Source organism: Candidatus Poriferisodalis sp. (genome assembly GCF_965215815.1).
Classification (GTDB): Bacteria; Actinomycetota; Acidimicrobiia; order Acidimicrobiales; family Poriferisodalaceae; genus Poriferisodalis.
Genome location: NZ_CBDCEO010000012.1, coordinates 748,506 through 804,977, shown reverse-complemented (window position 1 = coordinate 804,977; position 56,472 = coordinate 748,506). Strand labels below are relative to the sequence as shown.

Annotated in this window: 53 protein-coding genes (2 of these 53 running past the window's edge); 31 read left to right on the top strand and 22 right to left on the bottom strand. The window is 64.5% G+C overall.

Annotation, left to right across the window (positions count from 1 at the left end):
- Positions 1–794: the 5' portion of an agmatinase gene (gene speB, locus ACOOHB_RS05520; RefSeq protein WP_420443807.1), read on the bottom strand. It extends 229 nt beyond the left edge of the window; only the first 794 of its 1,023 coding nucleotides appear in the window; it begins with the start codon at positions 792–794; the stop codon falls past the left edge of the window.
- Positions 791–1,462 carry a GNAT family N-acetyltransferase gene (locus tag ACOOHB_RS05515; RefSeq protein WP_420443806.1) on the bottom strand — a complete coding sequence of 224 codons (672 nt, stop codon included), beginning with the start codon at positions 1,460–1,462 and terminating at the stop codon, positions 791–793. The genes speB and ACOOHB_RS05515 overlap by 4 nt, the downstream gene beginning before the upstream one ends.
- A 96-nt stretch (positions 1,463–1,558) precedes the next feature.
- Between ACOOHB_RS05515 and ACOOHB_RS05510 the strand changes: the two genes are divergently transcribed.
- Positions 1,559–2,974 (top strand): NAD(P)/FAD-dependent oxidoreductase, encoded by a 1,416-nt coding sequence (locus ACOOHB_RS05510; protein WP_420443805.1) that lies wholly within the window; start codon positions 1,559–1,561, stop codon positions 2,972–2,974.
- Positions 2,975–3,156: 182 nt separating this feature from the next.
- On the opposite strand, the gene ACOOHB_RS05505 is transcribed toward ACOOHB_RS05510, so the two are convergent.
- The 5 genes from ACOOHB_RS05505 to ACOOHB_RS05485 form a co-directional block, all read right to left on the bottom strand.
- Complete coding sequence (locus ACOOHB_RS05505) at positions 3,157–4,581, bottom strand: hypothetical protein (protein WP_420443804.1); 1,425 nt, start codon at positions 4,579–4,581, stop codon at positions 3,157–3,159.
- Positions 4,582–4,752: 171 nt separating this feature from the next.
- Entirely contained in the window at positions 4,753–5,037 is a 285-nt protein-coding gene (locus tag ACOOHB_RS05500; protein ID WP_420443803.1) for a hypothetical protein, read from the bottom strand.
- A 105-nt stretch (positions 5,038–5,142) separates the two neighbouring features.
- Positions 5,143–6,459 (bottom strand): hypothetical protein, encoded by a 1,317-nt coding sequence (locus ACOOHB_RS05495; protein WP_420443802.1) that lies wholly within the window; start codon positions 6,457–6,459, stop codon positions 5,143–5,145.
- Positions 6,460–6,658: 199 nt separating this feature from the next.
- Complete coding sequence (locus tag ACOOHB_RS05490) at positions 6,659–9,652, bottom strand: DEAD/DEAH box helicase family protein (protein WP_420443801.1); 2,994 nt, start codon at positions 9,650–9,652, stop codon at positions 6,659–6,661.
- A gap of 2 nt (positions 9,653–9,654) precedes the next feature.
- On the bottom strand, positions 9,655–11,550 hold the full coding sequence (locus ACOOHB_RS05485) for a site-specific DNA-methyltransferase (RefSeq protein ID WP_420443800.1): 1,896 nt from the start codon (positions 11,548–11,550) through the stop codon (positions 9,655–9,657).
- Between the two features lie 303 nt (positions 11,551–11,853).
- Here ACOOHB_RS05485 and ACOOHB_RS05480 point away from each other — a divergent pair, with 303 nt between their 5' ends.
- The gene (locus ACOOHB_RS05480; RefSeq protein ID WP_420443799.1) at positions 11,854–12,204 is read left to right on the top strand and encodes a hypothetical protein; all 351 of its coding nucleotides are present in this window, start codon (positions 11,854–11,856) and stop codon (positions 12,202–12,204) included.
- Between the two features lie 187 nt (positions 12,205–12,391).
- Here the strand turns inward: ACOOHB_RS05480 and ACOOHB_RS05475 are convergent, their stop codons facing one another.
- The 4 genes from ACOOHB_RS05475 to ACOOHB_RS05460 form a co-directional block, all read right to left on the bottom strand.
- Positions 12,392–13,285, bottom strand: coding sequence for an MBL fold metallo-hydrolase (locus ACOOHB_RS05475; protein ID WP_420443798.1), 894 nt, complete (start codon positions 13,283–13,285; stop codon positions 12,392–12,394).
- On the bottom strand, positions 13,282–13,833 hold the full coding sequence (locus tag ACOOHB_RS05470) for a TIGR03086 family metal-binding protein (RefSeq protein ID WP_420443797.1): 552 nt from the start codon (positions 13,831–13,833) through the stop codon (positions 13,282–13,284). The genes ACOOHB_RS05475 and ACOOHB_RS05470 overlap by 4 nt, the downstream gene beginning before the upstream one ends.
- 84 nt (positions 13,834–13,917) lie before the next feature.
- A complete protein-coding gene (locus ACOOHB_RS05465) occupies positions 13,918–14,703 on the bottom strand; it encodes a hypothetical protein (protein WP_420443796.1) in 786 nt (261 codons plus the stop codon).
- Positions 14,704–14,790: 87 nt separating this feature from the next.
- Entirely contained in the window at positions 14,791–14,967 is a 177-nt protein-coding gene (locus ACOOHB_RS05460) for a hypothetical protein (protein WP_420443795.1), read from the bottom strand.
- 1,104 nt (positions 14,968–16,071) lie between these two features.
- Between ACOOHB_RS05460 and ACOOHB_RS05455 the strand changes: the two genes are divergently transcribed.
- From ACOOHB_RS05455 to ACOOHB_RS05445, 3 genes are all read left to right on the top strand, one after another.
- The gene (locus tag ACOOHB_RS05455; RefSeq protein WP_420443794.1) at positions 16,072–17,301 is read left to right on the top strand and encodes an McrB family protein; all 1,230 of its coding nucleotides are present in this window, start codon (positions 16,072–16,074) and stop codon (positions 17,299–17,301) included.
- Positions 17,302–17,419: 118 nt separating this feature from the next.
- A complete protein-coding gene (locus ACOOHB_RS05450) occupies positions 17,420–18,718 on the top strand; it encodes an ATP-binding protein (protein ID WP_420443793.1) in 1,299 nt (432 codons plus the stop codon).
- A 16-nt stretch (positions 18,719–18,734) separates the two neighbouring features.
- Positions 18,735–20,114 carry an McrC family protein gene (locus ACOOHB_RS05445; protein ID WP_420443792.1) on the top strand — a complete coding sequence of 460 codons (1,380 nt, stop codon included), beginning with the start codon at positions 18,735–18,737 and terminating at the stop codon, positions 20,112–20,114.
- A gap of 110 nt (positions 20,115–20,224) precedes the next feature.
- Here the strand turns inward: ACOOHB_RS05445 and ACOOHB_RS05440 are convergent, their stop codons facing one another.
- The 4 genes from ACOOHB_RS05440 to ACOOHB_RS05425 form a co-directional block, all read right to left on the bottom strand.
- Positions 20,225–20,515 (bottom strand): type II toxin-antitoxin system Phd/YefM family antitoxin, encoded by a 291-nt coding sequence (locus ACOOHB_RS05440; protein WP_420443791.1) that lies wholly within the window; start codon positions 20,513–20,515, stop codon positions 20,225–20,227.
- A gap of 185 nt (positions 20,516–20,700) precedes the next feature.
- Complete coding sequence (locus ACOOHB_RS05435) at positions 20,701–21,585, bottom strand: YihY/virulence factor BrkB family protein (protein WP_420443790.1); 885 nt, start codon at positions 21,583–21,585, stop codon at positions 20,701–20,703.
- Positions 21,586–21,602: 17 nt separating this feature from the next.
- On the bottom strand, positions 21,603–23,120 hold the full coding sequence (locus ACOOHB_RS05430) for a class I adenylate-forming enzyme family protein (RefSeq protein ID WP_420443789.1): 1,518 nt from the start codon (positions 23,118–23,120) through the stop codon (positions 21,603–21,605).
- Positions 23,121–23,132: 12 nt separating this feature from the next.
- Positions 23,133–25,352: a molybdopterin-containing oxidoreductase family protein gene (locus ACOOHB_RS05425; protein ID WP_420443788.1), complete on the bottom strand. Its 2,220-nt coding sequence runs from the start codon at positions 25,350–25,352 to the stop codon at positions 23,133–23,135.
- A 10-nt stretch (positions 25,353–25,362) separates the two neighbouring features.
- Between ACOOHB_RS05425 and ACOOHB_RS05420 the strand changes: the two genes are divergently transcribed.
- Positions 25,363–26,829, top strand: coding sequence for an MFS transporter (locus ACOOHB_RS05420; protein ID WP_420443787.1), 1,467 nt, complete (start codon positions 25,363–25,365; stop codon positions 26,827–26,829).
- A gap of 47 nt (positions 26,830–26,876) precedes the next feature.
- Here the strand turns inward: ACOOHB_RS05420 and ACOOHB_RS05415 are convergent, their stop codons facing one another.
- Both ACOOHB_RS05415 and ACOOHB_RS05410 read right to left on the bottom strand, forming a co-directional pair.
- Positions 26,877–27,824 carry a calcium/sodium antiporter gene (locus tag ACOOHB_RS05415; protein ID WP_420443786.1) on the bottom strand — a complete coding sequence of 316 codons (948 nt, stop codon included), beginning with the start codon at positions 27,822–27,824 and terminating at the stop codon, positions 26,877–26,879.
- Between the two features lie 33 nt (positions 27,825–27,857).
- Positions 27,858–29,648: an IlvD/Edd family dehydratase gene (locus tag ACOOHB_RS05410; protein WP_420444666.1), complete on the bottom strand. Its 1,791-nt coding sequence runs from the start codon at positions 29,646–29,648 to the stop codon at positions 27,858–27,860.
- 213 nt (positions 29,649–29,861) lie between these two features.
- Here ACOOHB_RS05410 and ACOOHB_RS05405 point away from each other — a divergent pair, with 213 nt between their 5' ends.
- Genes ACOOHB_RS05405 through ACOOHB_RS05390 form a run of 4 tightly spaced genes read left to right on the top strand, consistent with a single transcriptional unit; the run spans position 29,862 to position 34,391 of the window.
- A complete protein-coding gene (locus tag ACOOHB_RS05405; protein WP_420443785.1) occupies positions 29,862–30,869 on the top strand; it encodes a thiamine pyrophosphate-dependent dehydrogenase E1 component subunit alpha in 1,008 nt (335 codons plus the stop codon).
- Positions 30,866–31,867 carry an alpha-ketoacid dehydrogenase subunit beta gene (locus ACOOHB_RS05400; protein WP_420443784.1) on the top strand — a complete coding sequence of 334 codons (1,002 nt, stop codon included), beginning with the start codon at positions 30,866–30,868 and terminating at the stop codon, positions 31,865–31,867. Before ACOOHB_RS05405 ends, ACOOHB_RS05400 begins: the two co-directional genes overlap by 4 nt.
- Positions 31,864–32,895 carry an NAD(+)/NADH kinase gene (locus tag ACOOHB_RS05395; RefSeq protein ID WP_420443783.1) on the top strand — a complete coding sequence of 344 codons (1,032 nt, stop codon included), beginning with the start codon at positions 31,864–31,866 and terminating at the stop codon, positions 32,893–32,895. Before ACOOHB_RS05400 ends, ACOOHB_RS05395 begins: the two co-directional genes overlap by 4 nt.
- A 14-nt stretch (positions 32,896–32,909) precedes the next feature.
- Positions 32,910–34,391, top strand: a complete 1,482-nt coding sequence (locus ACOOHB_RS05390) for a 2-oxo acid dehydrogenase subunit E2 (RefSeq protein WP_420443782.1) — start codon at positions 32,910–32,912, stop codon at positions 34,389–34,391.
- Here the strand turns inward: ACOOHB_RS05390 and ACOOHB_RS05385 are convergent.
- The 3 genes from ACOOHB_RS05385 to ACOOHB_RS05375 all read right to left on the bottom strand — a co-directional run bounded on the left by ACOOHB_RS05385 (position 34,388) and on the right by ACOOHB_RS05375 (position 38,018).
- On the bottom strand, positions 34,388–35,551 hold the full coding sequence (locus tag ACOOHB_RS05385; protein ID WP_420443781.1) for an acyl-CoA dehydrogenase family protein: 1,164 nt from the start codon (positions 35,549–35,551) through the stop codon (positions 34,388–34,390). The genes ACOOHB_RS05390 and ACOOHB_RS05385 overlap by 4 nt on opposite strands.
- Positions 35,552–35,555: 4 nt before the next feature.
- Complete coding sequence (locus tag ACOOHB_RS05380) at positions 35,556–36,092, bottom strand: VOC family protein (RefSeq protein WP_420443780.1); 537 nt, start codon at positions 36,090–36,092, stop codon at positions 35,556–35,558.
- Positions 36,093–36,173: 81 nt separating this feature from the next.
- A complete protein-coding gene (locus ACOOHB_RS05375; protein WP_420443779.1) occupies positions 36,174–38,018 on the bottom strand; it encodes a flavin-containing monooxygenase in 1,845 nt (614 codons plus the stop codon).
- 218 nt (positions 38,019–38,236) lie between these two features.
- Here ACOOHB_RS05375 and thrH point away from each other — a divergent pair, with 218 nt between their 5' ends.
- The 10 genes from thrH (at position 38,237) to ACOOHB_RS05325 (ending at position 45,475) form a co-directional block, all read left to right on the top strand.
- Complete coding sequence (thrH, locus tag ACOOHB_RS05370) at positions 38,237–38,884, top strand: bifunctional phosphoserine phosphatase/homoserine phosphotransferase ThrH (RefSeq protein WP_420443778.1); 648 nt, start codon at positions 38,237–38,239, stop codon at positions 38,882–38,884.
- Positions 38,885–38,980: 96 nt separating this feature from the next.
- Positions 38,981–39,463, top strand: coding sequence for a peroxiredoxin (locus ACOOHB_RS05365; protein ID WP_420443777.1), 483 nt, complete (start codon positions 38,981–38,983; stop codon positions 39,461–39,463).
- 58 nt (positions 39,464–39,521) lie between these two features.
- Entirely contained in the window at positions 39,522–40,523 is a 1,002-nt protein-coding gene (locus ACOOHB_RS05360; RefSeq protein ID WP_420443776.1) for an ROK family protein, read from the top strand.
- Complete coding sequence (gene dacB, locus ACOOHB_RS05355; RefSeq protein WP_420443775.1) at positions 40,483–41,997, top strand: D-alanyl-D-alanine carboxypeptidase/D-alanyl-D-alanine endopeptidase; 1,515 nt, start codon at positions 40,483–40,485, stop codon at positions 41,995–41,997. The genes ACOOHB_RS05360 and dacB overlap by 41 nt, the downstream gene beginning before the upstream one ends.
- Positions 41,984–42,697 (top strand): LON peptidase substrate-binding domain-containing protein, encoded by a 714-nt coding sequence (locus ACOOHB_RS05350; protein ID WP_420443774.1) that lies wholly within the window; start codon positions 41,984–41,986, stop codon positions 42,695–42,697. The genes dacB and ACOOHB_RS05350 overlap by 14 nt, the downstream gene beginning before the upstream one ends.
- Positions 42,698–42,805: 108 nt before the next feature.
- Positions 42,806–43,177, top strand: a complete 372-nt coding sequence (locus ACOOHB_RS05345; protein WP_420443773.1) for a hypothetical protein — start codon at positions 42,806–42,808, stop codon at positions 43,175–43,177.
- A 7-nt stretch (positions 43,178–43,184) separates the two neighbouring features.
- Complete coding sequence (locus ACOOHB_RS05340; protein WP_420443772.1) at positions 43,185–43,415, top strand: hypothetical protein; 231 nt, start codon at positions 43,185–43,187, stop codon at positions 43,413–43,415.
- 31 nt (positions 43,416–43,446) lie between these two features.
- On the top strand, positions 43,447–43,698 hold the full coding sequence (locus tag ACOOHB_RS05335; RefSeq protein WP_420443771.1) for a hypothetical protein: 252 nt from the start codon (positions 43,447–43,449) through the stop codon (positions 43,696–43,698).
- Positions 43,695–44,573, top strand: a complete 879-nt coding sequence (locus ACOOHB_RS05330; RefSeq protein ID WP_420443770.1) for a tRNA (adenine-N1)-methyltransferase — start codon at positions 43,695–43,697, stop codon at positions 44,571–44,573. Before ACOOHB_RS05335 ends, ACOOHB_RS05330 begins: the two co-directional genes overlap by 4 nt.
- A 203-nt stretch (positions 44,574–44,776) precedes the next feature.
- Positions 44,777–45,475 carry a S1 family peptidase gene (locus ACOOHB_RS05325; RefSeq protein ID WP_420443769.1) on the top strand — a complete coding sequence of 233 codons (699 nt, stop codon included), beginning with the start codon at positions 44,777–44,779 and terminating at the stop codon, positions 45,473–45,475.
- Positions 45,476–45,625: 150 nt separating this feature from the next.
- On the opposite strand, the gene ACOOHB_RS05320 is transcribed toward ACOOHB_RS05325, so the two are convergent.
- Positions 45,626–45,859, bottom strand: coding sequence for a ferredoxin (locus ACOOHB_RS05320; RefSeq protein WP_420443768.1), 234 nt, complete (start codon positions 45,857–45,859; stop codon positions 45,626–45,628).
- 175 nt (positions 45,860–46,034) lie between these two features.
- On the opposite strand from ACOOHB_RS05320, the gene arc reads away from it, so the two are divergent.
- The 8 genes from arc (at position 46,035) to lepB (ending at position 54,364) form a co-directional block, all read left to right on the top strand.
- Complete coding sequence (arc, locus tag ACOOHB_RS05315; RefSeq protein WP_420443767.1) at positions 46,035–47,798, top strand: proteasome ATPase; 1,764 nt, start codon at positions 46,035–46,037, stop codon at positions 47,796–47,798.
- 79 nt (positions 47,799–47,877) lie between these two features.
- Positions 47,878–49,386, top strand: coding sequence for a depupylase/deamidase Dop (gene dop, locus ACOOHB_RS05310; RefSeq protein WP_420443766.1), 1,509 nt, complete (start codon positions 47,878–47,880; stop codon positions 49,384–49,386).
- Positions 49,387–49,484: 98 nt separating this feature from the next.
- On the top strand, positions 49,485–49,676 hold the full coding sequence (locus ACOOHB_RS05305) for a ubiquitin-like protein Pup (protein ID WP_420443765.1): 192 nt from the start codon (positions 49,485–49,487) through the stop codon (positions 49,674–49,676).
- A 5-nt stretch (positions 49,677–49,681) separates the two neighbouring features.
- Complete coding sequence (gene prcB, locus ACOOHB_RS05300) at positions 49,682–50,527, top strand: proteasome subunit beta (protein WP_420444665.1); 846 nt, start codon at positions 49,682–49,684, stop codon at positions 50,525–50,527.
- Entirely contained in the window at positions 50,524–51,264 is a 741-nt protein-coding gene (gene prcA, locus ACOOHB_RS05295; protein ID WP_420443764.1) for a proteasome subunit alpha, read from the top strand. The genes prcB and prcA overlap by 4 nt, the downstream gene beginning before the upstream one ends.
- Positions 51,265–51,285: 21 nt before the next feature.
- Complete coding sequence (pafA, locus tag ACOOHB_RS05290) at positions 51,286–52,644, top strand: Pup--protein ligase (protein WP_420443763.1); 1,359 nt, start codon at positions 51,286–51,288, stop codon at positions 52,642–52,644.
- A 74-nt stretch (positions 52,645–52,718) separates the two neighbouring features.
- On the top strand, positions 52,719–53,756 hold the full coding sequence (locus ACOOHB_RS05285) for a DUF3866 family protein (RefSeq protein ID WP_420443762.1): 1,038 nt from the start codon (positions 52,719–52,721) through the stop codon (positions 53,754–53,756).
- A gap of 80 nt (positions 53,757–53,836) precedes the next feature.
- The gene (gene lepB / locus ACOOHB_RS05280; RefSeq protein WP_420443761.1) at positions 53,837–54,364 is read left to right on the top strand and encodes a signal peptidase I; all 528 of its coding nucleotides are present in this window, start codon (positions 53,837–53,839) and stop codon (positions 54,362–54,364) included.
- Positions 54,365–54,411: 47 nt separating this feature from the next.
- Here the strand turns inward: lepB and ACOOHB_RS05275 are convergent, their stop codons facing one another.
- Positions 54,412–55,173, bottom strand: a complete 762-nt coding sequence (locus ACOOHB_RS05275) for a glycerophosphodiester phosphodiesterase (protein WP_420443760.1) — start codon at positions 55,171–55,173, stop codon at positions 54,412–54,414.
- 114 nt (positions 55,174–55,287) lie between these two features.
- Between ACOOHB_RS05275 and ACOOHB_RS05270 the strand changes: the two genes are divergently transcribed.
- The 3 genes from ACOOHB_RS05270 to tatC all read left to right on the top strand — a co-directional run.
- On the top strand, positions 55,288–55,557 hold the full coding sequence (locus ACOOHB_RS05270) for a hypothetical protein (RefSeq protein ID WP_420443759.1): 270 nt from the start codon (positions 55,288–55,290) through the stop codon (positions 55,555–55,557).
- A gap of 85 nt (positions 55,558–55,642) precedes the next feature.
- The gene (locus ACOOHB_RS05265) at positions 55,643–55,954 is read left to right on the top strand and encodes a twin-arginine translocase TatA/TatE family subunit (protein ID WP_420443758.1); all 312 of its coding nucleotides are present in this window, start codon (positions 55,643–55,645) and stop codon (positions 55,952–55,954) included.
- A 35-nt stretch (positions 55,955–55,989) separates the two neighbouring features.
- Positions 55,990–56,472 carry the 5' portion of a twin-arginine translocase subunit TatC gene (gene tatC, locus ACOOHB_RS05260; RefSeq protein WP_420443757.1) on the top strand. Its footprint extends 324 nt past the window's final position, so the window shows 483 of its 807 coding nt (coding positions 1–483); it begins with the start codon at positions 55,990–55,992; its stop codon lies beyond the right edge, outside the window.

Sequence of the window (56,472 nt, the reverse complement as noted above, 5' to 3'; positions counted from 1 at the left end):
GCGAAGGCCGGGTCGATGCAGTCGATGTCGAACGTAAGATACGCCTGACGATCCCCAACACGTTCCAGCACGACTTCGATGACAGCGTCGGGGCCGTTGCGATGCACCCAAGGCGCGCCGAGCACCGTGAAGCCGTGATCGTCGTTGTGGGTGCGGATGCCGATCTGCACCGAGGCCGACGGGTCGATGATGCCTTCACGCAGGGCTCGCAGGAACATCGAGCCGTGGTCGAGCCTGCCGGGTTCATCGGGCCACGTGTCGGGATGCGCGTCGAAGTGGATGAGTGCCAACGGGCCGTGCTTGGCGGCGTGGGCCCGCAGGATCGGGTAGGTGACGAAGTGATCACCGCCGAAGGTGACCATCTGCGCGTCGTGAGCAAGGATCTCGGTCGCGTGGTTCTCAATGTGCTCGACGGCTTCGCTCGGGTGGCCGTAGTCGATGAAGCAGTCCCCGTAGTCGGCGACGGCGAGGTGTTCGAAGGGGTCGAAGCCGAAGGGGTACGCGTCAAGCTCGGCGAGGCCGACCGAGGCCGCCCGGATGGCTCGGGGCCCCAGCCGGGCGCCGGATCGGTTCGAAGTGGCCATGTCGAAGGGGATTCCCGACACGACGATGTCGGCCCCGGCAATGTCGCGTGTGTAGCGGCGGCGCAGGAACGACAGCGCCCCGCCGTAGGTCATCTCCGGCAACCGGCCGAGCAGGCTTTCGGACCGGAACGCCTGATCGCCGATGTCGGAGGCGTCAGCCCCGGCGACCAAGCCCCCGCCGCCCGAAGGCGACTCCGCAGCGTCGCTCATCTGGCGTCGCCTCGAAGGTCTGGGTTGTGCCACACGATCAGCGCCGCCCAGCTCTCAGTGGCCGGATCGGTGATGTAGTTCGGCAATCCGCACACCGCGGAGAATCCGTTCTCGATCTGGAAGCTCAGCGTACGGTCATAGAGCCGGCCCGCTCGAACCTCTGCGATGTACTCATCGGCGGTCATGTCCGCCTTGTGCTCGGCGTAGCCAGGGATGACGCCTCCCGCCACGATGCCCGCCAGTCCGAGATCTACGCAGACCTGCTTGCGCAGCTCGTACAGCTCGGCCCCGATGCCGCGGCGCCGGTACTCGAGCCTGGTGGCGATGCTGGTGCCGTAGTACCAGCGACCTTCGCGAACGTGACCGCTGCCGGCGTGGTCGTCGGGCACGATGTCGGCGATGGTGTGTATCGGATTGTCCAGGTCGAAATTGCAGCGGATGCCGACGCCCATGGCGACCAGCTCGTCGCCGTCGAATCCGGCGAAGCAGCCTTCTGAGAAGTCACGCGCCAGCTGGTCGAACGCTTCGGCGTCGTACAGGTCGTGCGGGTCGGAGGTCGGATGGGAGGCCAGCTCCAGCGCCTCGAGCTCGGCTGCCCATTCGGGGACGATGCAGGCGTAGGTGAGGCCCGAGCGCTCGCCCACGGACACGGCTTCGATCTCACGCATCGCAGACCCCCTGCAGGCGCCTGCGGCACCCCGCTGCCGCGCGCGACATTACTGCTGCGACAAGAACCGACTGATCGCGGCAGTAGTTTCCGCGATATGGCCGTTCACGGTGATGCTGAGCCCTGGTCACTCGAGACGGCGTCGACGACGCCGCTGTGGATCGATCGTCTGGAGCCGCCCATCACGCCGCGAGCCGGTGTCGATGGCGATCTGGACGTGGATGTCGCCATCGTGGGCGGCGGATTCAGCGGGCTGTGGACGGCGTACTACCTTCGGCAGCTCGAACCATCGCTGCGCGTCGCCGTGCTGGAGCGGCATTACTGCGGCTTCGGGGCTTCGGGGCGCAATGGCGGCTGGGCGGTGGGGGAGCTTGCCGGCTCTGTCAGTGACTATGCGCAGCGCTCAAGCCCGACCGAATCACGACGCCTGCTGCGGGCCGCTTTCGATGCGGTGGACGAGATCGGCAGGGTCGCTGCCGCCGAGGGCATCGACTGCGACTACGCAAAGGGCGGCACGATCCGGTTGGCGCGCACCGCTCCCCAAGCTGAGCGCCAGGTCGCCGACATCGCTGAGGCCCGGGCGCTGGGTTTGACCCCCGACGAGATCCGCCTTCTCGATGCCGACGAGGCGGCAGCCCAGCTGAACGCCACCGACGTGCGCAGCGGCATCCTGCTCGGGCCCTCAGCCGTAGTGGACCCCGCCAAGCTGGCCCGCGGCCTCGCGGCGGTCGCCGAATCGGCAGGGGCGGAGATCTATGAGCAGTCCCGAGCGAGGGCGATCGGCGGGGGTGCCGTGCAGGTTGGCCGCAGCGAGGTGCGGGCACCGCTGATCGTGAGGGCGACCGAGGCGTACACCCGGGACCTGCGTGGGCTCCGGCGCGACATCCTGCCCGTGTACTCGCGCATGGTGGCTACCGAGCCGCTGCCCGACGAACTGTTCGACGACATCGGGTTGGTGAACCGCCCCAGCTTTGCCGACGACCGTCGCATGGTGACCTACGGCCAGCGCACAGCCGACAACCGGATTGCCTTTGGTGCCACCGGTGTGCCTTACAGCTTCGGCTCGCGGATCGTGCCATCTGCCGAGACCCACCTGGGCATGCACCGGCGGATCTGGCGCGTGCTGGTCGAGATGCTTCCCCAGCTCGCAGATGCGCGCATCACGCATCGATGGGGCGGTGTGCTCGGCATCCCACGAAACTGGCTGCCGGGCGTGCACTTCGACCCGCGGACCGGCCAAGGCGTGCTCGGCGGTTACGTGGGCGAGGGCGTGGCGGCATCCAACCTTGCGGGTCGCACGATGGCTGAGCTGATCTGCGAGCGCGACACCGAGCGCACCAGCCTGCCCTGGGTGGGAGTCACCTCCCGGCGCTGGGAGCCCGAGCCGCTGCGTTGGCTCGGTGTACGTGTCAGCCGAGCCCTGCTCGGCGTCGCCGATGACCGCGAGCTGCGATCGGGCAAACCCGACCGCCTGATGTCAGGGATAGCGAAGCTGCTGCGCGGCGGCCACTGACCCTCACTCAGATCGTCTCAGCTGAGGTATACGGCTCCCACCGGGACGGCCCCAATCGATGTCGTGCATGGCAGCGCCAGAGGTGATGACGGGCAACCGATACGCATGGTGGCGTATGGCCGGCGTACTGGCGGAACTGCTTGCCGGGGCGCGGATCACATGGGATTGAAGTGCAGGCTTGGTTATGGCTGCGTGGTGACGCTGGCAGTCCAGTCCCAGATCGGATCGCCGGTATCGGGCATTTCGACGGCTGCCCCGAGCAGGGTCTCGTATCGCTGTTTGAGGGTGGGATCGGTGTCCAAGAGCGTGATGTTCTTGGGTGCGTACGTGCGGAGCATCTGCACGACTGCTGTGTCAGCCGGGGGCAGGGAATACCCCATGACGACGAGTCGTTGCGCGCGTTCGAGTCCTTGGCGGGCGGCGTGCCAGTTCTGGCGGATGATCTCGTGGTTGAACAGAGGCACCTTCGAAAAGCATGGCGGGATGATGTAGGGCACCAAGTGTCTGAGGCGACCTTGGGCTTCGTCCTCGTGGTCGGTGTCGATGGCATAGATCGGTTGTCCGCGCCCGCTCTCGCCGGGATACTGCCAGTCGACGGAGCCGTGCAGCTTCGCTAGGCGGAATGCCGCCGGGAGGGTGGCGTCTCCGAGCCTCATGGCGCCGCTGTAGGCACTGGTCGGCGACAACGGCACTGCGCGGATCGCATTCGCGGCCAGCACTCCGGCTTCTCTCAGGCCGATGTAGTCGGGGCGGGCTTCCACGCAGCGTTCGATGATCGTGTCGTAGTTCAGCGTGATCACAGTGCTGAGATTCGATTGCCAGAGCCTGAGGAGATCGAAGATCACAACAGGGTGCGCGCCTTGGAATGACTCACGTTCAACTTCGGTGATGTATCGACCGAGCCAGTCAGCGATTCGATGGAACACGGCGGCGGCTTCTGTGTTCTCGGCGTCGCTGCGATACGGCTGTGGTGTTGCCAGCGAATCGAGCCACGACTCCAGATCGTCCGCATGTGGGAGGCCGAAGCGTTGCGTCAGCGGCCAACCCTCATCTTCAACCGTCTGCTTGAGAGCAAACAGCAGCGCTGACATCGTCGGCATTGTCTCGCTCACAGCGCACGAGAACCCGGCGCCCAGGAGATAGACCTCACCGCTGCGTCGGCGAATGGGCGACGGCGGCACTGAGCTGTAAGCGACCGAAAGCCAGTCTCGCGACTCATCAGCGGTTCTTGTCTTGCTGACCCACCAACCCCAGCCGTCCTCGAACCCTTCGTCTGACGCTCGTTGCTGCATCAGCGACAACATGTGCTCACTAGCCTCGGTGCCCAAGGGCGAGGGCTGCGGGCCCGTGTTGCCCACCGCGTCGTAGAACGGACGGGGCTGCTGGTGCATGACGCGCACCGCTGCATGCATCGCCTCGAAGAGGGGGTAGCCGTCTCGAGGGCTGCCTTGGCGATGGCCGGTGCCGTCTTCTGTGCTGAGCATCTGCGCGGCGAGTGCGTACACATGCGCCAAGTAGAGATCAGCTTGGACTCGGCAGTCGCTGCAGTGCGAAGGGCTGATGCGTTCCCAAGCATGACGGCGCGCCGCAGTGGCAGCATCCTTCATGGGCGCCGTCTGTGACGTGTCCTGACGACTCAAGAGCCTTGTGTTCCCTGAGAGACTTGGCGCTTCGCGATCGTCTCCACCGACACCAATCGTGAGGTTACGAGCCCTGCAGCGTGTTCGACGGCCGAGAAACTTCGAGCAGGCCTGATCTCAGTAGCGGCCAGCATCGGTTTATTGCCCGAGAGGCAGCCGCCTCGAGGCTGGGTATCCGCATTTGATATGTGCTGACGCCCAGTTCTCTGACTCGGGTGCTTCGTCCCACATTCGAATGGCGGCTTCGCCGTAGACCTTGGTGAGTTCTTCCAGCCGCAAGAGATCCTCCGGCGACCAGTCCGCTGTGTGCTTGGAGTTCCGTGCCATGAGGGCTTCGGATTCGTCGTAGGCGCGCTTCCACTCGTCGTAGTGGCGGCACCACGACGGGCGATCCGGCTTCCGCGACTTCCTTCTACGGAGCATGTGCCCAAAAGTAGCATCGGCCTCGGGCGAAGCAGCCGGTATCGAGTCGTCCAGTGCCCTACATTGCGCGTCGCCATCGTGCCGCATCAAGACAGCCCCGCCCCGTCAGTCCCAGTTGGGGGCATGGAGATCTGGCGCCCATTGATCCCATTGAGAGTTATGGGGGAAGTCGCTCGGGGATGTGGGACCGTCGTAGAACCACTGGTCGGTCGGCGGTCCCGCAGCGCCGATTGCGAACCAGTACCCCGTGACCGTCTGACGGGTGGCGTACCAGCTCTGTCCATCGCTGGTGATGTGCATCTCGATGTTGTTCGGCCGCGGCAGGTCGTACTTGTCGGACAGGCTGTCGATGATGACCTCAAGGCTGGCGAAGTATCGGTTGCCCTGTTTGCGGTAGTGACCGATATGGCAGGTGTGCAGCCACCGGAGGGCTCTCATGGTCTCAGCGTGTTGGCGTTGATCCAGTTGCCTCCCCGCGGAGTCGGTGCCGACGACGCCGGCGTTGTCTGTGAGCCGCTGGGCCTTTGCCGCCTCTTCGGCGCGCTGGTAGCGGTCCTCGCGCAACACCCGACCTGTCCATCTCCATGTGGAACGGAATCCCGACTCGTTCGCAAGCCAGGGAGCCGTGGGGCGTGCGGCGCGGATCGCTCGCAACCGAGGGCCGCATCGAATAAGCACCGCAAGTCGGTGTCTCCACGAGAAGCCGGCAGCGGACTGGTAGTGCATGACCGAGAACGTGGCTGCGTAAGTCATGTAGAGCGCAAACAGTGACATGAAGGCGAGCGCTACCGTGGTCAACCAGAAGGGCATGACCAGCTCGCGCCACAACAGGCTCTTGTCGGTGTCTTCCCAATCGGACACCAGTCGCGTGATTCCCCATGCGAGGGCTGCAACACCGAAGAGCAGCAGATAGCCGAAGGCAAGTCTTGTGGCACGGTGGTGCTCCTGTCGGGCCGATCCCCAACCCCAGGCCAGAGTGCATGGCAAAGCCAGAATCTGCACCGGTATCTCAATGAACAACGGAAACGAGGCCACGTTCGCCAAGAACTCGAAGACCACGACCATACTCAGCAGTCGCTTGAACGCGCCTGCGATGGCACCGGCTCGCTTCACAGCTTCGATGCCAGCGCCGAATAGGCCAAGACCGGAAAGCAGCCACCACAACACAGCTGCCTTCAGCAGTCCCACATCCCAAAGCCCAAGGGCATTCGCAGCAGCCAAGGCTGCCGACATCCAACCTGAGTACGCAGCCGTCGGCAAGAGAATCCGCCTGTCCGCAACCGACGACAGCAGGTCGCGCACTGGTGCCAAAAGCCCACCGCCCATGCCATCTCGCCTTGCCAGGATTGCCACGACCGCCGCCCAGAAGAGCAACGCCGACAGCAGCGCCAACTCGCGGTTCGTCAAGAAGAAATCAGACAAGCCGGATGCCCAACTAGCCAAGCGAGGTCAGCGAGTGGCCACGCTACAGCCGTAGCTGCGGGCGTGTCCGCTGTCGCCCACCTGATGTCCCCGACCGCGACAGCGGTGCCCGGGAACGGCAGCGGGAGACCTCGACTGGACCAGCCAACGGGTCCCGCCACCTCACTATCGACGTCTCAGGCCGCGTGCCGGAGTGTGCTCATGCCCGAGAGCTTGTTGGCCCTCGCGCAACCTGCGTGGCTAGATCGTCCATGTTGGTGACCGTGCCGTAGTCGACGCCGATGGCTTGGAAGTGCCTCGCGGCGCAGTCAATCTTGGTGTTTTCGATTTCGCGGCGGTCAGCCGCTGCGAGGCTGCTCTTGGTCTCGCGCACGAGGTAGAGCTTGGCTTCGGACTGGAACATGATGGCCCAATCGGGGTTGTAGGGGCCGACTGGCGTGTCCACCGTGAACCACGATGGAAGCTTGATATAGAAGCGGACGTCTCTGTTGTTGTCGAGTGCCTTGGCAAAGCGGTGCTCGGGGTCGGAATCGAACTCGACGTGGTCGTACGGTGTCTTGTCTTGATACTGGACTTTGTAGAGATTGCTGGCGTATCGCTCGATCGCCTCTTCGGCCTCGGGCTCAAGACGCCGCATCTCCCACATGGCGTCGGCGATCTCCTCGTACTCGATTCCGCTGAGCACCTGTGATTGGAGCACCGCATTTGTCGTTCGCGATGCGAGCTGGAGGAAGGCCTGGGGGTTGACGAGGAAATCGCTCAGGCGTCCTGATTCGGTGAGGATCCTCACAATGGTCCTGCGGGTCAGGTCGGTCTCATTCTGGAGATCGGCGAGGATGTCCGGCAGGAAAGTCGGCCTTTCGGTGTCGACTGTCTGTTGCGTCTGCACTTCGGTCGCCTGCAAGCCCGAACGCCTGTGTTGGATGTCGGAGACCCGGATCGTGATTTTGGGTGGCTCGATTGCCGGAGCTTCCCGGAACGCGGCCACGGCGTCGGCGACAAGTGCGCCGGTGTCGAGTGAAACGCGGTAGCGAGTGCGAACGCTGATCCGATTCCAGAGCTCTCGGAAATCGGGGTCGAGTGTGACCTGTTTCCGGTAGCGAACTGTCTTGCGCTTCCTTGCATTGTTGATCTGGATCAGCTCGACGCGCTTCGAGATCACCCTGATGATGTCCTCTCTTGAGCCCTCGTACCCTTCAGGAACCGGGAGCACGAACGACTCATCGAGCGGGTTGAATGCAGGGAGTACCTGCCCCTCGTTCCCGATGATGCCCTCAGCTTCGAGGTGATCCCAAACGATGCTTGATCCGTCGGCACCGAATTTCTCGCCCGGATTCACCGGATGGCCAGCGGGACGAAGCAGACGGACAAAGGCTGTTCGCTCGACAATGCCAAACTTCCGCCCGGTGTCCTCTTCGTATTCGGTCTGGAGGGCGAGGGCGAAATCTTCGTAGGCCTCGTTGGCGATCACCGTGAGTCGGTTGACGTTGCGGTCGCGTATCCGCTCGCCGTCGTGGTTGACAGGAAGGCGAAGGCCGCGGCCGATCTCCTGCCGCTTGCGGTCGGCCGACCTCGACTCGTTGAGCGTGCAGATCTGGAACACGTTGGGATTATCCCATCCTTCGCGCAGAGCCGAGTGGCTGAAGATGAACCGAAGCGGTTCATCGGGGCTGAGAAGGCGCTCCTTGTGTCGCATGATCAGCTCATAGGTGTCTTCGTCGGCCTTGGTCCTCCCGCTCGTGTCCTTCAGCTTCTCCGGCTTTTTGCGGGTGGCCTTGTCCTTGCTGAAGTAGCCGCCGTGGACTTTGGACGCCGGGGCAAGACTGAGGGCGGAGTACTTGGGCTTGGCGGCGAGATCGGCGTAGGCCTCCTCGAACCACTCGGCGAACTGGCCTGGCCGGGGCCCGTCGTCGGTGTACTGGCGGTAGTTGGCCACCTGGTCCAAGAAGATGAGCGACAGCACCTTGATGCGCTTCCCTTGCCGGTGCAGCGAGAGCTCTCTATCGAGGTGTTGCCTGACGGTCTCCTGAATCTGAGCTCGGCGAACTTCGTTGCCGAATCCCCCTCGCGTCTCCCCCTCATGGATGATGTGGCCAGAGCTGAACTCGATGTGCTCGTCTCCCGGCCGAAAGGAGATGTTGCCGATGATGTAGCCGTTGGCGTATTCCTGCCGCTCATCAGAGAGCGCGTGAAGATCATCACCCACCTTGACCGAGACCGATTTCTGGCCGCCGGCCGATCCGGCGCCGACGTTGATCTGCAACTGGGCCCGCATTCTGCTCTGATCGGTCCTCAACACCTTGACGAAGGCGGCGTTGAGGTTCTCTGCTTCGACGACGCTGGCCACCTCGATGCTCTTCACTAGGCGCATCTCATGGGCTTCGACTGGCCCAAGCCGGTAGATCGGGTTGTAGTCCTTCTTATGAGTTGCGGAATACCGCAACGTACACATCGGGTTGAGCCGGTCGATGGCCGCAACCGCTTTCTCCGACTCCATGTTCTGCGGCTCGTCGACCACCACGACCGGCCGGCAAGATTTGATGAACTCGATTGGGCGCCGCCCCGACATCGCGTCGCTGGCCCGATTGATCACGTTGGCGCTGCGAGAGCCCTCTTCGCCGTCAGCTGACACGTCCTTGCGGAACGCGTCGATGTTGAGGACCAGCATCTGCATGGTGTTCGCGGTCGCGAACTGCCGTACGCGGCCGAGATTCTTCGAGTCGTAGACCTGCGCGTCGAACGAGGTCGAGTAGAGCGAGTGGAAATGGCCTCGCATGAGCTCGATGCTGGCCAGTACACCCTCTCGGACTGCGACGGACGGAACGGCGATCACGAACTTGGTAAAGCCGTAGTGCTTGTGCAGTTCAAACATGGTGCGCAAGTAGACGTAGGTCTTGCCGGTCCCGGTCTCCATCTCAATTGTGAAGTGCGGCCCTTCAAGCTCAGCGCTGATCGGAAGCTCATTGTCCTCTTGGACCTGCTGGAGGTTGGCGAGCAAGACGGGCTCGAGTGAGTCGCCAGGATCGGGGTTCCCGACGCCCAGTTCCGTCAATGTGAGCTGGGAACCAGTGGCTGTGGCAACGCTGAATTCACCGCCAGCCAGCGGCATCCCGGAGAAAAGGTTGACAGCAGCCTTGACCGCGTCATGCTGATACGCGAGATCCGGCTCGAACTTGAGCGTGACGGCCGTCATAGTCAGACAACCTTCAGCGTGATGTCGACGCCGCCCCCCTGATTGGCAGATCGGATGGTCTGCATGACGTTAACCTTCAATTCATCGTCGTCACCGAAACATCGATCCAAGACCAGGATCAGCGCTGGCGCTTTCGCCACCATCTGCTCAACGGATCCGAGGGTCAGCTTCCCGTCAACAGCGATGAGAAGCTGGCCATCGGCGGCAGAGTGGAGTTCAACACCCGCAGCTTCGATCACATCGACCTGTTCAGTGAGTTCGTACCCAGCCTTGAGCAGTAGCTCGGCCACGATCCCATCAGTCGTCGATGACCCACTCGTTCCGTCAGCGAACAGTGTCAGCCTCGTTGCCAGCGTCTGGTCGCCCTCGGTCTCACCTTCCCAGACACGGAAGTTAGATTCGGCCAGCATCAAGCTGCGAAAGCCAACCGGATCACATGGTTCGAGTGTGCCGTCGCTATCAGCAGCGAGCACGGATGCCGCACCCTTGAGCCGAGCACGCGTAATATCAGCGACGGTCTCGTAGTCGTCGTATCCCGTAGGCTCGGGAAGCTGCACCAAGACGAACCGTCTGTTGCCGTCATCCTCAGCATTGAGCTTCCACACCGCCTCGCCAGTGGTTCCTGACCCTGCAAAAAAGTCCAAGACGATGTCTTCAGTCTGCGGGGTAGTTGCGAGGCGAAGCATCCGTTCGACAAGCCGCGTCGGTTTTGGTGTATCGAAAACGGAGTCTGAAGATGCGAACGTGACTCGTTTGAGAAGTTCTTTCTTCGCTTCCTGCGTATGGCCGACTTCCTCATACTTCCAAAACGTCTGAGGGACTCGGCCGTCTTTCACTTCGCTAAGGAATCGCTTGATTCTCGGAGTCCCTGACCCTGCGGACCCGAACCAGATACGGTCGTCCTCAACCATCTCCTTGAACTTCTCTTCCGCGTAGCGCCAATAGGTGCCCGGAGGTGGGCCAGAGATGGTACGGCCAGACGGCGTTTCAATGAGATAGGTGCCCTTGCTGTAGTAGTTCCGAGCAGAAAGGTCGGCACTCGTCCAAGGACCACGTGGATCGTCGTCGGAGTTCTGGTAGCGGGCTTCCATCTCGTCCGTTCTCCGTAGTGGATTCGGTTCCCACTCCGCAGCATTCCTCGCGTACACCAGTACGTAGTCATGATCTTCGCTGAACTGCCGTGCTGAGTTCTTCGGGCTGAACACCTTCTGCCAGATGCAACTGGCGACAAAGTTCTCGGGTCCGAAGATCTCGTCCATCAACAGACGCAGGTTGTGTACTTCGTGGTCATCGATAGTCATGAAGATGACGCCATCTGGCCGCAGCAAGTTCCTCGCCAACGCTAAACGGGGATACATCATCGAGAGCCAGTTCGAGTGGTAGCGGCCACTTGTCTCGGTATTGGCCGACAATTTCTGACCTTGTTCATCGCTTTGACCAGTGAAGCGGAGGTAGCTGGCAAGCCCCTCGCGGAAGTTATCCGGGTAGATGAACTCCTTGCCCGTGTTGTACGGCGGATCGATGTAGATCATCTTGACCTTGCCGTAGTAGGCGCGCTGGAGCAGCTTGAGCACCTCGAGGTTGTCGCCCTCGACTACCACGTCATGAGCAATATCGGCGCGCAGTGAGTGGCTGGCATCGGGACGAAGGCTCCCGACCGAGGGTTCCTGCATCGCAGCCGCCGCGGCCGCCTTGCCGGGCCATGACAGCCCGTAACGTTCTTCTTGCGGACTGACCACTCTGCGGCCCATCGCAACCGCAAGGTTCTCTGGGACAAGCTCCAGTTCCGAGAACGCCTCAGGAACGAGATCTCGGAGGACGGCGTATCGGTCGCTTCTCGGCGAAAGGCCCGTTAACTCGAACCTCTCAAGGGCGCTGCTCTCAGCCTCATGCACCACGGACGATCATCATTTCTAGTGGGTCATTCTTCGTTGGCATGCCGTGGGTGATTGTAGAAGTCTTCGCAGTGCCAAGAGGACCGTCGGCGAGTGCGTGGCAACATCCCGCCTCGGCTGGCCGCATCATGGCCGAATTGGTCTGCAAGTGTGACGCCGAAGTGGGTGCCGATGACCAGCGTGCAGCCGTGTGCCCAGTCGGGGAACATCTCGTGACGGTTCGTCCGAGCCTCGTCAGGATGGCAAACCCCTTCGTGAACGGAAAATGCTAGAGACCTCAGCCCATCGGCACCCTACAATGGTTGTATGACCGCGAGGCCCGGCAATGATCAGGCGGCGAAGGCGCTCACGGTGCTGCACGAGTCCTGCCGGCAGAGAGACGAGCGGAGCTTGTGGCCTCAGGAACAAATCCGGGGCGCATTGGCAGCTGGTGCCTCACTGGAACAAGTTGCCGCCGCCCTCGGCATGGATGAGGATGAGGCGTGGGAGCGCCTCACTCGCTACCTTCGAACGGCACTGCGCAAGAACGCGACCGCCAATGCCGACCTGTCCGAAATGGAAGCGTTTGAACTTGCGGTAGCCGAGACGAATGCCGTGCGCAGGGAACGCTCGCAGCGCAAGGTGCCGAGCCAGCAGCGATCCGGCCTGTCCCTCTGAAGGTGCGCGCAGTCATAGACACGAATGTTCATATTTCAGCGCTCATCGGCGCAGGACCGCCGTATCGCATCATGCGTGACTGGCGACAGGGACCTGCTGGAGTGGGAGGAACAGTCTCGCCCTGCAGTGACCCCGATGATGTTCGAACAGATGCTCAGCGACGACATCCGCTGAACGGAATACAGGACTATTCGTCGAATTCGAGCTTGTAGCCCTCACCATCACGCACCATGATGCCGCCTGTCGGGGCGCCGAAATGGGTGCCGATGACCAGGGTCTTGCCGTCTGCCCAGTCGGGGAAGACTTCGTGGCGGGTGGCTCTGGCCTCGTCCTGGTCGGTGTCGAACATTGAGCTCAGATCGGGGTCTGCTAGCTGGAGCGGCGTGTGCGCCATGTCGCCGGTGATGATCGCCCGCTTGCCGTTCGAGGTGATCACCACCGAGATGTGGCCTGGGGTGTGCCCCGGCGTGGATTGGAACGTCACTTCGTCGCAGATCTGATGGTCGGGGTCGGTCATCTCGACGAGGCCCGCCGCCACGATCGGCGCCACCGAGTCGTCGAAGACGCCGTCGCTGAACAGATCGTCGGTGCTCTCCCAATGGTCGTACTCGACCCGGCAGAACAGGTACTCCGCGTTCGGGAACGTCGGCACCCACTCGCCGTCGACGAGCCGTGTGTTCCAGCCGACATGGTCCACGTGCAAGTGCGTGCATACCACGTGGGTGATGGACTCGGGCGGGAAGCCCGCAGCCGCCAGGTCGTCCAGGAACGGCCCCTGCTGTTCGTGCCAGAACGGGTTGGAGCGCTGCTTGTCGTTGCCGACGCAGGTGTCCACCGCAATGCGATGGTCGCCGGCCTCGATCACGCAGCAGTGGATGCGCTGGAGCAGATAGCCCTCGTCGCTCACGAAGTGCGGGCGTAGCCACGGTGCGGCGTCGGCGCGGGCCAGCACATCGTTCTTGCCCACGCCGTCATACAGGAACCGCGGTGAAGTCGGAGTGTCGGACTCCGCAACCGAAGTGATGGTGACGTCGCCGACCTGCCAGCTCAGGGGTTCGGCGCGCTCGTCGGTGCCGCTCACGGCTGACGCCCGACGTATGCCAGGTAGCGCTGTGCCGCGGACGCGCCGTCGGGCACCGGCACCTCGTCGGTGATCAACTTCCACTTGCGAGGAATCTCGCCGAGAGACTTGACGCGGGCAAGGCTGCTCTCGCACAGATCCGCCGGAAGCTCGATGGCGATGCCGGCGGATTGGGCCAGATCCCACGAGTGGGCGAGCGGATCCCACTGCACCATGCCGACGAAGTCTTCGAAGCTCATCGGGCCGAACCAGTACTGGTCTTGCTTGGACAAGTCGGCACCATCGAGGGCCCCAACGACTCCGTCGCGGGTCTCAGCCCAGCGGGCCGCCGGGTCGTCGGTCTCATCGGCCATCTGGGGCATGTTGACCTCGCCCGAGCGAGCGATGCCGGCCATGGCGTCGAGTACGCCGCACTGATGACGCACCAGCTCGCGCGCGTTCCACGCATCGCATGGAGTGGCGTTTTCCCATGCTTCGGCGGGCACGCTGGCCACCACCGAGTCGAACAAGGCGACTGCCCGCTTGAAGTCGTCCACAGTTTCGCTCATCGGCACAAACCTCCCAATCCCGTCGCGCTGCGACGATCTGCAGCGGACGCCGATGGTAGGCCGAGTCGAGTAGGTGCGGGGGGCTCAGTCGGCGTCGACGAGGTTGACGCGCAGGCCAGCGAGCGCTACCTGGTCGTCGTTCACGTAGCAGTCCCGTGAGCGAGCCGCAGCCAGCACCGCCTCACGATCAACGGTCGTGACATCGATGCCGCCGAGGCCCTCGCCGCGGCCATCGGTCTCGGGCACGAACCTCAGTGAGGCGTTGTCGAGCTGGATCGTGGGGTGGCCGTCGGCATCGGCTCCGAGGTCGATCTGCGCGATCTGACTCCAGCGCTCAGCCAGGCGGTTGGGATCGGGGCTCTGGAGCTCGGCGGCAGCGATGCTGCTCACCATGGTGGTATTGACATAGGGCTCCCAGTTGGAGCCGGCGGGCGTCCAGGCGCCGCCCACGGCGTCGCCGTCTGGTCCAGTCATCTGGTCCATCTCGAAGAACGCGCCGCCCGTGTCGGCTGGGTGCAACTGCATCCCGACGTGGCCCTCTTCGGGGTGATTCATCTCGAATGCGATCCGGATGCCCATCTCGTCGACGTGGGCGCGGCGGGCACCGACGTCGCTGACTTGGGTGATGACCATGTAACCGGTATCGCCGCCCCGCCGCTGCTGATACCGGCCGGCGGCAGTGTCTGGCTGAACCGGCGTGACGCATTCGAGGAATTGCGTGCCCACCGGCCAGAGCACGTTCTTGAGGCCGAAAATGCCGACACCCGGATCGGTGAAGCACGGCTCGACGCCGAGGACGCATTGGATGTCCGCCGAGGTCTGGGCCAGGTCGGCGGTGGTCACGGCGATTTGACGGAGACGAATCCACATGCGCGTCACCATAGGAGCGAACGAACGAGGATGCTTGCGGGGTGTCGTATCGCACTCCCGCAGTACGTTCGCCGCTGTGAGTCGGGGCTACGTCTCTGAAGCTTCGCAAGGACGCCTCGCCTCGGAGCGCACAGCCCGAGACGGGTCCGCCTGATCGGCCTCGATCTGCGCAACGAGCTCGGGGTTCCGCAGCAACGCGGCCTCATGCGCCGACATCACGACAGCGGGCGTGAAAGGTGCGGCGTCATCGGTTTCGTCATCCACGAATCAGAGGTTGCCACATGTGCCGGACCGGAAACTGACGGCACATGCGGCGAGGGGCCGGACGGCGCGTCACAGCCTCGCAGTAGATTCGCCGCCATGAGCGATCAGCAAGCTTGAATGCAGCGTCTTGACGACTATCTGCACCATCGGAGGTCCGGTGGGAAGGCCGAGGGCGGTATCGCTGATGCCAAATCCATCGTAGGAAGGTGGATCTGTTTCGCGCTTGAGCATTCGACTCAGACCGGTGTGCCGGAGGACGATCTTCTCGACCGTTGGGTCACGGAGGAGCTCGACTTGGCCCCAAATGCTCAGAACAGTTACCGCAGCCATGTGCGGCAATGGTGGAAATGGAACGAGGGTGCATCGGTGCCGACAGTCAGCGGGCCGACCCAGCGGCTTGAGCGACTGGTTGTCCAGTTCCGAGCCACTGGGTATCCCGGCGAGGATGACCAGAAGCATCTGCTAGCGCGTGAGCAGCATGAACGTACCCTGCGGTCTCTCGATGAGGTTGCCTACGAAGATCGAGGAGATATCAAGCCAGTCTGGGCAACAAGCAACCAGAACTATGGCTGGTCTGGCCGGCAGACGTCACTGGACCAAGCCATCGACAATGCGACCGAGGCATCGTGGTCACAGATCCGAGACTGCCTTGCGGAACTCTGCTTCGGCAGTCGGGAGCTTCGACAAGAGCGCAAGCAGACCAATAGCCGGGTACGCGGCAAGGGCTATGACTATGGCAAATGTGGCGCGGCAGACGACCACAAGTCGAAATGGGGTCCGCCTGCGTGCAATTGCGGAGCCAAGGTTCGGTACAAAATAATCAAGGCCGACGGTCACAAATTGCGAGCCGAAAAGCACTGCAAAGAAACTGGAGCGTTTGTCTGGCAAGGTCAGCCAGTAGATCGCTCGACTGGCGAAGTTCAGAAAGATTGGGTACCACGCGGTGAGTTCGACGATCGAATCGACGACGCCGTCAGATCAGTGCATGGGCTTGGATATCTCGTTGCCACGAAACTGCCCGCCATATGCCATCCGGGGAATTTTGTCCCCCTCTACCATCTTCGGCAACACAACAACGCGGGCCAAGCACTCGGGAAGCTCGACATGATCGAACTCCTCGACAAACTCGAGTTGTTCGACGTTGACGAAGCAAGCGAAGCCCAAGCAGTGGTCCGGCTGCACGAAGAACTCGGCGACTGCGGCGCAGTCATCATGCGCTCCAACAACATGCTGCTGGAAGTACTGCGCCCGTACTTCAGTGATGACGGCTCGGTCGACACCTTTGGCATGAAGCAGTTCTTGCATTGGCTGGCTGAGCGCTACGCCGATGACGACACCGAGTCAGACGATGACCATGACGATGACGGCGACGAGCCTGGTTCCACAGGCGAACGCCTCGCCATCGCGCTGGGGGAAGCTGCGGAGGACTTGCTGTGTGGGGTGGAGTTCCTCAACGACATCGTGGAACTGCTGGAGGACAAGGGGCAGGTGATCCTGTACGGGCCACCTGGGACCGGCAAGACGTATCTCGCCCAGCGGCTAGCGGAGGCGCTTTCGCCGGACACTGATGCTCGGACGCTGGTGCAGTTCCATCCGGCGTATTCGTACGAGGATTTCTTCGAGGGGTATCGGCCGGCCGTCGACGATCACGGCAACATGACGTACCGGCTGACGGCGGGGCCGCTGATGAAGATCGCAGAGTTAGCGCGAGCCAATTCGGGTCAGCGGCACGTGATGGTGATCGATGAGATCAATCGGGCGAACCTGCCGCGAGTAGTGGGCGAGTTGCTGTTCCTGCTGGAGTACCGCGACCGGGTCATTCACACCCAGTACCGACCAGAAGAACAGTTCTCGCTGCCCGAGAACCTGTGGTTCATCGGCACCATGAACACCGCCGACCGGTCGATTGCGCTCATCGATGCCGCCATGCGGCGGCGGTTCCATTTCGTGCCCTTCTTCCCCAACCGCCCGCCGACGCAGGGCCTGTTGGGCAGGTGGACGCAGAAGCATGCTCCGAGCCAAGCGCCGATCGCAGACCTGCTGAAAGAGGTCAACAGCGAGCTCGAACAAGCACTCGGCGGAGACCATCTCCTTATCGGGCCGAGTCACTTCATGAAGCGCAATCTGGGCACCGAAGCGCTGCGGCGCATCTGGGAGTACAACATCGAACCGCTGATCGAGGACCAGCTCTTCGGTCAGCAAGAAGTGATCAACAAATTCCGCTTCGGCGCCGTCTGGGCACGCTTCGGCCCCGACTCCGGTGTCCAGGAGACACACGTCGATGACGTCACTGAGTGCAGCGAGGATGAGCCGGGCGGGAACGCAAGCGAATAGCGGCTGTCGAGGATCTCGCGCCATGATGGCCGAACGCGTCATTCAGGAGAAATAGCCCCACAAAAATAGGGAATAATACAGCTACAAATATAGGGATAAATAGAGTATGTTCTACGGTATGAATGAGGTCGCAGGCACGCTGCCAGCGCACGGCGGCTATATCGCCCGCATCGCGGATCGGACACTCGCAGCCGACCTTGCGTCATGGCCGTCGGTGATGATCACGGGGCCGAGAGCAGTGGGCAAGACAACCACGGCGCTTCGTCACGCCCCTGCCGTGCTGCGTCTCGACCGGCCCGAAGATGCCAGCATCGTCCGCGACGATCCTGACGCGGCGATCGCCGTCGGTCCATTCCCACTCTTGCTTGACGAATGGCAGCACACGCCCGAAGTGCTCGGTGCTGTGAAGCGTGCCGCCGATGCGGACGGGCACCCCGGCCGCTACATCGTCACAGGCTCGGCGCGCAACGATCTCATCGCCGGTGCATGGCCGGGCACAGGCCGCTTTCTGGACATTCAGATGTGGCCGTTCACCGGTCGCGAGATGTTCGGCGACGCGAACCGGCCGTCGTTGTTCGACCGCTGGGACTCAGCCGATCGGTTCGAAGTGCCAGCTGATCCGCCGGACGTGCTGGGCTATCTGAGACTTGCGCTGGCCGGAGGGTTTCCGGGTGCGCTGAGAGCAACCGACGACCGGCAACGCGAGCGCTGGATGCGCAGCTTCGTCAACGTCACCACGACGCGTGATCTCGAGGAATTTGCCGTAGGACGAGGACGGCCGCGCAGCCCAAACCGCTTTCGCCGCTATCTGCAGGCGTACGCGCTGCACACAGCCGGCGTTGTGCCCGACAGTGCTCTCATCGAGGCTGCCGACCTCGACCGCAAGACCGGGTTGGGATATCACGGCATTCTCGACGCCCAACGCCTGATCGTCGACATGCCCGCCTGGCGATCCAACCGTCTGCGGCGGCTCACGTCGACGCCCAAGCGGTATCTCTGCGATTCCGGTTTGGCCGCATGGCTGGCGCAGGTCGACTTCGACTCTGCACGGCGAGACGCAGATGCGCGCGGCCGCTTGCTCGACACCTACGTGGCTGCCCAATTGCGCGTCGAGGCGGAATCAGCCGACGTGCCGGTGTACCTGCATCACCTTCGCAGCCAGCGAGGGGAGCACGAAATCGATCTCGTCGCCGAATTCGGGTTCCGTGTGGCCGCATTCGAGATCAAATCCAGCAGCGCGCCGTCGGTGAAGGACGCGCGACACCTCATCTGGCTGCGAGACAACCTGCCGCCCGAGCAATTCGCGGGAGGCGTCGTGCTGCACACGGGTCGCCATCGCCGGTGGATCGACCGAGACATCGAAGCCGTGCCCATCGCCGCCCTCTGGGGTCGACGCCGAACATCAGACTCCGTCTGAACAAGGATCATCGCGAATGCCACCCACACGCGAACTCACAGATGCATCCGCGGAGACGAGCGCCGAGAATGGCGGGGGACCCGGTACTTCCGGTGACGAAGCAGCGGTGCAACGGATCGACTCAGCACGCGAAGAGCCCGATCGCAGGATCATGCTGGATGAGTGGAGCGCCAAGCGGCTGCGACTCGATGACGACCTCGCCAGGCGTCTCAATCAGACCGACTGGGTGTCAGTGCAACCAGATAGCGAGAGCGGCTGGTGGAAGGTGTCGGCCCGGCAGTGGGTGGGTGCGTTCACGCTGGGTGATCTGCGCATCATCGTGCGTCCGAAGATCAAGCCCGAGAACCTGTTCTTCCTGCTGGAGGTGGGGCTGCCGCCTGAGGCCTGGCAGGCCGAAGCCATCGATTACGCCACCAACGACGAGCTGCTGCCGGCGGTGGTGTCGTTCTTCGCGCGCACCGCGGAAACCACATTGGCCCGAGGTTTGTTTCACCACTATCGGCACGAGGAGGACGATCTTCTAGCGCTGCGAGGCCGCATCGATTTCGTGCGGCAGTTCCGTCGGGGCGGAGTGCTGGTGCCGATGGCGTGCGAATGGGACGACTTCACCGCCGATGTGGACGAGAACCGCTGCCTGACCGCGGCAATCCGGCTGGCGTTGCGTGTGCCCGACGTGCCCCACGACGACCGGCGACGGCTTCGTCGGCTGCTGGCGGCGCTGGACGGTGTGGCCGAGCCCACAGCGTCGGCGGCACTGGAGCGCCTCGATCGCATCGGCTACACCCGGCTCAACGAGCACTACCGGCCCGCGCTGGTGCTGGCGCGGCTGATCCTGGCCAACTGCACCCTGCAAGACCAGCACGGCGACACTGCTGCTTCCGCGTTCATGGTGGACATGAACGAACTGTTTGAGCAGTTCGTCACCTCCCGATTACAGCGCGAACTGCGCGGACGGCTCGATGTCGCTTCGCAACACAACCTGCATCTCGACGACGAGCATCAGGTGCGAATCCGGCCGGACCTCACATTTCGCCGTCTTGGCCAAGCAGTTGGCGTCGCCGACATCAAGTACAAGTTCGGCGCTGAGGGATCCCGTTTTGGTGACGATGAGACGGCGGGTCGGCAAAGCGATTACTACCAACTGTTGGCCTACTCCACGGCGCTCAACTTGGAGGAAGGCACCCTCATCTACTGCGCCGACGTCAACAAAGACGAGGTGATCGAGCAGCAGATCTTGAACGACTCGTTGGCCAAGTCAACGATCAGGGTTCAGCACGCAGGAACGAAACTCCACGCCGTCGCGATTGACCTGTCCAGAACACCCGCCGACATCGACGCACAGATCACAGCCCTTGCGAATCAATTAGCGGGGACGATCGACTTGTCAGGCGGTTGAGGATGCGCCGGGGGAAGTGGTGGCGATACCGCACCCACCGACGCAGCTTCGCGGATTTCGCCGCTGGCCTCGCGAGCTTGACGAATGCCGACCCATCGAGCACCCAGATGTCACCGTTCATCTCGACGCAAATCCGCGAGTCGCTCGCTCAGCGTTGGCACGCCCGGCGGCGACGACGGCAACGGCGGGTGTTTCTCCACCGACGCCGACAGGCCTATGACGCTCGAGTCAACGAGACCACGTGCAGCGAGGCGCTCCAACGGATCGTCACCGTCCGGCAATGGTCCGAGACATGCAAGAGGCTCGCCATACCTTGTGACCTCAAACGACTCACCTGCACCCGCCCTGCGGAGCAACTCTTCACAGTTGTGCAGCAACTGGGACACGTTGATCCGCTTCATGTGCGACACGGTAGCGACTGTCACCTCGATGCTGTGCTCGAATTTGAAGCAATCGCAGGCAGCGGTACTACCGAAGACCATGGGCGCATACAACGGCACCGCGCCCGCGGACTGGTGGGCGCAGGTGTGAGTCTGTGAGAGTGGCCAGAGGATGGCTGTCGGCTTCTCGTTGCTGCTGCTGGTTCTCAGCTCGGCGGCGGGCGGTGACGATCCAGAAGGCTGTTCAGCTCGGCACCGACGAGGAGTCCCATCGCTAGCAAGTACAGCCAGAGCAACAGGCTGAGGACGCCACCCAGCAGTCCGAACACGGCGTTCATGCCACTCGATGCCAAGCCGAGGTACGCACCGAAGCCGCCCGAGACGACGAGCCACCATGCAGTTGCCATCAGTGCGCCGGGAACTTCGCGTCGCCATGTGAGCTTGTGGCGTGGAGCGATCCGGTAGACGGTCGCGGCCCACGCAATGACGGCCGCCACGACAACGGGCCAGCGGAGCCAGTCCCACGCTGTGCTGAACAGCCGACCCGCGCCCAGTCGGTCTGCAAGCTCGCTGCCCCCGCCGAGCAGCGGCCCCACAACCACCATGGCCGCGACACCCACAGCGACCACCAAGGTGAAAAACGTCAGCGAGAATCCCACGAGCCGGGTGGACAGCCAGCTTCGAGCGCCTTGATGCCCACGTGTGACGTTCAGCGCACGCACCACCGCCACGAAGCCTCGGGAAGCGGCATACACGGCGACGGCCACGCCCACGGTGACCACTCGGGCATCAGAGCGGTCGAACAAATCGGCGATGGTGGCATCGAGCGTGTTCTGGTCACCGAACGTCCCGCTGATGCGTTCGAGCAGCCACGCCTCGGTGTCGGCTGCGGCGCTCTGGCCGATCAGCACGTCCAGTGAGCCGAGCAGCGCGGCGAACACGATAATGGCCGGGAACAGCCCCAGCAGGGCGAAGAACGCGATCTCCGCGGACAGTCCGGCGATGCGCTTGACAGCCCAGTCCCGGCGGACCTCATTGGCGATCTGCCCGACGCCCTGGGTAAGGGTGCGCAGCTTCGATGGCGGGCCCACCGGTATTGGTCGTCGATTCAGGATGCGGAGGGTCCCGAGTCGGGTGTGGGAACCAGATCGGCAGCCCGTGCGACGAGGCCGTTGCGGTCGATTTTCGCTGTTGAGGCGAGCGGGATCTCCTCGACGAACCACACATGCCGGGGATGGGCGTATGCCGGCCCGTTCGCGAGTGCGTACTGCTTCACCGCGTCGACGGTGAGCGTGTGGCCGGGCTCGATGCGCACGAACGCGGCGGGCAACTGGCCCTTCAGCTCGTCGGACACCGGAACCACGACTGCCTGGTGGACCGCGGTGTGCTTCTCGAGCATCTGCTCCACAGCGTCTGGAAAGATGTTCTCGCCTGCGCAGACGAACATGTCGTCGACGCGTCCCACGAAGTAGTACCAACCGTCGGCGTCGCGGGTCATCAGGTCGCCGGTGTGGTACCAGCCGTCGGTGAGGCGCTCATCGTTGACGCCGGGCAGATTGTGGTAGCCGGTCATGACGCCGGGGGAGCGGACCCACAGCTCGCCGGCATCGGAGTCCTCACCGGTGTCGGGGTCTACCAGCCGCAGCTCCACCTTGGGATGCTGGTGGCCGACGGTGATCTTGGGTCGAGGCTTGCCCTCGGGATGGGGGCCGAACTCCAGCACGGCCTCGGTGGTGCCATAGCCGTTGGAGACCATTGCTTGGGGAAACAGCTTCTGCACGTCGTCGAAGAGGGCCTCGGTCAACGGGGCCGAGCCGATGAAGGCACGCTGCACCGAGGACACATCGGGGATCGGCTCGCCGGCATCGACCCGGGACGCAATCTCCGCTGTGACCAGTGCGAACATTGTCGGCACGCCAGAGCACATCGTCACACAGTGCGCCTCGATGGCCTCGATGTAGCCCGAGGCCGTGAAGTTCGGCAGCAGCACGACCGTGCCGCCGCTTGCGAGCGCGAGCTTCGACGACATCGAAGCGTTCTTGTGGTACAGCGGCGCTGAGACCAGCATGACCTCGCCCGGCAACGCCGCTCCGTACTCAAGGACGGTGAAGGTGACATTGCCATGGGTGAGCAGCACGCCCTTGGGACGCCCGGTGGAGCCCGATGTGTAGATCTGCACGGCAATGTCGTTGTCGTTCACTTGGGCGAGAGCTGCCAGGGGGGCATTGGCGTGCAGGTCGTCCCAGGCGGGTGTGCCGATCTGGATGTGAGGCATGCCGGACGGCACCAACGAGGCGTGCTCGGCGTCGGACACGACCAGCTGCACCTCGGCGTCTTCGAGGATGTACGCCTGGGTCTCGGCGGGGAGCCGGGTGTTGAGGGGCACGAACACCAGACCTGCCGCCGGGGCTCCGAACATCATGTTGTAGAACTCGCCACAGTTGGCTGCGAGCAGTCCGACACGTGCGAACGGTGGCAGGCCACGGGCGAGGAGTCCGGCGCCGCATCGCAGCGCACGTTCGCGCAGCTGTACCGAGGTGACGTGTTCGGGCGGCGACGAGGAACGGTCGATGAGCACGACGGCGTCGTCGCGCGGGGCGCGGTCCAGCAGTTCGGCGACGTTCATCGCCAACGCAGGCTAGGGCGACGGGCTGGTGGGTGTCCGCGGATCGGCATGGGCTGGTGTCCGCGGTTTGTCGCGGGCTGGTTCGACTTCGACGAGCGTGTCGTGAAAGGCCGCCGAGCCGATGTCGGGATCGGGACCGCCGGCCGCTGCGTTGGTGAGCACGTTGACCGTTCGTGCATCGGCGCTGCCAGCCCACCATCCGAAGGGCATTGCCACCAGGCCGGGCTGTAGGCGGTCGGAGATGGTGGCGTCGGTGAACAGCTCGCCTCGGTGGTTGAAGACTCGGACTGGGTCGCCTTCGGCGATGCCGCGGGTGTCTGCGTCGATCGGGCTGATTTCGAGTCGTGGCTGGGGAGGGTCGGGCAGGTGGTGTTCGAAACCGCCGTAGTGGCTGTTGAGGAAGCGCAGGTGCTGCTTGAGCGTCATGAGCGCCAGCGGGTAACGGCTGGCCAGGGCAGCGTCTCCGGCGGGTGATTCTGTTGCGGGTCGGTAACGGAGCGCACCGAGTTGCAGCGGGCCGAGCTGGTGTCGGGGGGCTGTGTTGGCAGCTTCGGTGCCGTCGGTAGCTTCGGCGCTCGACAGCGATGGCAGCGGTCGCGGCGGTGACTGCGGCGACGGCGGTGGCAGCGGGATCTCCCGTTCGGCCAATGCAGACCAGCCTGCCGGCACGGCCAACCTTGCCCAGCCGTCACGTTCCAGCCGCTTGTAGGTGATGCCGTCGAGCCAAGGGTGGCCGCTTGCGAGCAAGTCCCGCGCCACCTGCTCGTCGCTGTCGGTCAGGCCGGGCGCTTCGAGGTTCATCGCATCTGCCAGCCGGCGGAAGATCTCCGTGTTCGGCAGGCACTCTCCGAGCGGTTCGATGGCCGCCAAGTTCAGCGACACGTAGAGATGGCCCCACGCGTTCATCAGGTCGAGATGCTCGATCTGGGTGGTCGTGGGCAGCACGATGTCGGCGTAGCGGGCGGTGTCAGTCATGAACTGCTCGATCACCACGGTGAACAGGTCGTCGCGTTCGAGGCCGGCGAGCACCCGGTTCTGGTCGGGCGTGATGGCAGCGGGATTGCAGCCATAGTTCACCAGCACCGTCACGGGCGGCTCGAGGTCGCCATTGGTGAGCACGTCGCCGAGGGCCGACATGTTCACGGCCCGCTGCGGACCGGGCGGCGGCACCACGTCGGCGAATGCCGTGTCGAAGAACACCTGCGTGGAGCGCATGAAGACAGAACCCGAGACGGCGGCCAGAGCGGCGATCGAGCGATGGATGTCCCGGCCGTGTTCGCGGTGCTCCATGCCGATGAGCGCACGCAGCACCGTGGGCCCCGAGTGGGCGATGCGGTGCGCCAGCCCGACGATGTCGGCGGGTTCGATGCCGGTGATGCCCGCAGCGTCGTCGAGGCTCAGGGCCCGGGCTTCGGCCCGGAGTTCTGGCCAGCCGTCGGCTCTGGCCTCGAGTTGTGTCTCGTCGATCGATCCGTCGCGGTCCAGCACGCCGATGATTCCCAGCACCAAGGCAATGTCGGTGCCCGGACGCGGCTGGAGATGCCAGTCGGCTCGCTGGGCTGTCATGGTGGCGACCGGGTCGACGACGGTGACGCTGGCGCCGTTGCCGCGGGCCGTCTCGATGAACGGCCACAGGTGCCGGTTGGTCAGCAGCGTGTTGGTGCCCCACAGCACGATGGTGCGGGCATCGGCGATCTCGGTGGGATCAGCCCCGAGGGGGATACCCAGCACATCGGACGCGCCCAGTGACGCAGTCACCCCGCAGATGTGACGGTTCAGGCGGGTGGCCCCCAGCGCAGCGAAGAACCGATCGGCCAGGACACCCTTTTGCACGAGTCCCTGGGTGCCGTCGAGCGAGTAAGGCAGGACGGTCTCGCCACGGTGGCGATCAATGGCCGCGGCCGTGCGCTCGGCAATCTCAGCGATCGCAGCATCCCATTCGATTGGCTCGAAACGGCCTTCGCCCTTGGGGCCGGCGCGTCGCATTGGCCGCAGGAGCCGGTCAGGGTGGTACACGCGGTCCAGGAACGGGTTCACCTTTGGACAGAGCTGGCCGTCGGTAAACGGGTGCGCCGGATCGCCTCGCAGGTGTACGGCTACACCGCCGCGAACCGTGACTTCCCACGCACAGGTATCGGGGCAGTCGTGGTGGCACGCCCCGCGCACGATCGTCTGGGGATCGCTCATCGGGAGCGCGCTCCCGGCGGCCGCCTCAACAACCTCTGTTGGCATCACCCCTAGCATGGCCGACAAGAACCTGCGTGCCCTCATCGAATCCAGGGCACAGCGTGCACGAGGCCATCGCCCCATGTCACAGTCGACGTTCCCGGCGACACCGATCGCTGCGCCGCCTCTTGGCGAGCCGTCGCGCCTGCTCACCGGCCCGTTCCTGATCCTGAACATCAGCGCACTTTTCTCCGCAGTGTCGTTCTCTTCGATGCTGCCGCTCACGGCGCTGCTGGTGACCAACCAGACAGGTGGCGGCGACGTGGCGGTCGGCTTCGCCATCGGGGTGTTCGCCATCACGGCGATCGCAGCCCGACCGCTCATCGGTCGCCTCGGCGATGAGCGAGGTCGCCGTTTCTTGATCGTTGTCGGCGGCTTCACGACCGCGGCGACGTTTTTTGCTCATATCTGGGCCGACACCTACGCGGTGATCCTGCTCATGCGCCTGCTGACTGGCGCGTTCCAGGGGATGTTCTTCGTGGGCAGCGCCGCGATGATCAGCGATCTGGCCCCTGAGCACCGCCGAGGCGAGGCCATCAGCTGGTTTTCGGTGTTCCTCTATTTCGGAATGGGGCTGGGCCCAGGACTGGGAACGATCACCCAGGAGTGGGGTGAAACCTCTTTCGCCTTGGGGGGCTACGACACAGCATTCGCTCTTGCGGGAGTGCTGATGATGATCTCTGCGGTCATCGGCGGGTTCCTTCCGAAGGACTCGCCGAGTGCCATGGGGCAGTATTTCGGCCAGGGCGCCGACGGCCAGCTGAACGGGGCCGCAGGTGCCGGTGCTTCAGGACCGCAAACGCGCCTCGCCCAAGCAGCACGCCCGCTGGTGTTCCGGCTCGTCGGCAAAGAGGGAAGCACAGTCCAGCTTCCTGCGGCGCCGCACGCCCATGCGCCCCCGAGCACAGGCAATGCAGGCCGGCTCTTCTACAGGCCAGCGCTGTGGCCCGGGACCATCCTGGCCATGGGGATCATCATCATCCCGGCGCTGTACGGCTACCTGCCCAAGCTCGCAGAAGAGAACAGTCTCGGTTGGCTCGGCCCGGTGTTCTTCGTCTACAGCATGTTGGTTCTGGTGCTGCGAATCATCGGACGCAAGCTGCCCGACAAGCTGGGCACGAAGCGCACGGCAACGCTGGCACTCATCGGTGCGGCCGCCGGCATGGTGGTGATCGGCACCTTCGTGTCGGTCCCGGGTCTGTACATCGGCGTGGTGATCCTGGCGCTCGGCGGCTCGCTGCTCTATCCAGCGCTGATGGTCGCCGCTGTCGAGGGTGTCCCTCCCAATGAGCGCGCCCGCGCCATGAGCACGTTCACCATGTTCTTCGAGCTGTCTGCCGGCATCGGCGGACCGATTCTCGGAGTCACCGCTGCGGTCGTCGGCGCAACCGCCGGCGCGTTCTACGCGGCGGCCGCGTGCTCGCTGTTCGGCATAGTGCTGCTGGGCATCTGGCAGCGCCGCGTCGCCTCGCAGCGTGCCTGAGATAGCGCATCCTGCTCACTGAACGGCGAACAGCGGCCGCATTCCGTTCAGCTGACGCCGAGCAGGACCATTGCGCCGATGTAGATGGCGAGCAGGGCGACGCCGTCGATCCGGCTGGCACGCTTGCCGACGAGCGCACCCAGGTAGGCAAGCACGATCACGACCATCATCGCCCCGATTCCGAGTCCGGTCAGCGTGGGGTCGTCGATGGCTCCCGCACCCACCAGGCCCATGGCCCCGCCCACAGCAAGGCTGTTGAAGACGTTTGAACCGAACAGGTTGCCCACGATCAGCTCGGCGTGCCCTTTTCGAGCAGCTGCCACAACGGTTGCGAGTTCCGGCAACGACGTGCCCACCGCTACGACTGAGAAGCCGATGAAGCCGTCGCTGAGGCCCCAGTGCTCCGCGAGTTCGGTGGCGCCCTCCACTGCGAGCTGGGCGCCCACGATGACGCCGAACAATCCCAGCAGCGCCCGGATCAGGCTGGTGATCGGCCGACCGGCGTCCTGAGCGACGGGAGATGTGACCTCATCGGGCCGGAGGGTGTCGTCGCGCGACGAGCGGACCAGCCACACCAAGGTGAATGCCATCAGTACGGCCAGCAGGCCGCCTTCGAAGCGGCCCAGGGTGCCGTCCACGACCAGCAATGCGAATATCGCTGCGGTGGCCACCGACCAGGGAACGTCGCGACGCAGCGCCGTCCGGGAGAACGGAATCGGCATCAGCAGTGCTGCCACTCCGAGACCCAGGCTGACGTTGGCCACGTTCGAGCCCACGATGTTGCCCACGCCGAGCGCGGGCTCGCCATTGATCGCTGCCAGCGAAGACACGACCATCTCCGGTGCGGACGTGCCGAAGCCCAGCACAACCGCCCCGATCACTGCAGGCCGGATGCGCAGCGCGGTCGCGAGCTGCGAGGCGCCTGTCACAAAGTGATCGCCGGCCCACACCAGCAGCACCAGTCCTGCCAGGAGCGCCAGCAAGGCGAGGATCATCGCTGCGACGACCGCGATCTCAAGAGCGCGGACCTAGTGATTGTGACGCGGGGTGCCATGCGTGCGAGCCGTGTCCCGGTATTTCACAGCCGGGCGAAGCACCATTCCCTCGTCGAATTGGGAGACGATCGACCGCTGGATCTCTTGCCACGGCGTATGCGATGGCGGCACTGGGTAACCACCGGCCTCGTCCAGTTCGGCCTGACGTCGGGCCAGTTCGTCATCGTCGACCAGCATGTCGGCGCTGCCGCGACGCAGATCGATCCGGACACGGTCGCCGGTGCGCAGCAACGCCAAGCCGCCGCCGACCGCTGCTTCGGGGGCCGCGTTCAGAATCGACGGCGAACCTGACGTTCCCGATTGACGACCGTCGCCGATGCACGGCAGCGAGTGGACACCGCGCACCAACAGTGCTGCCGGGGGCTGCATGTTGACGACCTCGGCACCGCCGGGATAGCCGATCGGTCCGGCCCCGCGAACGAACAGCATGCAGTTCTCGTCGATGTCAAGATTGGGGTCGTCGATGTGCGCTCGGTAGTCCTCCGGTCCGTCGAAGACGATGGCGCGGCCCTCGAACGCGTCGGGATCGTCCGGATTGGACAGGTAGCGCTGGCGGAACTCGTCGGAGACGACGCTCGTTTTCATGATGGCGCTGTCGAAGAGATTCCCTGACAGGTTGATGAAACCGGCATCGGCCAAGAGCGGCTCGTCGGCAGTACGGATGACGTCGGCGTCGGCGATCTTGGCCTCGGTACAGTTCTCGCCGATGCTGTGGCCGTTGGAGGTCAGTGCATCTGGGTGAGGCAGCAGCCCCGCACGCATCAGCTCCCCGACCACGGCGGGGACACCGCCAGCATGGTGATAGTCCTCACCGAGATACTCCCCGGCGGGCATCAGGTTGACGAGCAGCGGCACTGCGTAGCCGTGTTTCTGCCAGTCGTCATTGCCAAGCGGGACCCCGAGATGCGCGGCGATCGCATTGAGGTGGATCGGGGCATTGGTGGATCCGCCGATCGCGGAGTTCACGACGATGGCGTTCTCGAATGCCTCGCGGGTCATGATGTCGGACGGACGAAGATCCTCCCGCACCATCTCGACGATGCGCAGCCCGGTGCGGTAGGCCATCTGCGCCCGTTCGCGGTACGGGGCCGGGATCGCAGCGGAGCCAGGAAGCTGCATGCCCAGCGCCTCTGCGAGGGAGTTCATGGTGGTGGCGGTTCCCATCGTGGAGCAGTAGCCCACCGACGGGGCCGACGACGCCACAAGATCGATGAATCCCGTGTCGTCGATCTCGCCGGCGGCATAGAGCTCACGGGCCTTCCACACGACGGTGCCCGATCCGGTCCTGCGGCCCTCGTGCCAGCCGTTCAGCATCGGCCCAACCGACAGTGCGATGGCCGGCACGTTCACCGTCGCGGCTGCCATCAGGCATGCCGGTGTGGTCTTGTCGCAACCGATAGTGAGCACCACACCGTCGAGGGGGTACCCCTGGAGCACCTCAACGAGGCCGAGATAGGCCAGGTTGCGGTCGAGCGATGCGGTGGGCCGCTTGCCGGTCTCCTGGATGGGATGCACCCCGAACTCGAAGGCAATTCCGCCGGCCTCGCGGATGCCCTCGCGCACGCGTTTTGCCAGCTCGAGATGATGACGGTTGCACGGCGAGAGGTCTGAGCCGGTCTGGGCGATGCCGATGATGGGCTTGCCCGACTGGAGCTCTTCTCGTGTCAGCCCGAAGTTGGCATATCGCTCCAGATAGAGCGCCGACATGAGCGGGTCGCCCTCGATGTCAAACCAGGCGGCCGAGCGCAGACCGCCGCGCCCGATGCCGGGGTCGGGCCCGCCGACAGGATGGATCGATTGAGGTTCGGAGGTCGGGTGTGAAGCAGGTTCGGAAGCCACCGGGCCACACTACGCGTCGCTGCGGGCCGCACTGGGGCCGTGTGGATCCCCGTTGGGGCACCTGTCGCAGCGGCAACGGTCGGTTCGAAGGCGCGGAACTAGTGTGTGGCGGGCCGATACCGCTCCGAGGGGGCACGCATGGATCCGAGCCCAGAAGTACTGCTGGATTTGCACCGTCGCATGGTGCGAATTCGCCATTTCGAAGAGTCGGCCGGGCGGCTGGCCGAGCAGAACCGGCTGCCGGGATTCCTGCACCTGTATGTGGGGGAGGAAGCGGTTGCCTCAGGGGTGTGCGTCAACCTCGACGACGACGACCAGATCAGCTCGACCCATCGGGGCCACGGGCATCTGGTGGCCAAGGGAGGCGACTACGGCTTCATGATGGCTGAGCTGATGGGCAAGGCCACGGGCTACTGCGGGGGCAAGGGCGGCTCCATGCACATCTGCGATCTCGACCTGGGAATGCTAGGTGCGAACGGCATCGTGGGCGGCGGTGTGCCCATCGCCGTCGGCGCCGGATTCGCGAACAAGTACCGGGGCAACGACCGGGTCTCGGTGGTGTTCTTCGGCGACGGCGCCTCCAACATCGGGGCCTTCCATGAGGCCGCCAACATGGCGGCGGCATTGTCGTTGCCGGTGGTGTTCGTCTGCGAGAACAACGAGTACGGCGAGTTCACGCCACGTGAACGCACGATGGCCATCACCGATGTGGTGGACCGAGCTGCTGGCTACGGCATGCCCGGGGCAATCGTGGACGGTATGGACGTCGTGGCGGTGTGGGAGGCAGCCAAAGAGGCCGTCAGCCGGGCCCGTCGGGGTGAAGGGCCCTCGTTCATCGAGGCCAAGACGTACCGCTTCTACAACCACCACGGGGTGCAGACGCTGGGCATGAAGTACCGCACCGACGACGAGCTCGCCGAGTGGAAGCAACGGGACCCGATCGAGCTGTTCGAAGATCGGCTGGCGGCAGCCGGTGTGCTCGATGCCGGCGGTGCCCAAGCCGTTCATGAGGCCGCCCAGGCCGCCATCGAAGCGGCGATCGCATTTGCCGAAGAGAGTCCGCTGCCCGACCTGGACAATCTGCTGGTCGACGTCTACACCGGCGCCAATCTGACCGCAGCCGCCTACTCAGGAGCGTCATCATGACTGTCACTGCCGATGCCGGAGAGCGCAGCATCGCCTACGGAGCCGCATTCGCCGAGGGGCTCGCGCAAATGATGGAAGCCGACCCGAATGTGTTCGTGGCCGGTGAGGACGTCGGCCGAGCCGGGGGAGTGTTCGGTTCGTTCCGCGGGCTGAACGAGCGCTTCGGCGATATGCGTGTGGTGGACACGCCGATCAGTGAGCAGGCCATCGTGGGCCTCGGCACAGGGGCAGCAGTCAGCGGCCTGAGGCCAGTCGTGGACCTGATGTTCATGGACTTCATCCTCGTCGCCATGGATCAGATCGTGAATCAGGCGGCGAAACTGAAGTACATGTTCGGTGGCAAGGCCACGCTGCCGCTCACGATCACCACGAGTGCCGGAGCAGGGCTGTCGGCCGCGGCTCAGCACAGTCAGAGCCTCGAGGCGATGTTGTGCCACATTCCGGGCCTCAAGGTGGTCATGCCGTCGAACCCGTACGACGCGAAGGGCCTGCTCATCTCGTGTATCCGTGACGACAACCCGACAGTGTTCGTGAAGCACAAGCGCCTGCTGGGCCTGCGCGGCGATGTTCCCACCGACGTGTACGAAGTGCCGTTGGGCTCGGCCAGCATCGTTCGACCCGGCGACGACATCACCGTGGTGACGTACGGCCGGATGGTGCACGAGTCCACAGCGGCTGCTGATGCGCTCGCGGCCGAAGGGATCGAGTGCGAGGTGATCGATCTCCGCACGCTGCAACCGCTCGATATGGACACCGTGATCCAATCTGCACACAGGACGAATCGCGTTGCAGTCGTGCACGAGGCGGTCCGATTCGGCGGCCTCGGCGGTGAGATCGCATCGCAGATCGCTGAGCAGGCCTTCGACTATCTCGATGCTCCGATCGAGCGCGTCGGCGCACCGTTCAGCCCGGTGCCATTCAGTCCCGTGCTCGAAAAGGAATGGGTGCCCAACGCCGAGCTGATCGGCGAGCGAATCCGAGCGCTCGCGGCCGCGTGAGGGAAGCTGCTGGCCCGACGGTCGGCATCGTTGCCAACCCGCTGGCCGGCAAGGACGTAAGAAGGCTCACCTCAGGGGCCACACCGGTCTCGGACGCCGTCAAGATCGGCGCAATCCGCCGTGCTGTGGTGGGTGCGTTCGAAGGCGGAGCTGAACGGGTGCTGATCAGCGGCGACCGGGCACGGCTAGGGGACCGGGCGCTGGTGGGCCTTCATCGGTCGGGACCGGTGGAGGTCACCGAGCCGCACGGCTGGCACACCGGCCGCGACTCCCAGTTGGCCGCGGCACGGTTCTGTGAGCTGGGTGTGGGAGCAGTGATCGCGCTCGGCGGTGATGGCACCCAGCGCGATGTAGCCAAAGGCTGGCGAAATGTGCCTCTGGTACCGCTGGCGGTCGGCACCAACAACGTCTTCCCACAGCAGTTGGAGGCCACGGTCGTCGGCTTCGCTGCAGGAGCGGTGGCGAGCGGTCTCGGGGCTGCGGCGGAGGTGACATCGCAGGCAAAGATCATTGACATCACGCTGGAGTCGAGTGGCGACTCCGATGTAGCGCTCGTCGATGTGTGCCTGGTGCGGGGCGCGTTTGTGGGCGCACGAGCTGTGTGGGAATCGGCATCGGTGAGCGAGATCGTCGCTGCCATTGCCGAGCCGGCATCGGTGGGACTGTCAGCGATTGCCGCGGCCGTTGCCCCGCTGGGGCGGTATGAAGCCGGCGGAGTCCATGTCCGCTTGGGGTGTGCGTCGCGCAACGCCCAGCGCAGCAGGCACATCCGGGCGGCGGTGATGCCCGGCAGCTATTCCGACATCGACATCGAACATTGCGAGCACGTGGGATTCGACCAGCCCGTCACGCTGCGGGGTCCCGGTGTGCTGACGCTCGACGGGGAGCGCGAGATCGTGCTGGGCCGAGGCGAGCCCGCAGAGGTCACCGTCCGTCCGAACGGTCCGCAGGTGATCGACGTGAGCGCAGCTGTTGCGGCGGCACAACGACGGCGCTATCGGTTCGTGCCTGCTGTTGCGGACGGCTGAGCAAGAGGACACCGATGGCCACCGAGTTTGCGATGCCGAAGCTGGGTCTGACGATGGAGTCGGGCACGATCTTGCGCTGGTTGGTGCCTGACGGCACTCCGGTCGATGCTGGCCAATCTGTCGTGCTGGTCGAGACCGACAAGGTGGAGACCGAGATTGAGGCTTCGGGCAGCGGCGTGCTGCATCAGAGCGGCGAGGTCGGCGAGAACTATGAGTGCGGCGTGCGTATTGGCTGGTTCTGCAAACCGGGGAAGTCCCCACCCCAGTTAGCTGCTGGCCCGCCTCGGGCTCCTGTGCAGGCGTTCAAGGCCTCGACAGCGGCACCCGCTGTCGCCACCGCTCCGGCAGCGGCGCCACGCGCCCCTGGGGAACGTGTCCTGGCATCTCCGGCAGCCAAGCGGTTGGCGAGAGAACTCGGTGTCGAGTTGGCGATCATCGCGGGGACGGGTCCCAAGGGCCGCATCACCGAACGAGACGTGAGAGCTGCGCTCGACGCACCGCCCGTTCCGGCCTTGGGCCAAGCAGCTGCAACGGCAACGGCTGCACCGGACCTGGGCGCCGCAGTGTCACCGCCGGCAACTCTGGCGGCTCGACAGCTCGCGGATCTGCTCGGTGTTGACCTTCGTACTGTTCGAGCCGGCGCTGCCGACGGGCGCATCTCGCGCGCAGATGTGGCTGTTCATGTCCGGGAGGTGCTGGCCCGGCTGAGTCCCCTTGTCGAGCCGGACCAGCCCGCCCCGATGAGTGCCGCGCCTGAGACGAAATCCGCCGCAACCGACGAGGCACCACCGCTTGCCCAGACGCCCACTGAAGAGATCCCTTTGCGAGGCATGCGCGGCGTCATCGCGGATCGGATGAGCGCATCGCTGCGATCGATGGCCCAGCTGACTCTCACGATGGATGTGGACATGAGCGCAGTCGTGGCCGAACGGGCTGCGCAGGCCGAGTCTGCTCGCAGCGGCAACGTTGGGGGTACCGCCGATGCTGAAGTGCCGGGCTACACCGACTACGTCGTGGCCGCAGCCGCCGCAGCGCTGCGTGCCTTCCCGCGCATCAATTCCCAGGTCACGGCCAATGCGGTTGCGCTGTTGGGGGACATCCACGTCGGTCTAGCGGTCGCACTGGACGACGGCTTGCTCGTTCCCGTTATCCGCCACACCGATCGACTGAGCTTGAGCGAAATTGCAACAGAGACGAAGCGCCTTGCCGGCGGGGCGCGTGAGGGTGGGTTGGGCTATGACGACTTCCAGGGCGCCACGTTCACGGTCACCGCACTTGGCATGTTCGGCGTGGACGCATTCACCCCGGTGATCAATCCACCGAACACGGCCATCTTGGGCGTGGGCCGCATCCGTACTGAAACCGACTGGTCAGGTGGTAATCCCGCAGCCCGCCCGGTGCTCACCCTCTCGCTGACCTGGGATCATCGAGCGTTCGACGGCGCCCCAGCCGCCCGTTTCGCCGGCGCGGTGCGCGACTGGCTCGAATCCCGCTAGGGGTTGACGTAGCTGCGCTTGGCAACCTCTTCGAGCATGACTTCTGTGGCGCCGCCGCCGATGGGCAGCAGGCGCGCATCGCGGCACATCCGCTCGATGGTCGACTCCCGCATGTAGCCGATGCCGCCATGGAACTGCATGCAGTCGTACATGACCTGATTCACGACTTCGGCGCCGAGCGCCTTGACGCCCGACATCTCCTTGATGGCGTCGATGCCTTGTTCGGTCAGCCAGGCGGCGTGGTACATCGAGGCGCGCACTGCGTCGACCTTGGCCTGGTTCATTGCCATGCGCTGGCGGATTGCGCCGAGGTCGTACAGCGTGGCGTCGAAGGCCTTCCGCTGCTGGGTGTACGCGTTGGTCAGGTCGATGGCGACCTGCGCTGCGCCGATGCCCATGCCCACGATCACCATCCGCTCGTTCTGGAAGTTCGCCATGGTGGCGTAGAAGCCCCGGTGCAATTCGCCGAGCAGGTGGTCGTCAGACAGCCATACATCGCGTAGCACGAGCTCCGCGGTGTCCGAGCAGCGCCAACCGTGTTTGTCGAGCTTGCGAGCCACTTCGAAGCCCTCGGTGTGCGCAGGGACCAGGAACATCGAGATCCCGTACCGGTTGTCGGTGTCGGTTCGAGCCGCGAGCACCGTCATGTCGCCGTACACAGCACCGGTGATGAATGTCTTGGCGCCGTTCATCCGCCAGCCGTCACCGTCGCGGACCGCCGTAGTGCGCAGCCCTGCCACGTCGGATCCGGCATCGGGCTCGGTCACCGCGATCGACAGCATGGTGTCGCCGGACTGAATCGAACCCAGCCAGCGCTCAAGCTGTTCATCGGACCCCGCATTGAGCAGGTGGGGCAGCGCCATGTCGGTGTGCACCAGCACATTTGCTTCGAAACCTGCGTACGTGGAGGCGCCGAGCGCCTCGGAGAATGCGGCCGAGGCGAGCGGACCGAGACCCAGTCCGCCCCACCGCTCAGGCACTCGCAGCGAGAACATCCCCAGCTCGCCCATCTGCTTGTAGATCTCACGCGGAACCTGGCCGGCTTGCTCCCAGGCATCGCCGACCGGGGTGACCTCTTTGGCGACGAAGGCGACGGTTTGCTCGTAGATCGCCTGCAGCTCGTCGCTCATGTAGACGTTGCGATGGACTGTGGTGCTCACTGATTCAGCTGGCAGATACTGGGGCGGAACCCTGCTTGACCAGTTCTTCGAGCGGGTCACCGCTGCGGAAGCGCTCGACCAGCAGGTCGGCGTCGAATTCCACGCCGATGGGGTTCGCCCGGAAGGTCTCCGAGCGCATGAAATCCATGCACTCGGCCATCGTGGCGTAATTCTCGATCTGGAACTCCACACCGTTGCCGTCGGGGTCGGCGTAGTAGATCGAGGTGGTGGGGCCGTGGTTGATGGTCCGAACCGGCATGATGCCCGCCGCCTTGAGGCGTTCGTAGAGGTCGAGGAGGTCGCCGAAGCTGCCCATCGAGTACGCGATGTGCTCAAGTGTGCCCTGGCGAGAGTCGTACCGACCAGGCTTGCCACGGTTCACAAATGCCAGCCGGTGATGCTCGTCGTCGTAGGAGATGAACGAGATGAATCCGCCGTTGTGGACGACTCTGGCGTCGAGCACCGTGCACCACCACGACTGGAGGCGCTCGATGTCATCAGTGCGAAAGACGGCGTGTGCCATCTTGATCGGCTTTGCCATGTCCAGCCTCCCTGCAGTGCTCTGCAATCGGCGCGACGCCTTACCTCTTCCGGCTCTGATGTTTTGGAATCGCCCTTCCGCTCAGCTTAGGTCGATGCCTTCGAGGCGACCGGTCGAACGCCACTCGTCCAGGATGCGGAAGAACTTGATCGGGCCGGCGCCATACATGGCAGTGAAGAAGCCGTTGGGGTTCCCGAGCTTGCCCTCGTTGTTGTAGTAGCCGGGGGTGCATGCTTCGTAGAAACGGACGCCGAGGCGGGCCTTGTCGGCCATTTCTCCCTGCCACCACTGCTCGGCTTCGGCAGTCGGCTCGATGCGCGTGCAGCCCTGTTCGGCGGCTTCGTCGAGCATGTAGGTGACGTGCGCTGCCTGCTCCATCAGCGCATGGGGCACGTTGACGGTCACTGCGGTCTGGGTGAAGCCCAAGAAGAAACAGTTCGGGAAGCCATGAGTGGTCAGCCCACAGAAGGTTTTGACGCCGTCGGACCACTTGTCCGAGAGCGTCTGGCCGCCTCGCCCGATGATGTCGTAGCCGGCACGTCGGGTGTAGGTGGTGCCTACCTCGAAGCCAGTGGCGAAGACGATGCAATCAACCTCGTACTCCGTGTCGCCGACCACGACGCCGCGTGGAGTGATTCGCTCGACACCTTGACCGTCAGTGTCGACGAGATGCACGTTCGGACGGTTGAACGTGGGCAAGTACTCGTCGTGGAAGCACGGCCGCTTGCAGAACTGGCGATACCACGGCTGCAGCGACTCGGCGACCTTGCCGTCCTTGACCACCTCGGCGGCGCGCGACCGCACGGTGTTCATCTTCTGAAAATCGGCCAGCTCCATGAGCTCGCCCTTCTCGCGTCCGGTGAGACGGCGGCCCGCCTTGCGGGCTGCCGTCTTGGCAGCGATGCCGGTGAGATTGCGGAAGATGTCAGTCCAGCCGTCAGATACCAGGTCTTCGTCCTGATCTCCACCGCTCACCAGGATGTTGAAGTTCTCCATGCGCCGGCGCTGCCAGCCTGGCTCCAACGACCCAGCCCATTCCGGGTCGGTCTCGCGGTTGTCACGCACGTCGATCGACGACGGCGTGCGCTGGAACACGTACAGCTCCCTGGCTGATTCGCCGAGGTGCGGGATGCATTGCACGGCGGTCGCGCCCGTGCCGATGATGCCGACCTTCTTGTCGGCGAGATTCGTGAGGCCGCCTTCGGAGGTCCCGGCGGTGTAGTCGTAGTCCCAACGGCTGGTGTGGAACGTGTGGCCCTCGTAGGAGTCGATTCCCGGGATTCCTGGCAGCTTGGGCCGGTTGAGCGGACCGTTTGCCATGGCCACGTAGTGGGCACGCATGCGGTCGCCACGGTCGGTGGAGATGATCCACTGGGCCGCATCGTCGTCCCAACGCATCTCTGAGACCGAAGTCGCCAGGCACGCGTTGTCGTACAGCCCGAAGTGGCGGGCGATTGCCTTGGAATGCTCGAAGATCTCCGGTGCGAAGGAGTACTTGCGCTTGGGCATGTAGCTCAGCTCTTCGAGCAGCGGCAAGTACACGTAGGACTCCACGTCGCACATTGCGCCCGGGTAGCGATTCCAGTACCAGGTGCCGCCGAAGTCGCCGGCCTTCTCGATGACCCGGATGCTTTCGTAACCCGCCTTGCGCAGCTGGGCGCCCATGAGCAGTCCGCCGAAGCCGCCCCCGATAATCGCGACCTCGACCTCGTCGAAGAGCGGCTCCCGCTCGATGCGCTCGGTGTATGGGTCATCGACGTAGTTCGAGAAGTCGCCCACCACCTCGACGTACTGCTCGTTGCCGTCGTCACGCAGGCGCTTGTCGCGCTCGGCTCGGTACCGGTCACGCAACTCGTCGGGATCGAAATCCATCTCCGGCAGGAAGATCTCGGCGAGCGACGTCTGCTCGGTGGTGTCAATGCTCATGAGGGCCTCGCTCATGTGGACTTCGCGGCGCTGGGTTGCCTCGAATATCTAAGACATCTTAGAAACTTCGCCGGGTCCGTCGGCACGTCCCTCTGAGACGCCTTGCCGACGCGTCATCACCCGGGAAGCGATTGCCACGCTTTCTGTGTGCAATTTTGCCGCCTGTGGCGGCATTTCTGCACAGAGTCTGCTCTGGTTCGTGGACAATCGTCCGTCGCATGAGAGAATCGGCGCTCGTGCAGAGGGTCATCGCCTTGGACATGGAGGGCGTGCTGACGCCCGAGATCTGGATCGCGGTGTCCGAGCGCACCGGGATTGCCGAACTGCGGCGCACGACCCGCGACGAGCCGGACTACGACGCCCTGATGAAGTACCGGATTGACGTGCTCAATTCGCATGAAGTGACGCTGAGTCAGATCCGGGAGGTCATCGCTGAGCTGCCGCTGCTGGAAGGGGCCCGGGAATTCCTCGACCAACTCCGGCGCCAGTGGGTTGTCGTGCTGCTGTCCGACACGTTTGAGCAGTTCGACGATCACTTCCTGGAGCTGATGGGGTACCCGCATTTGCTGTGCCACCGGCTCGACGTTGCTGAGGGACGTCTGTTGGGATGGCGCCGCCGCGTCGAAGACGCCAAACAGCGCGCCGTCGTCGCGTACCGGGAGCTCAACTATCACGTGACCGCGGTCGGAGATTCCTACAACGACCTGACGATGCTGCGAGCAGCAGACGTCGCGAGCCTGTTCAGATGCCCTGCAGCGGTGGCCGAAGCGAATCCGGACCTGCCCGTGGCATCCGACTACGGCGAGCTGCTGCGCTGGATCGATGGTGTGCACGTACCGACGCCGCAGAGCGACTGCGGCAGCTGAGGGGTCTGGGGCAGTTCCGATCGGACCGGACACCAGCGACGCGGATACGCTGCGAGCCATATTTCCCCACAAGACGAACAGGGACGGAGCACAGCAATGGCGATTGAGGTCGGCGACCAGATTCCCGATGTGACACTGCGTGTACTGAACGAAAGCGGCATGCCCGCGCCCGTGCAGTCCAACGAGATGCTGGGCAGTGGCAAGGTGGTGCTGTTCGCAGTGCCGGGCGCGTTCACGCCCGGGTGCACCAACGTCCATCTCCCCGGCTATGTCGAAGGTGCCTCCGAACTTGCCGGCAAGGGTGTTGACAAGGTCGTGTGCGTCTCGGTGAATGATGCCTGGACAATGCACGCGTGGGCCGAGGCCAACAGTGCGCAGGGCATCGAAATGGCTGCCGACGGCAACGGCGACTTCGCCGAGGCCATGGGCCTCGTCATGGACGGCTCCGGCTTCGGCTTGGGCTCTCGCTCGCGTCGCTACGCAGCGGTCATCGAGGACGGAACCGTGACGGCGCTCGAGGTCGAGCCCGGGGGTGGAATCGACGTCTCGAGCTGCTCGTCGATCTTGGGAAAGCTCTGATCCCAGCCGAGCGCATGCGGAACTGCGACGCCGCCGCCAGGCCGACGTCGCAGCGCTCATGACAATCGACGCGCCGACATCTGTCGGCGCGTCATCGATTGCGACATCGAAGTTGCATCTCGGTTTCGACGTCGGCGGGACCAAGATCTTCGGCGTCGCGACCGATAGCGCAGGCACGCTTCAGAGGACGGTGCGCGAGCCCACGCCCAGCGGTGCCGGAGCGCTCGTGGCGTGTCTGGTCCAGATGGTCGGCTCGCTGGCGCCCGATCAGGGCCCTGCGTCGGTCGGTGTCGGCATGGCAGGGCTGATCACCAATTCCGGGCGGGTGACAGTCTCGCCCAACCTCGTCGGCGTGGACGGTGCAGACATCGGAGTTCGGCTCAGCGACGAGCTGGGCATGCCAGTCGCGCTGGACAACGAAGTGAATTGCGCCGCCCGTTGGGAATTGGCGGCCGGAGCGGCGCGAGGCGTCCGCCATGGCGTCATGGTGGCCGTCGGTACTGGAATCGGCGGGGCCCTCATGCTTGGCGGCGAGGTGCTTCGTGGTGCGGTGGGACTCGCCGGCGAGCCGGGGCACATGATTGTGGCGGCTGGCGGGCGCGAATGCGCCTGCGGGCGGAAGGGTTGCTGGGAGGCCTACGCGTCAGGTTCCGCGCTGGATCGGATGGCCAGCGAGCGTTTCGGCGATGGTGCGCGTGGTCCGGACGTGACCGAGGCTGCCCGGCAGGGAGACACTCTTGCGCTCGGAGTGTTGGACGAGTTTGCCTACTGGCTCGCGCTGGGGATCTCGAATCTCTGCATCCTGACGGACCCCGAAATGGTGGTTATCGGCGGTGGACTCAGCGAGGACTGGGATCTGCTCGCCGGATCGCTGGATGCGCTGCTGACCGAGATGCTCATTGGTCGATCGAACACGTCGCGCCCCAAGGTGGTTCCCTCAGAAGCCGGCGAACTCTCGGCGGCCCTGGGCGCCGCCCTTGGTGGCGCCTGTGCCGACAGTGCCGCCCTTGGTGGCGCCCGTGCCGACTCCGATTCGTGCGTGGCTGCCGCCCGCGAGTGATGTGAGACCACTACGCGCAGCCGTGCTGGCGTTGTTGACGGCGGTAGCCGGCCTGCTGCCCACGCTGGCGGCCGTGCGCATGAACGCCTCAGCCGATGAAGCCGCCGCCTACGCCGCTGCGCTTCGCACCCCGGTTTTCACTCCTGCGAACCCCCTCGACCCTGACGATCCCGATGGCGGGAGCGAGGCGTTGGCGTCGCCAGTGCCGCTCCTGCGGGCCGAACGCGCACCGGACGCGTTGTGGCGGGCGGCGCAGGAACACCACATCGGGGCCGAGATGACGGCGTTCAGCTCGGATTGGCCCGAGCCGCACTGCCTCGCGATCTGGATCGACGGCACCGAAGTGTTCTCGAGCGACGTCGAAGGTGTGATTCCCGCTTCGGTTCAAAAGCTCATTACTGCTGCAGCGGCGCTTGCAGTGGTTGACCCCGCTGAGCAATTGGTCACCCAGGTGCTCACCGATGCCCAGATCGTCGACGGCGTACTCGACGGCACGGTCTGGGTCGTCGGCGGCGGCGATCCGCTGATCATGACTCAGTCGTACGCGGATTCGCATCGTCGCCAGCCGCAGTTGCGCACGCCGATGGAGGATCTCGCAGACGAACTCGTCGGCCTGGGCATCCGATCGTTGCGTGGCAAGCTCATCGCCGATGAGTCGCGCTATGACGCGACCCGTTTTCCCGAGACATGGCCTCAGCGCTACGTCACTCAGCTGCACAGCGGGCCGCTTTCGGCACTGAGCCTCAATGACGGCATCACGGGCTTCACGACCGCCTTGACCGCGGCCGAGCACCCGGCGCGCTGGTTCGTGTCCACGCTGGCGGACCTGTTGACCGTGCGTGGCGTCTCGGTCGATGTCGAAATCGACGTCTCAACCGCGCCGAGCGGCATGACCGAAATTGCGCGGCTGACGTCACCGCCGCTCATCGAGATCATCCAACAGATGCTGCGTGAGAGTGACAACACGACTGCGGAGCTCATGCTGCGCGAGATCGGTCTGCGAAGTGCTGGTGAGGGATCGACCCCAGCCGGCGCTGCTGCCGCGGCGAGGATCGTGTCGGAGATGCTGCCTCAACAGTCACCACCGGTTGTGGTGGACGGCTCAGGACTGGATCGTCAGAACCAGTTGTCGTGCAGCTTGCTGGCAGCTCTGCTCGACAGCTTCGGCACCGATTCAGCCGTGGCAGCGGGGCTCCCGATCGCAGCGCGCACCGGGACGTTGTCGCATCGATTTGCCGTGCACCCGGTGGCGGGCCGTCTGCATGCCAAGACCGGTTTGCTGACGGGGGTCAACTCGCTGGCGGGGTTCGTCCAAACCGACGGCGGTACGGTCACGTTCGCCCAGATCCTCAACGGTGTGCCTGCCGGTACCCGACTGGGTCTGGAACTGCAGGAGTCGTTAGTGGGTCAGCTGCTGCGGTACCCCGTGGGTGATGTCGCAGCCCTGCGAGGATTGATGCGTGGCCCCGCCTGAACAAGACCCGGACCCTGCTCAAGGGCGACACGAGGCTCGTGAGCGAGCTGGGTCTGATGTCGCTCGTGAGCGAGCGATGTTCCCACTTGGTTCCCCGCTGCTGCCTGGTGCCGTGCTGCCGCTCCACATTTTTGAGCCCCGCTACCGGGACCTTGCACGGAGGTGCACCAGCAACGATGAACCGTTCGGCGTCGTCATGATCGAGCGCGGGAGCGAAGTCGGCGGCGGAGATGTCCGTTCCGACGTGGGCTGCCTGGCGTCCATCGCGCAGCACCAAGAACTGCCCGATGGGCGATGGGTGATGCTCGCCACCGGTGGCCCACGGATTCGCATCGTCGAATGGCTGCCGGACGATCCCTACCCCAGTGCGATGACGATCATCTGGCCCGACGGGCCTTCCGAGGTGGATTCGCAGACGCGCAGGGCGACAGTGGCGCGGCTCCGCCGGTTGCGAGCATTGGCCTCAGAAATCGGTGCCCTGGGAGTCACCGCGGCTGAGTCAGCAGCGATCGACGACCGTCTCGCGCAGCTAGCAGAGGCCACGACGGACGCGACGGACTGGTCGTTCCAATTGGCGGCGCTCGTACCCGCAGGTCCCTTCGATCGCCACGCCATGCTGAGCGCACCCGATCCGGCTGACCGCGTCGAGGTGATCGCAGGGGTGCTTGACGGCGTGGAAGAACTACTGGGCGGCCGGTAGCGTCGCCACACGGGCCTGGGCGGCCCGCTCATGTCCAGCGGCGGACAATGTGCCTGAGCAGGCTGCACTCTCGCAGCCTGTGCCCAGCGGATGGTGCCTGAGCGAGTAATGCCACGACGAGACGTCGGCCTGCGAGCCGAGCTTTCCGAATTGGCCGCCATGTTGCGGGCCTACATCGTTCAGGAAACGGTGGGCCCGCTGCGGGGGATCGGCCGCTACCTGTTGTTCGGATTGCTCGGCGCGGTCGCAGTGAGCATCTCGGTCGTGCTTGGCGCATTGGCGCTGGTGCGCGTCCTGCAGACCGAGACCGCCGTCTTCGGTGCCAACTGGTCATTCGTGCCGCACTTGGCTGGCGTCGCCGTACTGATTGTTGCAATTGCGACCATGGCGCGGGCGATTCGGCCCAAGGACGGCGCCGCCAGACTGGCGACGGATGACGAACGGTTCGACGACGGGGCAACCGAACGCGGAGAAGACTGAGAACAACGTGGCGGAAACTTTCAAATCCAGCACCGACGGGCAGCGCATCACATCGCAGGACATTTCCGACCGCGTACGGCAGCTCATCGGTGGAGCCGGCGATGCTGCAGAGCAAGTATCGAGTGCCGCCGTCGCCGTGGCCGCCGCGATCGGGACGGGTCTTGTGCTGGCCGCGTTCCTGTTCGGTCGGCGTCGTGGGCGCCGCCGCAGCACGATCGTCGAAGTCGTCCGGGTGTAGTCCAGGTTCACGGTATGGGGTGGGCGTGAACATGGCAGCGAAGCGACGCGTCGGAGGGCTGAAGGCTCGGACCATGGATGTTCTGTGGCGGCGAGCGCGGTCGGGCAACGGCAAGTGGCTGGCAGCGGCAATCGTCGTCGGTGGGCTCCGGCTGCTCGTACGAATGTCGAGGCGCGAGCGCGAAGTGGTGTTCAGCGGCGAGCTGTTGCCGGGTGAAGAACTCGCGATCCGGCACACCACACGCAGCTACGGCGAGGACAATGCGTCGGCGGAACAGATGTGAGCCGCTCCGAAGCCGCGCCCGAGTACACGGTGCCGGACGACGCCGGGGAACAGCGGGGGGGCAAGCTGCGACCGGGTGAGACCGTGCTCATGATCGATAGTCGCCAGCGGCGGTACCTCGTGTCGCTCAGCGACGGCGGCGAGTTTCACACCCACGCCGGAGTGGTGTCTCACGACGAGATCATCGGATCGCCCGAGGGCTCGAAATATCGCAGTGGCTCGGGAGCCCGGTTCATCGCCATGCGGCCGACGCTCGCCGACAGAGTGTTGAAGATGCCGCGCGGGGCCCAGGTCATCTATCCCAAAGACCTTGGCGCCATCTGGATGTTGGCCGATCTTCGAGCGGGCATGCAAGTGTTCGAATCCGGTGTGGGCTCGGGTGCGCTGTCGGCGACCTTGCTTCGCGCGGGCGCAATCGTCACCGGCTACGAGCTGCGGGACGATTTCGCCGAACGGGCTGCGGTCAATGTGGCGAGTGCTGAGGGGTCAGAGGCGCTCGACCGCTACGACGTTCAACTGCGCGACGCCTACGAATCAGTCGATCCCCCTCGACTTGGTTCCAGTTCCCAAACTCCGACCCCGGGCTCTGGCAGCGCCCAGTACGACCGGGCAGTCCTGGACATCCCTGAGCCTTGGCGGGTGGCGGTGCATCTGCCCGGTCGGCTACGGCTTGGCGGAATCCTCGTCGCCTACAACCCGTCGGTGACCCAGGTGCAACAACTTCGCCGAACGCTTGACGACGGTCCTTGGGCGTTCGTCGAGACCATCGAGGTGCTGCATCGCAGCTGGCACGTGCAGGGGGCCTCTGTACGACCTGACCATCGCATGGTTGCCCACACCGGCTTCCTGACACACGCCCGTTTGACCGAGGAGTGACGCGCACCATCGCCTCCCGCACACGAACAGAACCCCGGCGCCAGGCACGAACGCCCCAACGCGCCGCAGCGTGGCTAACGCTGGCGCTGTGTGTAGCTCTGCTGAGCGCCCCATTGGGAGGCTGCGCTCGGGGACCCGAGGATGCCGGACCGGATGGGTCCCTGGTCGAACCGGTTGCTCGGATTGAGAGCAGCGAGGGACCGTTGTGGCTGGGCGCTCCGCCGGCAACATCGCCGGTCGACGACGATGTGCTCGCGGCGGCGGCTCGGGGAGTGGTTGCCGTGCGGGCAAGAGGCTGCGGGCCAGTGTCGAACGGCACGGCGTTCGCCGTCGCGCCGGGGGTCCTGGTGGGTGCTGCCCATGTGATTGCAGGGGCATCTGCCATCGAGATCGAATGGTCCCCGAGCGGTGCCGTTGATCCGAGCACGTACCCAGCAGTCGTGGTGGGCTACGAGGAGGGACGAGACCTGGCATTGCTGCTGGTCGACGCAGCGGTGCCGCCACTCGGCATCGATCAGGCACGGCTGGGCGCATCGGGGGTGGTGCTCGGATACCCCGAAGGCGGAGGGCTCGTGGTCTCACCAGCACGCATCGAGCACTACGTGAGCGCAACCGGGCTGTGGGGTGACGGAACTGCTAGAAGCGTGTACGTGGTTGCTGCCGACATCCGAACAGGACAGTCCGGCGCTCCGTTGGTCGATCAGGGGGGAAACGTTGTCGGTGTGGCGTTCGGCACGGTACGAGGCCCCTCCGAGATCGGATTCGCTCTCAGCCGGGCTGAGTTACTGGGGTTCCTCGTCTCGGCGGGCGTCGATGCCCGAGTGGACACCCTCGGCCGCACTGTGATCAGGGCGAGACCTGGAGATCTCAGCGTGACCCCCAACGGCGAGTGCAGCAGCTAGTTCGGCTTACGCCTCGATCCGCGCTCATCGCTTCATCTCGGCTTACGCCTCGATCCGCGCTCATCGCTTCATCTCGGCTTACGCCTCGATCCGCGCTCATCGCTTCATCTCGGCTTACGCCTCGATCCGCGCTCATCGCTTCATCTCGGCTTACGCCTCGATGAAGATGCACTCCCCGGGGCACTCTTCGGCGGATTCGATTACGGCGTCGAGCTGGGCGTCGGAAAACTCGGCGAGACCTTCGACACCGCCCGGTTCGGCGAAGACCTTGTCGCCTTCTTTCACATAGGCGAGGCCGTCGTCGAGCAGTGTGAACACATCAGGTGCGATCTCTTCGCAGAGCCCGTCACCGGTGCACAGATCCTGATCGATCCAGACCTTCATCGTGTACCGACCCTTCCTCCGCGACGGGCCGATAGGCGAGCCCGCGCCACTAATGAAATCTACCGAGTCGGCGCGTGTACCGCACGGCACCCGCGAGTGCTCCGGCCGCGGCCGGTCGGCCATCCATACCGCGCGTCACGTCATCACAGCAGTGTGGGGGTAGTGTCGGCCGCGCATGGACCAGGGCGAATCCGAACCTCAGCGCACTAGCGCAGCGGATGCGGGAGTCCTCCGCAGCGGCCTGCGCGCGCTCGAGGAAGAGGTCGCTCTGCTCCGACGCAAACTGGCTGATACGCCTGCGCGCGTCAGCACCCTCGAGGAGCGTTTGCTCGAAGCCAAGGGACAATTGTCGGCGGCGGTCTCACAGAACGAAAAGCTGACCTACACCCTGCGCGAAGCACGTGAGCACATCGCGGCGCTGCGCGAAGAGGTCGACAAGCTGACCCAACCGCCCTCGGCGTATGGAACGTTCTTGTCCCGCAACGACGATGGCACGGCGGACGTGCACGCGAGCGGTCGCAAGATGCGGGTCGCCCTGCACCCGGACCTGGCCGAGACTGAACTCGTCGAGGGCAGCGAAGTCGTTCTCAACGAGTCGTACAACATCGTGCTGGCGCGCGGGCCCGAGACCTCCGGTGAAGTCGTCACGCTGAATGAGGTGCTCGAAGATGGTTTCCGTGCGCTGGTCACCGGCCGCGCCGACGAGGAACGCATCGTGGAGCTGGCGGGCGACCTGCGAGGTCAGCCGCTGCGGTCGGGCGACAACCTGCTGCTCGACGTGCGGTCCAACATCGTGCTGGAACGCCTGCCTCGTCCCGAGGTGGACGATCTGCTGCTCGAGGAAGTGCCTGACGTCACCTATGACGACATTGGCGGGCTCGATACCCAGATCGAGCTGATCACTGATGCGGTCGAACTGCCGTACCTGCACCAGGACCTGTTCCGCACCTACGACCTGCCGGCGCCCAAGGGCATCTTGTTGTATGGCCCACCCGGCTGCGGGAAGACCCTGATTGCCAAGGCAGTGGCCAACTCCCTTGCCCTCAAGGTCGGCGAGGTCTCCGGCCAGCAGGGCGCGCGCAGCTTCTTCATCAACATCAAGGGCCCCGAGCTGCTGAACAAGTACGTGGGCGAGACCGAGCGACAGATCCGGCGCATCTTCGAACGGGCCAGAGAGAAGGCCTCCGAGGGGTGGCCGGTGATCGTGTTCTTCGACGAGATGGAGTCGTTGTTCCGCACCCGCGGCAGCGGCATCAGCTCCGACATGGAGTCCACAGTGGTGCCGCAGTTGCTTGCGGAGATCGATGGAGTTGAGGGTCTGCGCAATGTCATCGTGATCGGCGCCTCGAACCGAGAAGATCTCATCGATCCGGCGATTCTGCGTCCCGGTCGCCTCGACGTGAAAATCAAGATCAACCGACCTGACGAGCAGGCGGCGCTCTCCATCTTCAGCACCTACCTCACGCCGAAGCTGCCGATCGACCCGATGGAGGTGGCCGATATCGGCGGCGGAGACCCCCACAAGGCCGTTCGGATCATGATCGAGCGCACGGTCGACGAGATGTACCGCCCCGACGACCTCAATCGCTTCCTGGAAGTCACTTACCAGAACGGCGACAAGGAAGTCATGTACTTCAAGGACTTTGCGTCCGGGGCGATGATCGAGAACATCGTGCGTCGGGCTAAGAAGAGTGCCATCAAGCGGTCGCTCGCAACCGGCAGCAGCGGCATCCGTCTCGACGATCTCATGGGCTCGATCCGGCAGGAATTCCGCGAACACGAAGACCTGCCCAACACGACGAACCCGGACGACTGGGCCAAGATCTCTGGCAAGAAAGGCGAAAGGATCGTCTTCATTCGCACGCTCGTCGACCCCGACGACAGCGATGCACTGGGCGGCCGGGCGATCGAGCGGGTCCAGACCAGCCAATACCTCTGAGCGCTGAGGATCCGGCCGGCGCCGTGCGGGTAAGTCCCGTTTGTCCTGTTCGCGGGCCTGACAGCTAGGGTCCGGGGCGGTGGCGGTTCACAAGGTCGTTGGCATCGAGACCGAGTTCGGCATTATCCATCGCTGCAACGGCGACTCGAATCCGGTAGCAGCGTCGTCGATGATCATCAACGCCTACGTCAACGGATTTCTGTGCCAACGCGTCAGCTGGGACTTCGAGGACGAGCAGCCGGGCACCGATGCGAGAGGCTTCAACGAGTTCGACGCCCTCGCGCCCGAGATCGAGACGCATCTCGTCAACGCGGTGTTGACCAACGGCGCTCGCTACTACGTCGACCATGCGCACCCTGAACTGTCGACGCCGGAGTGCTCGGACGCACGCCAGTGCGTTATCTACGACCGGGCCGCTGAAGAAATCCTGATCCGCTCCATGGAGGCCGCGAACAACCTTCTGCCTGACGGCGAGGAGCTGGTCATCCACAAGAACAACAGCGACGGCAAGGGCAACAGCTACGGCTGTCACGAGAACTACCTGCTGGACCGCGACGTTCCCTTCGGCCGCATCGTGACGCACATCTTGCCCTTCTTCGTGACCCGCCAGATTTTCTGCGGGGCCGGCAAGCTGGGCATGGAAGTGCCGATGGGTGATCGGTCCCCGACGCCATTTGGGGACAGGCCATTCCAGATCAGCCAGCGTGCTGACTTCTTCGAGGAGGAAGTCGGGTTAGAGACCACGCTCAAGCGGCCGATCGTCAACACCCGCGACGAGCCCCACGCGGATACTCGCAAGTACCGACGCCTGCACGTGATCATCGGCGACGCCAACATGAGCGAGGTCCAGACGTACCTCAAGCTGGGCACGACATCACTCGTGCTGGCGATGATCGACGACGACTTCATGTCCGAGCCGCTGACGCCACTTGTGCCGATCGCAGCACTGCGCCAGGTGAGCTTCGACACCTCCCTGTCGGGACTGATCGAGCTTGTCGACGGCCGACACATGCGGGCCATCGAGATCCAGTGGGAGTACTTGGATCTGGCCCGCAAGTACGCACAGAGCCACGGCTTGGAGGCTGTCGGCGGCGACGACATCGGCAACGACATTCTGGATCGCTGGGAGTCGGTGCTGGGCGTGCTCGAGTCCGATCCGATGAGCCTTGCGACACAGTTGGACTGGGTTGCCAAGTTGCGTCTGTACGAGGGTTTCGCGCAGCGGCACGACCTCGATTGGGATGGTCCGAAGCTGGCCGCACTGGACCTGCAATACCACGACCTGCGGCCGTCCAAGTCGCTGGCGCGACGCGTGGGTCTTGAACGGATCACCACTGACGACGAGGTGAATGAAGCGGTGTCGGTGCCGCCTTCGACGACACGTGCGTACTTCCGAGGCCGCTGCCTCGAAAAGTTCTCCGATGAGATCGTCGCGGCGAACTGGGACTCGATGGTCTTCGACATCGGGACGGATCCACTGCGGCGAGTGCCGATGCTCGAACCGCTGCGAGGAACCCGGAACCATGTGGGTAACTTGTTGGACGAATGCCGCGATGCAGCCGAGTTGCTGCGCCGGCTGGGCAACTAGCCGTCCGACAAGAAGGCAAACTCGGCACATCCGCAGGCGGCAATCGGAACGTCCACGCATTCGATACCTAGGCAATCGAGACTCCGAGGAGGCCCGAAATGGCAGAACGCTCCCAGATGCGACGATCGTCTCCAAGGGAGACTGAAGGCACCGCGCCCGAGGGCGCATCGGCACAAGGGGCGACCGAGCTGAAGGCGGAGCTCGACGACCTGCTCGACGAGATCGACGACGTGCTCGAGACCAACGCCGAGGAATTCGTGAAGAACTACGTGCAGAAGGGCGGCGAGTGACCCCCATGCCGTTCTTCGCTCCAGGAGACGATCCAGGGGCGAGCTTCCTCGAACTGCTGCGACGCACCGGCAGCGAACCGTTCGCCGGGTTCGCACCGGTCTCTGCCGCTGAGGGCGGCTTCGGGTCGTTCGAGAGCTCCCACGCCACCACCGTGCTCGCAGTGCGCAGCGCCGAGGGCGTGGTGGTAGCAGGCGACCGGCGCGCCACCAGCGGTCATCTCATCAGCCATCGCGACATGCGCAAGGTGTTTCCCGCTGATTCCTATTCGGCGGTTGCCATTGCTGGAGCGGCGGGCCCCGCAGTTCAGATGGTTCGCATCTTCCAGCTGCAGCTGGAGTACTACGAGAAGATCGAAGGCAAGCCGCTGAGTCTGGAAGGCAAGGCGAACCAGCTGGCCGAGATGCTCCGGGCGCACCTGCCCCAAGCGATGCGCGGCCTCCCAGTGGTGCCGATCTTCGCCGGCTACGACCCCAGCGACGGGCGCGGCAGGCTGTTCCAGTACGACGTGACCGGAGGCCGCTACGAGGAACAGGACTACGCCACGGCCGGCTCGGGAAGCCTGCACGCGGGGACCGTGCTGAAGCTCGGCTTCCGTGACGACCTGAGCGAGCCCGATGCACTGGCGCTGAGCGTTCAGGCCTTGTGGCATGCGGCTGATTCCGACAGCGCCACCGGAGGGCCTGATCCGGTGCGCGGCATCTACCCGGTGCTTGCTGCAATCGATGCCAGTGGTTTCCGCGAGCTGAGCGATGCCGACTCCGGGGCGGTTTTCGCAGAACTGCAAGCTGATCTCGCTGGTGGCGTGAGCGGGGGAGCGGCAAACGCCAATCCAGGCGAGGCACCGCGATGAGCATGCCCGGGCTGTACGTCAGTCCCGAACAGCTCATGCAGGATCGGGCGGATTATGCCCGCAAGGGCATCGCCCGGGGTCGCTCGCTGGTGACTATGGAATACGACGCTGGCATTGCGCTGGTGGCCGAGAACGCCAGCGCGACGCTTCGCAAGGTGTCTGAGATTTACGATCGGATCGCATTCGGCGGTGTGGGCCGGTACATCGAGTTCGACCAGCTACGCGTTGCGGGAGTTCGCCACGCCGAACTGAAGGGCTACCAGTACTCGCGTTTGGACGTCGAGGCCCGCAGTCTCGCCAACCAGTACGCGCAGATGCTGGGGCAGTTCTTCACTCACGAGCTCAAGCCGCTTGAAGTTGAGATCGTGGTGGTCGAAGTGGGGATCGGCGACGAGGCCAACCAGCTCTACCGGATCCAGTACGACGGGACCGTCATGGACGAGGAGGCCTATTGCTGCATCGGCGGCGAAGCCGATGCAGTTCGCGAGCGTGTCGCGGAGGGCTATGACCGCGAACTCGATGCTGATGGCGCCATCCGGTTGGCTCGGGGAGCGCTAGCAGGTTCTGAACGCGAGATCCTTGCGGCGGATCTCGAGGTGGCACTGCTCGAAGCGATCGTGCCGGATGGCACCCACCGCCGGCGTTGCTTCCGGCGTCTGGACGATGCCGAGGTGGAAGTTGCCCTCGGCGACGATGCAGAACAGCCCCAGGACGATTCTGAGCAGGAAGATTCCTAGATCGGAACTACGGTGAGCGCCGTGCAGCGGCGCATCATGGGTCTCGAGAACGAGTACGGGGTCACGTGTACGCTGCGAGGCCAGCGCCGCCTGAGCCCCGACGAGGTAGCGCGCTACCTGTTTCGCAGGGTGGTCTCGTGGGGGCGATCCAGCAATGTGTTCCTTGCGAACGGGGCGCGCCTCTACCTCGACGTGGGCAGCCATCCCGAGTACGCCACACCCGAGTGCGACTCCATCTATGACGTGGTGTGCCACGACCGCGCTGGCGAACGTATCCTCGAACAGCTCGTCGCCAGCGCGACCGAGCGGCTGGCCGAGGAAGCCTTCAACGGCACGATTTTCCTGTTCAAGAACAACACCGACTCGGCCGGGAACAGTTACGGGTGCCACGAGAACTACCTGACCAGCCGCGCCGATGACTTCTCAAATTACGCCGAGGTGCTGATTCCGTTCCTCGTGACCCGCCAGATCTACGCAGGTGCGGGCAAGGTGCTCAACACCGCGAAAGGTGCGCGGTATTGCCTAACCCAGCGCGCCGAGCACATCTGGGAGAGCGTGTCGAGCGCGACTACGCGCAGCCGCCCGATCATCAACACCCGTGACGAGCCGCACGCCGATGCCGAGCGCTTTCGACGCTTGCATGTCATTGTCGGCGATTCGAACATGAGCGAATACACGTCATTCCTCAAGATCGGTGCCGCTGCGCTGATGCTGCGTATGCTCGAAGATCCCGCGGTAGTGCTGCGGGACATGACGCTCGAGAACCCGATCCGTGCGATCCGCGAGATCAGCCACGACATCACCTGCCGTCGCAAGGTGCGCCTCTCCAACGGGCGTGAAGTGAGCGCCTTCGACATCCAATCGGAATATCTCGAGCGGGCACTGCGTTTTGCCGAGACGAACGACCTCACTGCAGAAGAATCGCGAGCGTTGGGCATGTGGGAGCACGCCATGACGGTGATCGGTGACGATCCGCTGTTGCTCGACCGCGAGGTGGACTGGGTCATCAAGCACAAACTGCTCACCAGCTACGCCGACCGTAACGAAGTTGGCTTCGACGACCCCCACATCGCACTGCTGGACCTGCAGTACCACCATGTCCATTCGACGCGCGGCGTCTTCTATCTGATGCAGCGACGGGGACTCATCGAGCGAATTCTCGATGACGTCGACGTCCGCCGAGCCACTGAGGAGGCCCCGCAGACGACCAGGGCGCGCCTGCGGGGGGCGTTCGTCCGCGAGGCCAAGGCCCGTCGCCGGGACTACACCGTCGACTGGGTGCACCTGAAGCTCAACGACCAAGCTCAGCGAACCGTCTTGTGCAAAGACCCGTTCCGTTCCCACGACGAACGCGTCGACAAGCTGATCGAATCGCTGTGATGAGCGTTGTCGCCCGCCAGAATCCGCGCTGCAACGCAGTCCCGCGCCGACACGCAGCTGGCTGAGGGCGGCTGATGCCGCGCTTTGCGCGTCTGCGAGCCACCGAGGTGCGTGACGTGAGGCCCGGGCTGGCGCGAATGACCCTGTCCGACGGCAGCGAGGCGTATGCCCTCACTGATCTGTGCGGCCCGGTGGGGGTCGGCGATGAATTGCTCGTGAATACCTCGGCGCTGGAGTTGGACCTCGGCAGCGGGGGGGCGCATGTCGTCCACACGAATCTGAGCGCGCCCTATGGGGGTGTTGACGTCCCGGGACGGGTCATGAAGGCCCGATATCTCTCCGAGCAGTTGCCGGTCGATGCGTTCGAGGAGGCTGCGGGCACTGGTTCCGATCACCTTGACGTGTCCGTGCTGCCGTCTCTGGCTGGCGTCCGGGTCGTGCTGTGCGTGCTGCACAGCCACGCACTGGCGCTGGCCGCTACGGTGCGCGATGCCGTCGGCGTTGCACCGGGCTATGTCATGACCGACGGCGGGGCGCTTCCGTTCGTTCTGAGCGATCTTGCGGCCATGAGCCTTGAGCGGGGCACGATCGCGACGGCTGTGAGCGCCGGGCAGGCCTTCGGTGCGCCGATCGAGTCGGTCACCGTCGCCTCCGGAGTCGCAGCATTGGCGTGCCAGAACATCGACCGTGTCGTCGTCGCGCCTGGGCCCGGACACCTCGGCACCGCGAGCCCTCTGGGCTTCTCGGCGCTGGATCTCGTCGGCCACGCCGCCGTGCTGGATGGTCTCGGTGCAGCGACCGCGCTGGCAGTGCGCGCATCGTCGGACGATGAGCGAGAACGACACCGAGGTGTCAGCCATCACGCCCGCGCCATGGCCGCGCTGGCCCCCGAACGCACCGTCGTGCCGGTTCCGGCGCGCTGTGCGAAACGTGACGCCGCATGGGTTGAGACTTTGGGAAAACGGGCGATCGACACGGAGCCGGCCGCGGTCGGTGAAGCACTCGCCCGCAGCGGGCTGAGCGTCACCTCCATGGGTCGCCCGCTGGAACGCGATCAGCAAGCGTGCGAGTGGCTGGGCGCAGCGGCAGCCTGGTTGGCGACGTCACCATGAGCGTTGCGGGCGAACCCGACGATTGCGACCCGGCTGACGGCCTGAGGCCACGAGGTCGCCAACCGCGTATCGCGCGGGCCATGAGCCGACGTACACGCAACCTGTTGTCGTGGGCGTGGGTCCTGCTGGCCGCGGTGGCGCTCGCATTGCTGATGCGAACGTTTCTCATTGCGGCGTTCTACATCCCGTCCGAATCGATGGAACCGGTGCTGGAGATCGGTGATCGGCTGATGGTGTCCAAGCTCAGCTACCGCATCGGCGAACCCGACCCGGGCGACATCGTGGTGTTCCGGACTCCCCAAGCGATGCGACATCCGCAGACCTCTGAGCTCGTCAAGCGAGTCGTCGCCATCGGCGGTCAGACGGTCGAGGCCGAAGGCGGACAGCTCATCGTTGACGGCGTTCCGATGCCAGAGGACTACCTCCCGGCCGATACGTACACGAGCAGCTTCACGCAGCGACTGATTCCGGCCGGGTACGTGTTCGTCATGGGTGACAACCGGCTCTCGAGCCAGGACAGTCGCTTCTTCGGACCGATCTCCGAGAACGACATCGTCGGGCGGGCGTTCGCGCGTTTCTGGCCACCCACTCGGCTCGGTGGTCTTTAGAGCCATCCGTGCAGGGTTGAGGGGGGCCGGTCCGGCAGCGCCGCTGATCAGGCGGGTTGTGCCTCGCAGATGTCGCCGTCCGGTGCCGGTTCGACTGGTTCGCTCGGTGAGGTGACACCGGCGAGCAGCCGGTCGACGTGGTCGCCGTACAGGCCGTCGAGGCCCATGTCGCGCAGTGCTGCGGCCAAACGGATGTGCTGGACATCCCATCCGAAGCAAAGGCGTTCGAAGCGGTGGAAGAGTGCTGCGAGTCCTCCGGTCCAGTCCTTGGCGGGGAGGTTGATGGCGTCTATGCCGCTGTTGGCCATCGCCGCCGCTCGGCGCTCCGGACCTTCCTTCATTCGTCGTATTCGGGTCGAGTCGACAATGTGTGCAGTGGTGCGACTGCGCAACTCGCCAAGCAGCCCCCAGTCCGCGTGGCACAGCCACAGGCGGTCTTCTGCCCCGGCGGATCGGGCGGCCTCGATGACTGCGTCAGCCGCCGCAGGGTCTTTCAAGTCAACCGAGAGCTCGAAGTCGGTGCCGCATGACTGGTACATGTCTGCGAGCGTTCCGATGTCGGGACCGATGCGTTCACGGGTGAATGAACTGAAGGGACGGCGAACGCCCCGGTGCCAGACAACGCCGTCGTGGTCCAGCATCGGATGGCCATCCCGGCTCAGCCAGACGTCGGTCTCGAGGCCCGTTGCTCCCAAGTCCAAGGCCAAGGCGAACGTCTCAAGCGCGTTGTCGGGGCCATGAGCACGACCGCCCCGATGCGCGAATGTGATCGGTGGCGTGCGCAATGACGGCAGAGGCTGCGGGGGCACGGCTCTATCGTGCCAATTTGGATACCGCGTACCGCGGAATTCACCAGATGTGGCCGATGTACTGCGGTTTATGACGGGCATTTCCGTCGTCTGTCGCGCCGTAGGGTTCACTTCATGGGGACGATCTGGCTGCTGCCGATTGTCGCATTCGGCGTACTCGTTGTCGTCAGCACGCTCATGATCCGGCGGTTGGCCGCCGAGTTGCGAGCCACAGCTGAGGGGCTGGCATCCATCGCCGAAGCGACTGCTTCGGTGCGCGCCGACGTCGTTCGTGCTCGAACCGCCATCGACAGCCTCGACCTGCCCTCGGTGCGCGAAGCCACGGCCGAGCGCGCGCTCGGCATGGTGGTGCGCTGGGCGGCCCGCCGGATGCTGCCGTTCTGAAACGCTGCTGCCTGGACCGCCAACGCCTGTGTGCTCGGGAGCGAAGCAGAACCGCCGCGCCGGGCCGGGGTTCTACCATCGAGCTGTGAGCCTGCAGCCCAACGAGGTGCTGATCATCGCGTTCGTGGCCCTGATTGTGCTGGGGCCCACGCGTTTGCCGGGCGCAATCCGCAGCATCGGCCGCTTCCTTCGGCAGGTGCGGGACTTCTCGACGACCGTTCGTCAGGAGATGGACGCCACGCTGTCGCCACCGAAGGTGGAACCTGCATCGTCGCCCAATCCGCCGACGCCCCCAGACCCACCCGAGGCTCCCGGTGCGCAGGGTGAGGGCGAGTCCTCCCAGCCCGACGAGGCCGATCCGGCGGTGGATCGCTCGACCAGCGACGGCCCTGCGTGAGGCTCTGGCCACGGCGCCGGCCACGGCCGGCCGTGATGGGTTTCTGGGATCACGTCGCGGAGCTGCGCAACCGGCTCATCTGGGGCGTCGTGGCTGTCGGTGGGGGCATGGTGGTGGGGCTCTTCGTCTACGACTGGCTGCTTACCGAGATCTTCCTGCCGCCGTACTGCAATGTGCTGGAGGCTCAGGAGATCGATCGTCCCTGCAGCTTGGTGATCACGACACCGCTGGAGGGCTTTCGCACCCGCATCAAGGTCTCGGCATATCTCGGTGTGGTGTTGGCCATGCCGGTGCTGCTGTGGCACCTGTGGCGGTTCATCACGCCCGCACTTGATCGCCGGGAGAAGCGCTGGGCGGTGCCGTTCGTGATAGCGGGATTCCTGCTCTTTTCGGTGGGTGCCTTGCTGGCGTACTTCACCTTCGAGCGGGCGCTGGACTTCCTGATCTCCGTCAGCGGTGACTCCGTTGACCCGTTGCTCGGACCTGGCTCGTACCTCGGCTTGGTGACCTTCATGATG

What these genes read in the sequence shown, in the direction of transcription:
- ACOOHB_RS05515 (WP_420443806.1), bottom strand. Translation starts at nt 1,462, where the DNA reads ATGCGTGAGATCGAAGCCGTGTCCGTGGGCGAGCGCTCGGGCCTCACC.
- ACOOHB_RS05510 (WP_420443805.1), top strand. Translation starts at nt 1,559, where the DNA reads ATGGCCGTTCACGGTGATGCTGAGCCCTGGTCACTCGAGACGGCGTCG.
- ACOOHB_RS05505 (WP_420443804.1), bottom strand. Translation starts at nt 4,581, where the DNA reads ATGAAGGATGCTGCCACTGCGGCGCGCCGTCATGCTTGGGAACGCATC.
- ACOOHB_RS05500 (WP_420443803.1), bottom strand. Translation starts at nt 5,037, where the DNA reads ATGCTCCGTAGAAGGAAGTCGCGGAAGCCGGATCGCCCGTCGTGGTGC.
- ACOOHB_RS05490 (WP_420443801.1), bottom strand. Translation starts at nt 9,652, where the DNA reads ATGACGGCCGTCACGCTCAAGTTCGAGCCGGATCTCGCGTATCAGCAT.
- ACOOHB_RS05480 (WP_420443799.1), top strand. Translation starts at nt 11,854, where the DNA reads ATGACCGCGAGGCCCGGCAATGATCAGGCGGCGAAGGCGCTCACGGTG.
- ACOOHB_RS05470 (WP_420443797.1), bottom strand. Translation starts at nt 13,833, where the DNA reads ATGAGCGAAACTGTGGACGACTTCAAGCGGGCAGTCGCCTTGTTCGAC.
- ACOOHB_RS05465 (WP_420443796.1), bottom strand. Translation starts at nt 14,703, where the DNA reads ATGTGGATTCGTCTCCGTCAAATCGCCGTGACCACCGCCGACCTGGCC.
- ACOOHB_RS05455 (WP_420443794.1), top strand. Translation starts at nt 16,072, where the DNA reads ATGATCGAACTCCTCGACAAACTCGAGTTGTTCGACGTTGACGAAGCA.
- ACOOHB_RS05450 (WP_420443793.1), top strand. Translation starts at nt 17,420, where the DNA reads ATGAATGAGGTCGCAGGCACGCTGCCAGCGCACGGCGGCTATATCGCC.
- ACOOHB_RS05445 (WP_420443792.1), top strand. Translation starts at nt 18,735, where the DNA reads ATGCCACCCACACGCGAACTCACAGATGCATCCGCGGAGACGAGCGCC.
- ACOOHB_RS05440 (WP_420443791.1), bottom strand. Translation starts at nt 20,515, where the DNA reads ATGAAGCGGATCAACGTGTCCCAGTTGCTGCACAACTGTGAAGAGTTG.
- ACOOHB_RS05430 (WP_420443789.1), bottom strand. Translation starts at nt 23,120, where the DNA reads ATGAACGTCGCCGAACTGCTGGACCGCGCCCCGCGCGACGACGCCGTC.
- ACOOHB_RS05425 (WP_420443788.1), bottom strand. Translation starts at nt 25,352, where the DNA reads ATGCCAACAGAGGTTGTTGAGGCGGCCGCCGGGAGCGCGCTCCCGATG.
- ACOOHB_RS05420 (WP_420443787.1), top strand. Translation starts at nt 25,363, where the DNA reads ATGGCCGACAAGAACCTGCGTGCCCTCATCGAATCCAGGGCACAGCGT.
- ACOOHB_RS05415 (WP_420443786.1), bottom strand. Translation starts at nt 27,824, where the DNA reads ATGATCCTCGCCTTGCTGGCGCTCCTGGCAGGACTGGTGCTGCTGGTG.
- ACOOHB_RS05405 (WP_420443785.1), top strand. Translation starts at nt 29,862, where the DNA reads ATGGATCCGAGCCCAGAAGTACTGCTGGATTTGCACCGTCGCATGGTG.
- ACOOHB_RS05400 (WP_420443784.1), top strand. Translation starts at nt 30,866, where the DNA reads ATGACTGTCACTGCCGATGCCGGAGAGCGCAGCATCGCCTACGGAGCC.
- ACOOHB_RS05390 (WP_420443782.1), top strand. Translation starts at nt 32,910, where the DNA reads ATGGCCACCGAGTTTGCGATGCCGAAGCTGGGTCTGACGATGGAGTCG.
- ACOOHB_RS05380 (WP_420443780.1), bottom strand. Translation starts at nt 36,092, where the DNA reads ATGGCAAAGCCGATCAAGATGGCACACGCCGTCTTTCGCACTGATGAC.
- ACOOHB_RS05375 (WP_420443779.1), bottom strand. Translation starts at nt 38,018, where the DNA reads ATGAGCATTGACACCACCGAGCAGACGTCGCTCGCCGAGATCTTCCTG.
- thrH (WP_420443778.1), top strand. Translation starts at nt 38,237, where the DNA reads ATGAGAGAATCGGCGCTCGTGCAGAGGGTCATCGCCTTGGACATGGAG.
- ACOOHB_RS05365 (WP_420443777.1), top strand. Translation starts at nt 38,981, where the DNA reads ATGGCGATTGAGGTCGGCGACCAGATTCCCGATGTGACACTGCGTGTA.
- ACOOHB_RS05360 (WP_420443776.1), top strand. Translation starts at nt 39,522, where the DNA reads ATGACAATCGACGCGCCGACATCTGTCGGCGCGTCATCGATTGCGACA.
- ACOOHB_RS05345 (WP_420443773.1), top strand. Translation starts at nt 42,806, where the DNA reads ATGCCACGACGAGACGTCGGCCTGCGAGCCGAGCTTTCCGAATTGGCC.
- ACOOHB_RS05335 (WP_420443771.1), top strand. Translation starts at nt 43,447, where the DNA reads ATGGCAGCGAAGCGACGCGTCGGAGGGCTGAAGGCTCGGACCATGGAT.
- ACOOHB_RS05320 (WP_420443768.1), bottom strand. Translation starts at nt 45,859, where the DNA reads ATGAAGGTCTGGATCGATCAGGATCTGTGCACCGGTGACGGGCTCTGC.
- arc (WP_420443767.1), top strand. Translation starts at nt 46,035, where the DNA reads ATGGACCAGGGCGAATCCGAACCTCAGCGCACTAGCGCAGCGGATGCG.
- ACOOHB_RS05305 (WP_420443765.1), top strand. Translation starts at nt 49,485, where the DNA reads ATGGCAGAACGCTCCCAGATGCGACGATCGTCTCCAAGGGAGACTGAA.
- prcB (WP_420444665.1), top strand. Translation starts at nt 49,682, where the DNA reads ATGCCGTTCTTCGCTCCAGGAGACGATCCAGGGGCGAGCTTCCTCGAA.
- prcA (WP_420443764.1), top strand. Translation starts at nt 50,524, where the DNA reads ATGAGCATGCCCGGGCTGTACGTCAGTCCCGAACAGCTCATGCAGGAT.
- ACOOHB_RS05285 (WP_420443762.1), top strand. Translation starts at nt 52,719, where the DNA reads ATGCCGCGCTTTGCGCGTCTGCGAGCCACCGAGGTGCGTGACGTGAGG.
- lepB (WP_420443761.1), top strand. Translation starts at nt 53,837, where the DNA reads ATGAGCCGACGTACACGCAACCTGTTGTCGTGGGCGTGGGTCCTGCTG.
- ACOOHB_RS05270 (WP_420443759.1), top strand. Translation starts at nt 55,288, where the DNA reads ATGGGGACGATCTGGCTGCTGCCGATTGTCGCATTCGGCGTACTCGTT.